Annotated in this window: 49 protein-coding genes (1 of these 49 only partly in view); 20 read left to right on the plus strand and 29 right to left on the minus strand. The window is 63.7% G+C overall.

Going from position 1 to position 56,434, the window contains the following annotated elements; genetic code table 11:
• Together GHT07_RS19155 and GHT07_RS19160 are read right to left on the minus strand one after the other, a co-directional pair.
• Positions 1-158: the 5' end (the start) of a xanthine dehydrogenase family protein molybdopterin-binding subunit gene (locus GHT07_RS19155; RefSeq protein WP_153586712.1), read on the minus strand. The gene continues 2,107 nt to the left of window position 1, outside the view; 158 of the gene's 2,265 nt are visible here — the first part of the coding sequence; the start codon lies at positions 156-158; its stop codon lies off the left edge, out of view.
• Positions 155-607, minus strand: a complete 453-nt coding sequence (locus GHT07_RS19160) for a (2Fe-2S)-binding protein (RefSeq protein WP_153586713.1) — start codon at positions 605-607, stop codon at positions 155-157. The genes GHT07_RS19155 and GHT07_RS19160 overlap by 4 nt, the downstream gene beginning before the upstream one ends.
• Before the next feature lie 104 nt (positions 608-711).
• Here GHT07_RS19160 and GHT07_RS19165 point away from each other — a divergent pair, with 104 nt between their 5' ends.
• Together GHT07_RS19165 and GHT07_RS19170 are read left to right on the plus strand one after the other, a co-directional pair.
• Positions 712-2,598: an ATP-binding cassette domain-containing protein gene (locus GHT07_RS19165; protein ID WP_153586714.1), complete on the plus strand. Its 1,887-nt coding sequence runs from the start codon at positions 712-714 to the stop codon at positions 2,596-2,598.
• Between the two features lie 79 nt (positions 2,599-2,677).
• Positions 2,678-4,366, plus strand: coding sequence for a phospholipase D-like domain-containing protein (locus GHT07_RS19170; RefSeq protein WP_323741020.1), 1,689 nt, complete (start codon positions 2,678-2,680; stop codon positions 4,364-4,366).
• Positions 4,367-4,373: 7 nt separating this feature from the next.
• On the opposite strand, the gene GHT07_RS19175 is transcribed toward GHT07_RS19170, so the two are convergent.
• Positions 4,374-5,822: an aminotransferase-like domain-containing protein gene (locus GHT07_RS19175; protein ID WP_153586715.1), complete on the minus strand. Its 1,449-nt coding sequence runs from the start codon at positions 5,820-5,822 to the stop codon at positions 4,374-4,376.
• A 130-nt stretch (positions 5,823-5,952) separates the two neighbouring features.
• Between GHT07_RS19175 and GHT07_RS19180 the strand changes: the two genes are divergently transcribed.
• The 7 genes from GHT07_RS19180 to GHT07_RS19210 all read left to right on the plus strand — a co-directional run bounded on the left by GHT07_RS19180 (position 5,953) and on the right by GHT07_RS19210 (position 10,931).
• A complete protein-coding gene (locus GHT07_RS19180; protein WP_153586716.1) occupies positions 5,953-7,167 on the plus strand; it encodes an aminotransferase-like domain-containing protein in 1,215 nt (404 codons plus the stop codon).
• Between the two features lie 4 nt (positions 7,168-7,171).
• Positions 7,172-7,792, plus strand: a complete 621-nt coding sequence (locus GHT07_RS19185; RefSeq protein WP_153586717.1) for a glutathione S-transferase family protein — start codon at positions 7,172-7,174, stop codon at positions 7,790-7,792.
• A 19-nt stretch (positions 7,793-7,811) separates the two neighbouring features.
• On the plus strand, positions 7,812-8,654 hold the full coding sequence (locus tag GHT07_RS19190) for a PhzF family phenazine biosynthesis protein (RefSeq protein ID WP_153586718.1): 843 nt from the start codon (positions 7,812-7,814) through the stop codon (positions 8,652-8,654).
• A 2-nt stretch (positions 8,655-8,656) separates the two neighbouring features.
• Positions 8,657-9,331 carry a VOC family protein gene (locus tag GHT07_RS19195; protein ID WP_323741022.1) on the plus strand — a complete coding sequence of 225 codons (675 nt, stop codon included), beginning with the start codon at positions 8,657-8,659 and terminating at the stop codon, positions 9,329-9,331.
• A gap of 97 nt (positions 9,332-9,428) precedes the next feature.
• A complete protein-coding gene (locus GHT07_RS19200) occupies positions 9,429-10,100 on the plus strand; it encodes a histidine phosphatase family protein (protein ID WP_153586719.1) in 672 nt (223 codons plus the stop codon).
• A 10-nt stretch (positions 10,101-10,110) separates the two neighbouring features.
• Positions 10,111-10,479 carry a thioredoxin family protein gene (locus GHT07_RS19205; RefSeq protein ID WP_153586720.1) on the plus strand — a complete coding sequence of 123 codons (369 nt, stop codon included), beginning with the start codon at positions 10,111-10,113 and terminating at the stop codon, positions 10,477-10,479.
• Between the two features lie 152 nt (positions 10,480-10,631).
• Complete coding sequence (locus GHT07_RS19210) at positions 10,632-10,931, plus strand: KGG domain-containing protein (protein ID WP_153586721.1); 300 nt, start codon at positions 10,632-10,634, stop codon at positions 10,929-10,931.
• Between the two features lie 84 nt (positions 10,932-11,015).
• Here GHT07_RS19210 and GHT07_RS19215 read toward each other — a convergent pair whose 3' ends face one another.
• The 4 genes from GHT07_RS19215 to GHT07_RS19230 all read right to left on the minus strand — a co-directional run bounded on the left by GHT07_RS19215 (position 11,016) and on the right by GHT07_RS19230 (position 16,168).
• Positions 11,016-11,195, minus strand: coding sequence for a hypothetical protein (locus GHT07_RS19215; protein ID WP_153586722.1), 180 nt, complete (start codon positions 11,193-11,195; stop codon positions 11,016-11,018).
• Between the two features lie 131 nt (positions 11,196-11,326).
• Positions 11,327-12,142, minus strand: coding sequence for a creatininase family protein (locus GHT07_RS19220; RefSeq protein ID WP_153586723.1), 816 nt, complete (start codon positions 12,140-12,142; stop codon positions 11,327-11,329).
• Positions 12,143-12,151: 9 nt separating this feature from the next.
• Positions 12,152-14,779: an alpha-ketoglutarate dehydrogenase gene (gene mdeB, locus GHT07_RS19225; RefSeq protein WP_153586724.1), complete on the minus strand. Its 2,628-nt coding sequence runs from the start codon at positions 14,777-14,779 to the stop codon at positions 12,152-12,154.
• Positions 14,780-14,851: 72 nt separating this feature from the next.
• Entirely contained in the window at positions 14,852-16,168 is a 1,317-nt protein-coding gene (locus GHT07_RS19230) for a PQQ-dependent sugar dehydrogenase (RefSeq protein WP_395689210.1), read from the minus strand.
• 61 nt (positions 16,169-16,229) lie between these two features.
• Between GHT07_RS19230 and GHT07_RS19235 the strand changes: the two genes are divergently transcribed.
• From GHT07_RS19235 to GHT07_RS19250, 4 genes are read left to right on the plus strand one after another with little or no spacing between them, the layout of a single operon-like run.
• A complete protein-coding gene (locus GHT07_RS19235; RefSeq protein WP_153586725.1) occupies positions 16,230-16,988 on the plus strand; it encodes an alanyl-tRNA editing protein in 759 nt (252 codons plus the stop codon).
• 37 nt (positions 16,989-17,025) lie between these two features.
• Entirely contained in the window at positions 17,026-19,179 is a 2,154-nt protein-coding gene (locus tag GHT07_RS19240; protein ID WP_153586726.1) for a protein-disulfide reductase DsbD family protein, read from the plus strand.
• Between the two features lie 19 nt (positions 19,180-19,198).
• Entirely contained in the window at positions 19,199-19,690 is a 492-nt protein-coding gene (locus GHT07_RS19245; RefSeq protein ID WP_153586727.1) for a CoA-binding protein, read from the plus strand.
• A 21-nt stretch (positions 19,691-19,711) separates the two neighbouring features.
• The gene (locus GHT07_RS19250; RefSeq protein WP_153586728.1) at positions 19,712-21,043 is read left to right on the plus strand and encodes an O-acetylhomoserine aminocarboxypropyltransferase/cysteine synthase family protein; all 1,332 of its coding nucleotides are present in this window, start codon (positions 19,712-19,714) and stop codon (positions 21,041-21,043) included.
• Between the two features lie 271 nt (positions 21,044-21,314).
• Here the strand turns inward: GHT07_RS19250 and GHT07_RS19255 are convergent, their stop codons facing one another.
• On the minus strand, positions 21,315-22,406 hold the full coding sequence (locus tag GHT07_RS19255) for a tetratricopeptide repeat protein (protein ID WP_153586729.1): 1,092 nt from the start codon (positions 22,404-22,406) through the stop codon (positions 21,315-21,317).
• 73 nt (positions 22,407-22,479) lie between these two features.
• On the opposite strand from GHT07_RS19255, the gene hemE reads away from it, so the two are divergent.
• Together hemE and GHT07_RS19265 are read left to right on the plus strand one after the other, a co-directional pair.
• Positions 22,480-23,586: a uroporphyrinogen decarboxylase gene (hemE, locus tag GHT07_RS19260; protein ID WP_153586730.1), complete on the plus strand. Its 1,107-nt coding sequence runs from the start codon at positions 22,480-22,482 to the stop codon at positions 23,584-23,586.
• A 344-nt stretch (positions 23,587-23,930) separates the two neighbouring features.
• Positions 23,931-25,976 carry a primosomal protein N' gene (locus tag GHT07_RS19265; RefSeq protein ID WP_153586731.1) on the plus strand — a complete coding sequence of 682 codons (2,046 nt, stop codon included), beginning with the start codon at positions 23,931-23,933 and terminating at the stop codon, positions 25,974-25,976.
• On the opposite strand, the gene rsmI is transcribed toward GHT07_RS19265, so the two are convergent.
• A complete protein-coding gene (gene rsmI / locus GHT07_RS19270; RefSeq protein ID WP_153586732.1) occupies positions 25,973-26,896 on the minus strand; it encodes a 16S rRNA (cytidine(1402)-2'-O)-methyltransferase in 924 nt (307 codons plus the stop codon). The genes GHT07_RS19265 and rsmI overlap by 4 nt on opposite strands.
• Between rsmI and GHT07_RS19275 the strand changes: the two genes are divergently transcribed.
• Positions 26,896-27,303 carry a YraN family protein gene (locus GHT07_RS19275; RefSeq protein WP_153586733.1) on the plus strand — a complete coding sequence of 136 codons (408 nt, stop codon included), beginning with the start codon at positions 26,896-26,898 and terminating at the stop codon, positions 27,301-27,303. The two genes, rsmI and GHT07_RS19275, sit on opposite strands and share 1 nt — an antisense overlap.
• Before the next feature lie 4 nt (positions 27,304-27,307).
• On the opposite strand, the gene GHT07_RS19280 is transcribed toward GHT07_RS19275, so the two are convergent.
• The 4 genes from GHT07_RS19280 to GHT07_RS19295 all read right to left on the minus strand — a co-directional run bounded on the left by GHT07_RS19280 (position 27,308) and on the right by GHT07_RS19295 (position 30,819).
• On the minus strand, positions 27,308-28,117 hold the full coding sequence (locus GHT07_RS19280; protein ID WP_153586734.1) for an anti-sigma factor: 810 nt from the start codon (positions 28,115-28,117) through the stop codon (positions 27,308-27,310).
• 10 nt (positions 28,118-28,127) lie between these two features.
• A complete protein-coding gene (locus GHT07_RS19285; protein ID WP_153586735.1) occupies positions 28,128-28,730 on the minus strand; it encodes an RNA polymerase sigma factor in 603 nt (200 codons plus the stop codon).
• 156 nt (positions 28,731-28,886) lie between these two features.
• Positions 28,887-29,171, minus strand: a complete 285-nt coding sequence (locus tag GHT07_RS19290) for a hypothetical protein (RefSeq protein ID WP_153586736.1) — start codon at positions 29,169-29,171, stop codon at positions 28,887-28,889.
• Between the two features lie 25 nt (positions 29,172-29,196).
• The gene (locus tag GHT07_RS19295; RefSeq protein WP_153586737.1) at positions 29,197-30,819 is read right to left on the minus strand and encodes a DUF4331 domain-containing protein; all 1,623 of its coding nucleotides are present in this window, start codon (positions 30,817-30,819) and stop codon (positions 29,197-29,199) included.
• A gap of 205 nt (positions 30,820-31,024) precedes the next feature.
• Between GHT07_RS19295 and GHT07_RS19300 the strand changes: the two genes are divergently transcribed.
• Both GHT07_RS19300 and GHT07_RS19305 read left to right on the plus strand, forming a co-directional pair.
• On the plus strand, positions 31,025-31,624 hold the full coding sequence (locus GHT07_RS19300; protein WP_153586738.1) for a phosphoheptose isomerase: 600 nt from the start codon (positions 31,025-31,027) through the stop codon (positions 31,622-31,624).
• Entirely contained in the window at positions 31,621-32,250 is a 630-nt protein-coding gene (locus tag GHT07_RS19305) for a BON domain-containing protein (RefSeq protein ID WP_153586739.1), read from the plus strand. Before GHT07_RS19300 ends, GHT07_RS19305 begins: the two co-directional genes overlap by 4 nt.
• Positions 32,251-32,260: 10 nt before the next feature.
• On the opposite strand, the gene GHT07_RS19310 is transcribed toward GHT07_RS19305, so the two are convergent.
• The 4 genes from GHT07_RS19310 to GHT07_RS19330 all read right to left on the minus strand — a co-directional run bounded on the left by GHT07_RS19310 (position 32,261) and on the right by GHT07_RS19330 (position 37,103).
• Positions 32,261-33,772, minus strand: coding sequence for a hypothetical protein (locus tag GHT07_RS19310; RefSeq protein WP_153586740.1), 1,512 nt, complete (start codon positions 33,770-33,772; stop codon positions 32,261-32,263).
• Between the two features lie 187 nt (positions 33,773-33,959).
• Complete coding sequence (locus GHT07_RS19320; protein WP_153586742.1) at positions 33,960-35,585, minus strand: hypothetical protein; 1,626 nt, start codon at positions 35,583-35,585, stop codon at positions 33,960-33,962.
• A gap of 164 nt (positions 35,586-35,749) precedes the next feature.
• Complete coding sequence (locus tag GHT07_RS19325; protein ID WP_153586743.1) at positions 35,750-36,652, minus strand: NAD(P)-dependent oxidoreductase; 903 nt, start codon at positions 36,650-36,652, stop codon at positions 35,750-35,752.
• Positions 36,653-36,722: 70 nt separating this feature from the next.
• Positions 36,723-37,103 carry a tautomerase family protein gene (locus GHT07_RS19330; protein ID WP_153586744.1) on the minus strand — a complete coding sequence of 127 codons (381 nt, stop codon included), beginning with the start codon at positions 37,101-37,103 and terminating at the stop codon, positions 36,723-36,725.
• A gap of 215 nt (positions 37,104-37,318) precedes the next feature.
• Here GHT07_RS19330 and GHT07_RS19335 point away from each other — a divergent pair, with 215 nt between their 5' ends.
• Entirely contained in the window at positions 37,319-38,434 is a 1,116-nt protein-coding gene (locus GHT07_RS19335; protein ID WP_153586745.1) for an ABC transporter substrate-binding protein, read from the plus strand.
• A 166-nt stretch (positions 38,435-38,600) separates the two neighbouring features.
• On the opposite strand, the gene GHT07_RS19340 is transcribed toward GHT07_RS19335, so the two are convergent.
• Positions 38,601-39,737: a PilT/PilU family type 4a pilus ATPase gene (locus GHT07_RS19340; RefSeq protein ID WP_153586746.1), complete on the minus strand. Its 1,137-nt coding sequence runs from the start codon at positions 39,735-39,737 to the stop codon at positions 38,601-38,603.
• A gap of 36 nt (positions 39,738-39,773) precedes the next feature.
• Positions 39,774-40,817, minus strand: coding sequence for a type IV pilus twitching motility protein PilT (locus GHT07_RS19345; protein WP_323741021.1), 1,044 nt, complete (start codon positions 40,815-40,817; stop codon positions 39,774-39,776).
• A 177-nt stretch (positions 40,818-40,994) separates the two neighbouring features.
• On the opposite strand from GHT07_RS19345, the gene GHT07_RS19350 reads away from it, so the two are divergent.
• A complete protein-coding gene (locus GHT07_RS19350) occupies positions 40,995-41,675 on the plus strand; it encodes a YggS family pyridoxal phosphate-dependent enzyme (protein ID WP_153586747.1) in 681 nt (226 codons plus the stop codon).
• 20 nt (positions 41,676-41,695) lie between these two features.
• Here the strand turns inward: GHT07_RS19350 and GHT07_RS19355 are convergent, their stop codons facing one another.
• The 10 genes from GHT07_RS19355 to GHT07_RS19400 form a co-directional block, all read right to left on the minus strand.
• Positions 41,696-42,253, minus strand: a complete 558-nt coding sequence (locus tag GHT07_RS19355; RefSeq protein WP_153586748.1) for a DUF3617 domain-containing protein — start codon at positions 42,251-42,253, stop codon at positions 41,696-41,698.
• An 88-nt stretch (positions 42,254-42,341) separates the two neighbouring features.
• A complete protein-coding gene (gene glpK, locus GHT07_RS19360; RefSeq protein ID WP_153586749.1) occupies positions 42,342-43,835 on the minus strand; it encodes a glycerol kinase GlpK in 1,494 nt (497 codons plus the stop codon).
• A 94-nt stretch (positions 43,836-43,929) separates the two neighbouring features.
• Entirely contained in the window at positions 43,930-46,311 is a 2,382-nt protein-coding gene (locus GHT07_RS19365; protein ID WP_153586750.1) for a DUF6600 domain-containing protein, read from the minus strand.
• 189 nt (positions 46,312-46,500) lie between these two features.
• Positions 46,501-47,862 (minus strand): glutathione-disulfide reductase, encoded by a 1,362-nt coding sequence (gene gorA / locus GHT07_RS19370; RefSeq protein ID WP_153586751.1) that lies wholly within the window; start codon positions 47,860-47,862, stop codon positions 46,501-46,503.
• A gap of 57 nt (positions 47,863-47,919) precedes the next feature.
• Positions 47,920-49,824, minus strand: a complete 1,905-nt coding sequence (locus GHT07_RS19375; RefSeq protein WP_153586752.1) for a PAS domain-containing hybrid sensor histidine kinase/response regulator — start codon at positions 49,822-49,824, stop codon at positions 47,920-47,922.
• A gap of 81 nt (positions 49,825-49,905) precedes the next feature.
• A complete protein-coding gene (locus GHT07_RS19380) occupies positions 49,906-50,394 on the minus strand; it encodes an alpha/beta hydrolase (RefSeq protein WP_323741023.1) in 489 nt (162 codons plus the stop codon).
• Positions 50,372-51,241, minus strand: a complete 870-nt coding sequence (locus tag GHT07_RS19385) for an EamA family transporter (RefSeq protein ID WP_153586754.1) — start codon at positions 51,239-51,241, stop codon at positions 50,372-50,374. The genes GHT07_RS19380 and GHT07_RS19385 overlap by 23 nt, the downstream gene beginning before the upstream one ends.
• An 810-nt stretch (positions 51,242-52,051) precedes the next feature.
• Positions 52,052-53,362: an RHS repeat domain-containing protein gene (locus GHT07_RS19390; RefSeq protein ID WP_153586755.1), complete on the minus strand. Its 1,311-nt coding sequence runs from the start codon at positions 53,360-53,362 to the stop codon at positions 52,052-52,054.
• Positions 53,363-53,704: 342 nt separating this feature from the next.
• Entirely contained in the window at positions 53,705-54,013 is a 309-nt protein-coding gene (locus tag GHT07_RS19395; protein ID WP_153586756.1) for a hypothetical protein, read from the minus strand.
• Between the two features lie 3 nt (positions 54,014-54,016).
• The gene (locus GHT07_RS19400; RefSeq protein WP_456151241.1) at positions 54,017-56,323 is read right to left on the minus strand and encodes an RHS repeat-associated core domain-containing protein; all 2,307 of its coding nucleotides are present in this window, start codon (positions 56,321-56,323) and stop codon (positions 54,017-54,019) included.
• Between the last annotated feature and the right edge of the window lie 111 nt (positions 56,324-56,434).

Here is a 56,434-nt window from a genome sequence, read left to right on the forward strand (position 1 = left end):
GCGGCAATCTTGATCCAGCCGTTGAGGGGCACTTCGCCTTCACTTCGCAACATCAGCGCACCCGACCCCAAACGCGACCGCTGGGGCAAAACGCCCCAGCCGACCACCAGTGCGCCGGCGGCACCAGCCGCACTCAAAAGCCAAGTCCGCCGCCTCATACCTTGATCCCTGCTGCGCGCTTGATCGCTGCCCGAACACGCTGATACGTTCCGCAGCGGCAAATATTGGTCATCGCTGCATCGATGTCCGCATCGGTAGGCTTGGGGTTCTTCTCGAGTAGGGCTGCTGCCGCCATCAACATGCCGCTCTGGCAGTAGCCGCACTGCGGGACTTGCTCAGCGATCCATGCAGCTTGTAACGGATGGATCTTTTCGGGCGTTCCCAGCGCCTCAATCGTGCGGATCTTCTTGCCCACGACGCTGGATGCCGGCACAACGCACGACCGCACGGCCAGCCCGTCGACCGTGACCGTGCACGCCCCACATGCCGCAATTCCACAGCCGAACTTCGTGCCCGTCATGTTCAGCACGTCACGCAAGACCCAGAGCAGGGGCATCTCGGACTCCACGTCCGCGCTCACGGTTTTCCCGTTGATCAGCAATTCCAACTGTGTCTCCTGGGGCCGGCAGACCCTCTCGGTGGACTATATCGACGTCAGACATGGCAAGAAAGTGAGGGGGTTTACCGCGACCCGGATAATCTGCCGCTCCTATGGCAGTTCTCACCCTCCTCGACGCCCAGCTCGCTTTTGGCCATGTGCCACTGCTGGACCATGCCACTTTCTCGCTGGAATCCGGCGAGCGGGTGGGTCTTATCGGTCGCAATGGCGCCGGCAAGTCCTCGCTGCTCAAGATTCTCGCCGGACTGGAGCGCCCCGACGATGGCACGCTGCAGATCCAGCAAGGCCTTCTGGTCGCGTACGTCCCGCAAGAACCCGTACTCGACGCGGCCGCGACAGTGTTCGATGCAACCGTCGCGGGTCTGGCAGACATCATCGCGCTGATCGACCGTTACTCGAGCGGCGATGGCGACTTGCACGACCTGCAAGGCAAGATCGAAGCGCATGACGGCTGGAACTGGTCGCAACGCGTGGAGGAGACGTTGCAGCGCCTGCATCTGGACAAAGACGCCATCGTCGGAACTCTTTCGGGCGGCACCCGTAAACGTGTCGCACTCGCCCAGGCGCTGGTACGTCGGCCCGACGTCCTGCTGCTTGACGAGCCAACCAACCACCTCGACCTGGATTCGATCGAGTGGCTGGAAAACTTGTTGATCGACTTCAGCGGTGCCGCCGTCATCATCACGCACGACCGCACCTTTCTTGATCGCGTTGCAAACCGCATCGTCGAACTCGACCGCGGCCTCTTGCGCTCTTACCCGGGCAATTTCACGCGCTATCAGGTTCAGAAGGAAGAACAGCTTGCCCAGGAAGCCGTGATCTCTGCCAAGGCCGACAAGCTGCTCGCACAGGAAGAAGTCTGGATCCGAAAAGGCGTGGAGGCGCGGCGCACGCGCGCGCAGGGCCGTATCGTTCGGCTGGACCGCCTGCGCGCCAATCGCGCGGCCCGCCGCGATGCGCTCGGCAGCGTCAAGCTTGACGTGGCATCCGGCCTGCCGAGCGGCAAGATCGTGGCCGAACTCACCGAGGTCACCAAATCCTTTGGCGACAATACGATCGTTCGTGACTTCACGGCCACTATCCTGCGCGGCGACAAAGTCGGCCTCATGGGTCCGAACGGCGCTGGCAAGACAACGCTGCTCAAGCTCATCCTTGGCGAGCTCGCATCTGATTCGGGCAAGGTCCGACAGGGCGCGAATCTGCAAGTTGCGTACTTCGACCAGATGCGCGAAGCGCTCGACCTCGACGCCACGCTCGAAGACTTCATCAGCCCCGGCAGCGAATGGATCGAAATCGGCAAGCAGCGCAAGCACGTCAAAAGCTATCTTGGCGACTTCCTGTTCTCGCCGGCACGAGCACTGTCCCCCGTGCGCTCGCTATCGGGCGGCGAGCGCAACCGGCTGTTGCTGGCGCGCCTGTTTGCACGGCCTGCCAACGTGCTTGTGCTCGACGAACCCACGAACGACCTGGACATCGACACGCTCGAGCTGCTCGAAGACCTGCTGCAGAACTACGACGGCACCGTGTTCCTCGTGAGCCACGATCGCACGTTCCTGGACAACGTCGTGACAAGCACGATCGTCTTCGAAGGCGACGGCCGCTGGCGTGAATATGAAGGCGGTGTTGACGACTGGCTCGCCCAGTCCCGCCGCTCGCAGGCAATTGCGCTGGCCGCCGCCGCAGCCGCCTCACGCGGGTTATCGGCCACACCTGCAGTCAAGCCCGAAACACCGGCGGCGACAACAGCACCGGCCAAACGAAAGCTGAGCTACAAGGAGCAGCGCGAACTCGAAGCCCTGCCGGCCATGATTGACGCGCTCGAGCAGGAACAAAAGGCAATTCAGGAGGCGCTCGCCGACTCCAGCCTTTACACACAAGACGCCGCCCGCGCGATGCAATTGACCGAGCGCAACGCCCGCATCGACGACGAGTTGCTGGCCGCACTGGACCGCTGGGAGACGCTGGGCGCCGCGGTGTAGACGTTGTCTGTCATGGATTGAGCGCCACGGCTTACTTGGTGCGCCCCCTGCTCAGCAGGTCAGCCGATAAAGTCCTCAGGTGACCTTTCCCCCAGACCTGCAGTACCCCTGCCCCACGCTGCCACGACGCTTCTCGACCGCGTGGAGCGCGCTCGCCGCCCTGATCGTGGCCGCTGTCATCGTCGGCTGCGCCAGCTTGCCCGCCAATACGGGCAGGGTCGCATCGCAGTCATTTCAGTCCCCGGGCCAGACGGCGCTGGGGCAACTGACTGCCCAGCGGCGCGTCCAAGCTGGCGCGCGCAGCGACTCAGCTTTCAGCCTCCTGGAAAACGTCGACAACGCGCTGGCTGCACGGCTCGCTCTGGTCGATGCCGCGCAAAAGACGCTCGACCTGCAGTACTACGCGATTCATGCCGACGCCAGTACCGAGCTGATCCTGCAACACCTGCGCGACGCGGCCCGTCGAGGCGTTCGCGTTCGCTTGCTGCTCGACGACTTCAACGCCGTCGGCAAAGACGCGCAAGTGCTGCGTCTGGCGTTCGAGCCCAACGTGCAGATTCGCCTGTTCAACCCGCTGCCCGGCTCGCGTTCGTCGCTTGTGGTCCGCATCTTCACGTCGCTCAAGGATGTGGACCGCATCCAGAAGCGCATGCACAACAAGCTGTTCATTGCCGACAACGCGATGGCCATCAGTGGCGGTCGCAACCTGGGCGACGCCTATTTCGGCGGCCCCGGCGGCAGCAACTTCGTCGACCTGGACACACTCTCGGCGGGCCGGATCGTGCGCGACATGTCGGCCAGCTTCGACCGGTACTGGAACGATGAGTTGTCATTCCCCATGGAAAAGCTCGTCACGCAGCAAGAGCTTGACCAGATGCGATCTGCGCCGGTTGCATCGGCACCAGATGCATCACAGCAAGGCAAAGGCACGGCCCCTGCAGTGCCCGTTGTCGCCACCAACACATCAGCGGTCATGCCGGACGTCACACGAGCGGCCGTCGCAGACGCCAAACCTGCTGGGTATGACTTGCGCAGCGTACCGTTGGTTTGGGCGCCTTCCATCCTGCTGGTCGACAAGCCCGGCAAGATTGGCCCCGACGACGACGAGGCAGATGCCGGCGACACGGTGGTGGACGGCCTGCTTGCACTCATGAATCAGGCCCGCCAGGACGTCCTCATCGTCTCACCCTATTTCGTGCCTGGTGCGGAAATGATGAAAGTGTTCGCCCAGATTCGAGCGAAAGGCGTGCGCATCCGGGTGCTCACCAATTCACTCGCCTCCAACGACGCACCCGCCGCACACGCGGGCTATGCGCGGTACCGTGAGGCACTCATCGCACTGGGCGTCGAGCTCTACGAAATGCGCGCCGACCAGGAAGGCACGGCTGCCGGCATCGGTTCCGGCATCGGCTCGGCCGGCGGCTCCAAGAGCGGGGTATCCCACGCAAGCCTTCACTCGAAAGCGGCAATCATCGACAGTCGCCTGGCAGTGATCGGATCGATGAACCTGGACTTGCGCTCCCAGCGGCAGAACAGCGAGGTCGCGTTACTCATCCGCAGTGCGGCAGTGTCAAGACTTGCGGCCCGGCAGATCGAGACAACCCTGGCGCAAGGCGCCTACCGGGTCGCCGTTGAAAACGGATCTCTCGTCTGGCGCGCCCCGCCGGGCGCCGCATTCAAGGACACAACCTCCGAGCCGCAAGCGACTGCCAGGCAACGCCTGCTGATGCGCCTGATAGCGCCCTTCGCGCCGGACGAAATGCTTTGAGACGCTGCTAGCGCATCGTCTTGACCATCTCTGAGTATTTCTTCCAGAACACGGCGTCTTGCGTCGTGGCGAAGTTGATGCGCATCAACGTCGATGGCTTTCGCTCTGCATGGAACAGCGCGCCCGGCGCCAGCAAATAGCCCTCGTCGAGCATTCGCTGCGCAAGTGCATCGGTATCGACACCCGTGTCGACCCATCCGAACAGCCCTGCCGGCTCAGCCGCGAACGACACGCCCGCGTTCAACGCCAGCTTGACGGCGCGGCTGCGCGCAGCGTCAAGGCGCGACTTGATGCGCTCGGCGTGCCGTCGCAACTGCCCCTGCGCCATGCACAGCGCCAGCGCGCGCTCCATCAGGGCGGGTGTGGTCAATGTGGCGAGCAACTTCGTGTCCAGCAAGCGCTCGATCAGCGACGGATGCGCTGCCAGGAAGCCCACACGCCAATTCGGCGCCAGGATCTTCGCAAAGCCACTCACGTAGATCGTTCGCTGCAAACCGTCCAGAGCGCACAGCCGCGTCGCATGCTCCGGCGCGATGTGGCTGTACGTATCGTCCTCGACGATGTGAAAGCCATGCGTGGTCGACAGCTGCAGCAGCCGGTGTGCATTGCCCGGCGCGAGGCAGTAGCCCGTCGGGTTGTGAAACACGCTGACGCTCACATAAAGCTTGGGCTGGTGCACTTCGCAATAGCGCGCCATCACATCCAGGTCCGGTCCGTAGGGCTTACGCGGCACAGGCAGCAGGCGCATGCCCATGGCGTTCAATCGCGCGAATTCCACGGCCCAGCCGGGGTCTTCAACCATCACGTGGTCACCGGCGCGCAGCAAGGTGCGGCTGACGATGTCGAGCGCGTGCGTCGCACCCACCGTCGTGATGATGTTCTCCGGTGTTGCCGGAACACTCAACGTGGCGAGTTTGGTGGCCAGCATCCGCCGCAGGCCGGAGTCGCCCATCGGCTCACCGTACTGAAGCGAAAAGTCGTGCAGCGCCCGCGTGCCGGTCACCTTGCGCACGGCTGCCGGCATGAAAGTCGACTCCAACCACTCCGGCGGAAACACGCCCATTCCCGGCTGGGGTTTGTTGCTCACCTTGTGGAACATCCCTCGAATCAATGCAGTGGCATCGATGGGCGCCGAATTGCCGCGCGGCGCCTGGACGGTGTCCGGCTCCCATGCCCGGACCGTCCGCTGTTTCGACATGGAACCGGGCGCGCTCGGTGGCTCCGCGCGCGTCTCGCGCACGAAAAAACCACTGTTCTTGCGCGCCTCCACCAGGCCGAGCGCCAGAAGTTTGTCGTATGCCGACACCACCGTGGACGGGCTCACGCCTGTTTGCAAGGCGCACTGGCGCACTGACGGCAGGCGGGCACCGGGCGCCAGCAATCGATCGCGAATGCGCTGTGCAAAACGGTCCGACAACTGCTCGGTGAGCGAGTGCGTCGCAGACTTCATCAACATGCGGGGGTCCTCTCGTGTATTGCCGCCCGAAGCAATACAGATGTCCAACTGCGCTGGCCAACTGTACTGGTCGTGTACTGACATCGAAGATTACATTGAACCGTCACCACCAGCAACCCGAGATGCGCCGATGAAACTCAACGACCTGCAGCCCACGCAATGGACCCTGGCACGCCGCGCCGAGCGGATGAACCCCTCTGTCATCCGCGAGATCCTCAAGGTCACGGAACGCCCGGGCATCATCAGCTTTGCGGGTGGCCTGCCTTCGCCCAAGACGTTTCCGGTCAGCGAATTTCGCGCCGCCTGCGAGAAGGTCTTGCGCGACGACGGCCCTGCAGCACTCCAGTACGCCGCCAGCGAAGGCTATGCACCCCTGCGCGAGATGGTCGCGGCGATGCTGCCGTGGAAAGTCGATGCGTCACAGGTGCTCATCACCACGGGTTCGCAGCAAGGGCTCGACCTCGTCGCCAAAGTGCTGATCGATGCCGACTCGCGCATCCTCGTTGAAACACCGACTTACCTCGGCGCGCTGCAGGCCTTCACGCCCATGGAGCCGCAAGTCGTGAGTGTGGCGAGCGATGCAGAAGGCGTGGACGTTGAGGACCTTGCTGCCAAGGCAGTTGGCGCCAGCCCTGCACGATTCCTGTACGTGCTGCCCAACTTCCAGAACCCCACCGGCCGCACGATGAGCGAAGCGCGCCGCGCCTCGCTGTCGGCTCGCTCGATGGAAATCGGCCTGCCGCTGATCGAAGACAACCCCTATGGCGACTTGTGGTTCGACGCGCCGCCGCCCCTGCCGCTCACCGCACGCAACCCGGAAGGCTGCGTGTACCTGGGCTCCTTTTCCAAAGTGCTGGCGCCCGGATTGCGCCTGGGCTTCATCGTCGCACCCAAGGCGCTGTACCCCAAGCTGCTGCAAGCCAAGCAAGCCGCCGATCTGCACAGCCCCGGCTTCAACCAGCGCATGGTCGCCGAGGTGATGAAAGACGGTTTCCTCGACCGGCACGTGCCCACCATCCGCGCGCTCTACAAGTCGCAGCGCGACGCCATGCTCGCAGCGCTGCAACGCGAGATGCAAGGCTTGGACGTGCAATGGAACACACCCGATGGCGGTATGTTCCTCTGGGCGAAGCTGCCGCAGGGCATGGACGCCGTCGCGCTGCTGCCCAAGGCGGTCGATCGCGGTGTGGCGTTCGTGCCAGGCGCTGCGTTCTATGCGGGCGAAGGCGATCCACGCACGGTGCGCCTGTCGTTCGTCACTGCCACGTGCGAGCAGATTGACCAGGGCATCGCTGCACTGGCCGCAGCGATTCGCGAGGCATCAACGGTTCAGCCCGCAAGGTGACGTGATGCTCAAGATCTGGGGCCGCCTGTCGTCGATCAATGTGCGCAAAGTCGTGCTGGCCGCGCAGTGGCTGGGCATTCCATTCGAGCGCGTTGATGCCGGCGGCCAATACGGCATCGTGACCACCGACGCGTACCGCGCCATCAACCCCAACTCGCTGGTGCCGCTCATCGATGACGATGGCTTCACTCTGTATGAGTCGAACGTCATCGTGCGCTACCTCTGCGCGAAACACTCTGCAGGCGGCCTTTACCCGGCGACGTTGCAGGCGCGGTTCGACGCCGAACGCTGGATGGACTGGCAGCAGACCACGCTCAACCCTGCCGGCCGTACCGCGTTCGTGCAACTCATCCGCGTGGCGCCAGACAAGCGCGATGCAACTGCCATCGCCCAGTCAGTCGCCGCAACCGAGCCGCTGCTCGACATGCTTGAAGCCACGCTGTCGAAGCAGCCGCACATCAGCGGCGAACAGTTCACCATGGCGGACATTCCAATTGCTTGCGAGATTCACCGCTGGCAGGGCTTGCCGCTGGAACACAAGACGCGCCCCGCGCTCGCGCAGTGGTACCACCAAATCCTTGATCGTCATGCCGCACGCGGTGTGCTCGACCTTCCACTCTCCTGAAAGCATCCGAAAGACAGGCATGCAGCAACGTGATTTCAAGCAAGTCGATGTGTTCACCGGCCAGCCCTACCTGGGCAACCCACTGGCCGTCGTCCTCGACGCGGCGGGCCTGACCGATGAGCAGATGCAGCACTTCGCGCGCTGGACCAACCTGTCGGAGACCACTTTCCTGCTGCCGCCGACGACAAGCGAAGCCGACTACCGCGTGCGCATCATGACGCCCGGCGGCGAACTGCCGTTTGCAGGGCACCCCACACTGGGAAGCTGCCATGCCTGGCTGGAGGCGGGCGGCAAACCGCGCGCGCGCAACTTCATCGTGCAGGAATGCAAGAAGGGCCTCGTCACCATCCGCCGCGAGCCGGATGGCCTCGCGTTTGCAGCGCCCGAGTTGAAGCGCACTTCACCCAGCCCCGCCGTCCTCGCCCAAGTGGCGTCCGCACTCGGCCTCAAAGCCAGCCAGATCGTCGCCGCGCAGATCCTCGACAACGGGCCGGCCTGGTTCAGCCTGCTGCTCGACAGCCCGCAAACGGTGCTCGGCCTCACGCCCAATCACCTGGAGCTGAAGAACCTCGGCTGCAAAGTTGGCGTCGCTGCGCGCCATGAAGCCGGCAGCGCGGCCGACCTTGAAGTGCGCGCGTTCGCAGCAGCCATCGGCATTCCTGAAGACCCCGTGACCGGCAGCCTGAACGCGGGCCTGGCCCAGTGGTTGATCGCAGAGGGCCATATGTCCGCACGGTACATCGCATCACAAGGCGTCTGCCTCCAGCGCGCGGGCCGCGTCGCCATCGAGCGCGGCGATGACGGCCAGGTGTGGGTGGGCGGCCAGTCCGTCACCTGCGTGACGGGAAGCGTCCTGTTGTGAGCATCGAGTCGCGCATCGATCATCTTGTTGTTGTCGCGCACTCGCTCGAACAGGGCGTTGCCTGGTGCGAGGCAACGCTGAGCGTCACGCCCGGCCCCGGCGGCAAACATCCGCTGATGGGCACGCACAACCGGCTGCTGCGTATCGACTCGCCGGCGTACCCGAGCGCCTATTTCGAAATCATCGCCATCGACAGCGACACCATCGCACCCGCGCACAAGCGCTGGTTCGACATGGACGACGCAGCGCTGCGCGACGCCGTGCGCCAGCAGCCGCGGCTGGTGCATTTCGTCGCCTCGACGCCTGATGCTGCCGCCGCGATAGACGCCCTTGCCCAACACGGCATCGATCGCGGGCCGCTACTCAAAGCCGAACGCCCCGTCGCCAGCGGCATGCTGCGCTGGCAAATCTCGGTACGGGCTGACGGCCAACGGCTCTTCCAGGGCGGCCTGCCTGCGATCATCGAGTGGAGCGGCGCGCATCCCACCGACGCCATGCCCGTCAGCGCACTCACGTTGCAGTCGCTCACCGTGACCCACCCGCGGGGCGACGCACTGCGTGCGGCACATCGCGCCATCGGGCTGCAGGGCGTTGCGGTTGAAACCGGCGCAGCCAACCTGTCGGCCACGTTGCTCACACCCAGGGGTCCGATCACAATCGAGTCCGCCGGCGTCTAAGCGCGGGCGCGTTGAAGACCAGGCCCTGTCGCGCACGCAGCAAGGGGTCGCGGCTGCGACTTCACCGCCGGGTCGCGCAACGCAAAATCCCCGTCCTATGGGCACTCTCTACCTCGTGCGGCACGGGCAAGCTTCCTTCGGCGCCGAAGACTACGACAACCTCAGCGAACTCGGCCACAAGCAGAGCGTTCGGCTGGGCGAATATTTCGCGCACAAGGGCATCCACTTCGATGGCCTGATTGCCGGTACGCTGCGCCGCCACAAGCAGACACTGGCGGGCATTCTTGAAGGCATGAATCACGAAGGCGAACACCTTTCGTGGGACGGCCTCAATGAATACGACAGCGAAGCCGTGATCGCCACCGTGCATCCACACAAGCTCGAAAAGCCGACTTCACCCGAGATGTACCGCGCCCATTTCCGCCTGCTGCGCGACGGCCTGGCGCAATGGATGGCCGGGGTCGTCACACCTCACGGCATGCCCAGCTACGCGGACTTCGTGTCTGGTGTCTCGAGCGCGCTCGACCACGTGCGCGCCAATCACTTCGGCAAGAACGTGTTGATGGTCACCAGTGGCGGGCCGATTTCCACGGCTGTCGGCTACATCCTGGGCACGAGCCCCGAAACCACCATCGAGCTGAACCTGCGCATCCGCAACACCTCCATCACCGAGTTCGCCTTCACCCCCAAGCGGCATATGCTGGTCGGCTACAACGCGATCCCGCATCTTGAAGACCCCCAATACGCGAGCTGGGTCACCTACTCTTAAACTGGCGGCCATGAACGCCGCTGCCGATGCCACGCCCACATGGTGGGTGATCTGCCTGTGCGCCGACTGGTGCGGCGTCTGCCGCGAATGGCGCGCCGCCTTCGACGAAGCGGCGGCTGCACACCCCACGATGCGCTTCGCCTGGGTGGATGTCGAAGACGAAGACGACGCCATGGGCGACGTCGATATTGAAACCTTCCCCACCTTGCTGATTGCGCGCGATACAACGCCCCTGTTCTTTGGGCCGCTTCAGCCGTCGGGCGCGCAGTTCGCCAGATTGCTGTCCAGCCTGACGCAACCTGCAAGCGCTCCCGGTGCCGTCTCGGCGTCAGCTGCACCCCTGCTCAAACGCCTGGCTGAAGGGGTGCTTCCCCGATAAGGTCAAACCTCATCGGGAAGGAGAGGTCCTACAGCCGGGCGGTTTCCACGCTGACGAGACGCGCATCGCATTCCAAGCCCAATAGATGTCATGGGTGGCGCTCCAACGCCGCTCATTCCCTATCCTTCCAGCAGTACTCAGGAGTAACCGACATGACATCCATTGATCAGGACACCAGCAAGAGCAACAGCAGCAACGCTTCTTCAAAGCCAGGCGAGCAATCCGGCTTGAGCGGCGCTACCGCTCGCCGCTCGAATCGAGGCTTTGCTTCGATGGACCCGCAACGCCAGCGCGAGATCGCCAGCGAGGGTGGTCGCGCCGCCCACGAAAAAGGCACCGCGCACGAATTCACGTCCGAAGAAGCACGCGCTGCCGGCCGCAAGGGCGGCCAGGCCCGCAGCCGCAGCAATCGCGAGCGCCTGGAAGCCGGCAACGGCAACAGCTCCAACTAGCAGCACCAGCGCAAGGCAAGACCTTGAAATGAAAAACGCGGCCTGCTGGCCGCGTTTTTCATTGTGCGAATCGCGTTTTTGCGCCTACCACTCGCCGACCAGGCGCACACGCTGGTCAAGTTCCATGGGGAGATCCTGGATGCGGACTTCGGCACCCGGTGTTTGCGCTGCAGGCTCGCCCACAACGATGCGGCGGAGTATTTCGGCAGCCGACACGCGCTCGGGCACAGTCTCTTTGGGTACGTTGATTGATGCAAATCGCATGGCGGCTCCTTTCTTGACTCAAGTGTAGGAACCCGTGTGTTTCGCCTCTGTGACCAAGCGCACAAAGGTTGGCAAACGTGCGGAAATTTTTGAGGCGAGTGGGTCTTGCGCAACACCCGTGCGCCAAGGCGCTAGCTGCCTGGCCGGTCGACCAGCGTCGACAGAGGCAGCGCGGAGATTTCTGCGAGCAAAATTGCCAACTCGCGGCCCGCCGCATCCAGCAATGCGCGCCCCTTGAGTGCCGTCGCGGCAGCGGCATTGCCTGCTGCGCCTTGCGCGTTGTAGTCCTGCATGTGCCAGCCGAGTTTTGCACTCGATCCATTGCCCAGCACAGGAAACAGTGCAGCGCGTTGCTGCGAGGTCGAGGCGAAGTCCCTTGCTTGCGACATGTCCACCAGGTCCGGGCGCAGGGCCAGCATCATCGAGGTTTCGATCTCGCCCGCATGAACGCCAAAGCGATGCTCCTGCGCGCTGAAAAGCCCCATCACCTCATCGCCCAGCGGCAGGTTCCACCAGCTGCAGCTGTACACGATCAGGTTGGCGCGCGTGCGCAACTCGCGCGCAGCGATGTCCATCAGACTGACCTGGCCGCCGTGGGAATTGAAAAGCAGCAGCTTCTTCACGCCTGCCCGCGCCACGCACTCGCCAAGTTCCACCCAGGTGTCGATCACGCTCTGGTAGGGCAGCGTCAGCGTGCCCGCAAACCGCGAGTGCTCGGGGCTGTAGCCTACTTGCTGCGTCGGCATGAACAACGCAGGCAGCGCCTGGGGCAGAAGGGGCAGCGCCGCGGCGACCACGCCATCCACGATCATCTGGTCCACCGCCAGCGGCAAGTGCGGCCCATGCTGCTCCGTCGCGCCGACAGGCAACACCGCCACCGTTGTCGCGGGATCGAGCGCAGCGAAGTCGCGCGTTCCCAGTTCGGCCCAAAAACGTGATGTGGTCATGTGCGAATGTTAAGCGCGGCCCAGCGCGTGCCGTGCGGCGTTGGCGACATGCGCAGCATCGACCCGGAAGAACTCGCGCAGCGCGGCGCGCGTGTCGCTGCGGCCAAAGCCATCGGTGCCAAGGGTGATGTAGCGCCTGCCCGCCGGCACAAAGGCGCGAATGCTGTCAGGCACCGCGCGCACATAGTCAGTGGCAGCGATGATCGGCCCCACGCTGGTGGCCAGCTGCTTTGCGATGAACGGCTCGGCCGGCTTCGCACCCGCGAGCGCATCCCGCTCACTAGCCATGCCATCGCGGGCCAGCTCGCTCCAGCTCGTCACGCTGAACACATCGCAGCCAATTCCCTCGTGCGCCAGCACATCAGCCGCCTTGAGCACTTCCGTGAGGATCGCGCCTGAGCCCAGCAAAGTGACGCGGCCCGCCTTCTTGTTTGTTCGCGGCTCGATCGTCGCAAACCGGTAACAGCCGCGCACGAGGTCATCCTCGGTGCCCGGCGGCACATCGGGCTGCGCGTAGTTCTCGTTCATGAGCGTGACGTAATAGAAGACGTCGCGCTGCTCCACCAGCATTTCCTTCATGCCGTGGTGAATGATCACGGCCATCTCGCCCGCAAACGCCGGGTCGAAGGCCCTGCAATTCGGGATCGTCGCGGCGACCAGGTGGCTCGAACCATCCTGATGCTGCAGCCCCTCGCCGCCGAGCGTGGTGCGTCCCGATGTGGCGCCAAGCAGGAAGCCGCGCGAGCGCTGGTCAGCCGCCGCCCAGATCGCATCGCCCACCCGCTGGAAGCCGAACATCGAGTAGTAGATGTAAAACGGCAGCATCGGAAAGCCATGCACCGAATAACTCGTTGCCGCGGCCGTCCAGCTCGCGATGGCGCCTGCTTCGCTGATGCCCTCTTCCAGGATCTGGCCGTTGAGCGCCTCGCGGTACGACAGCACCGAGCCGATGTCTTCCGGCTCATAGCGCTGCCCCACGCTCGAATAGATGCCAACCTGCTTGAACAGGTTCGCCATGCCAAACGTGCGAGCTTCATCCGCCACGATCGGTACGATGCGCGGACCCAGCTCGCTGTCTTTGAGCAGGTTGCCCAGCAGCCGCACGAATGCCATCGTCGTGGACATCTCCTTGCCGCCGGCCTGGGTTGTAAACGCAGCGAAAGAATCAAGTGCTGGCACCGCCAATGCCTGCGATGTCGCCAGGCGCTGCGGCATCACGCCACCCAGCTCGGCGCGCCGCGCTCGCAGGTACTTCATCTCGGCGCTGTCTTCGGCGGGGCGGAAAAATTCAAGGTTGCGCGCCTGCTCATCCGACAGCGGCAGGTTGAAGCGGTTGCGAAATTCAATGAGCGCCGTGTCGTCGAGCTTCTTCTGGCTGTGCGTGGTCATCTTGCCCTGCCCCGCCGTCCCCATGCCGTAGCCCTTTTTGGTGTGCGCAAGGATCACGGTCGGCTCGCCCGTGTGCGCAGCTGCGGCGGCGTAGGCTGCGTGAATCTTCACCAGGTCGTGGCCGCCGCGCTTGAGGCGGTCGATCTGCTCATCCGTCATGCCTTGCGCAAGGCGCTTGAGCTCGTCGTTCTGGCCAAAGAAGTTGTCGCGGTTGAAACGGCCGTCTTTCGCGGCGAAAGTCTGCATCTGTCCGTCAACGGTGTTGGCAAACGCGCGCATCAACGCGCCTGTCGTGTCGCGGGCAAACAGGCCGTCCCAGTCGCTGCCCCACACGAGCTTGATCACGTTCCAGCCCGCGCCGCGGAACAGCTTCTCCAGCTCGTCGATGATGCGGCCATTGCCGCGCACCGGGCCGTCCAAACGCTGCAGGTTGCAGTTCACGACCCACACCAGGTTGTCGAGCTTCTCGCGCGAGGCGAGCGTGAGTGCGCTCATGCTTTCGGGCTCGTCCATCTCGCCGTCGCCGAACACGCCCCACACTTTGCGCGTCGCGCAGTCCAGCAATTGCCGGTGCGTGAGATAGCGCATGAAGCGAGCGTGATAAATCGAGCTGATCGGCCCGATGCCCATCGAGCCCGTCGGAAACTGCCAGAAGTCAGGCATCAGGTACGGGTGCGGATAGCTCGACAGGCCCCGCGCCCCGGCCGCTGGCGCGGTGATCTCCTGACGATAGTGAGCCAGGTCCGCTTCGCTCAAGCGCCCTTCCAGGTACGCACGTGCATACACACCTGGCGCACTGTGCGGCTGGAAGAACACCAGGTCGCCGCCTTGCGACTCATTGCGGGCGCGGAAGAAGTGGTTAAAGCCTGCCTCGAACAAATCGGCAGCGCTCGCATAGCTGGCGATGTGTCCGCCCAGCTCGCCGTAAGCCGCATTCGCACGCGCCACCATGGCGAGCGCGTTCCAGCGCATGAGCGAAGCGAGCTTTTCTTCGATGGCGAGGTCACCCGGGAAGGGCGGCTGCTTGTCAACGGCGATGGTGTTGACGTAGGGCGTGACCAGCTCCGGCGACCACTCCACGAGCGGCCCTCGCGCCATCACGGCCAGCTGGTCGAGAATGAAACGCGCCCGCGCCGGGCCATGCGCTTGAACAAGCGCCATGAACGCCTCGCGCCATTCGGCAGTCTCTGCAGGGTCGATGTCGCCGGTGTCGGCTTGGAGGTATCGGGTCAGGCTCTGGTCGCTCATGGCAAAACTGTACGCGCTTTGGCGCTGCATTTGCCGGCATGCCCCCGCGGACGCCTGGCCCGCATGCGCAGCTTACTTCGCGATCCCCACCCGCCAGATGACGTTTCCGACGTCATCGGCCACCAGCACACCACCCTTGCCATCCATCGCCACGCCCACGGGCCGGCCATAGGCCTTGCCTTGCGCACTCACGAAGCCGGTCAGAAAGTCGATCGGCTCGCTCGATGGCCTGCCACCCGCAAACGGGACGAACACCACCTTGTAGCCGTTGAACGGTTTGCGGTTCCACGAGCCGTGTTCGCCGATGAACGCGCCGCTCGCATAGTTTTGCGGCATGGTGCGCTCGTCTGAAAACGCGAGCCCGAGCGGCGCCACGTGCGAACCCAGGCCGTAATCCGGCTTGATGGCGCGGGCGACCAGGTCTGGCTGTTGCTGCACCACACGCGTGTCCACGTTCTGGCCCCAATAGCTGAACGGCCAGCCGTAGAAAGCACCTTCTTTCACCGACGTCAGGTAATCAGGAACCAGGTCGTTGCCCAGTTCGTCCCGCTCGTTCACCACCGTCCAAAGGGCTTTCGATTGCGGCTCCCACGCCATGCCGTTCGGGTTGCGCAGGCCAGTCGCAAAGATGCGCTTGGCGCCCGTGGCGCGATCGACCTCCCAGATCGCCGCCCGGCCTTCTTCGGCTGCCAGGCCGTTTTCACCCACATTGCTGTTGGAGCCCACGGTTGCATACAGCTTGCTGCCATCGGCACTGGCAATGATGTTCTTGGTCCAGTGGTGATTGATGGAGCCTGCAGGCAGATCGGTCAACTTCACGGGAGCAACGCTGATGCTCGTCTGGCCCGCCTGGTACGGCACCTTGACGATCGCGTCCGAGTTGGCGATGAAGAGCTCATTTCCAACCAGCGCCATGCCGAACGGCGAGTTCAGCCCCTGCATGAAGGTGGTTCGCGTCTCGGCCACGCCGTCGCCGTCTACGTCCCGAAGCAGCGTGATCCGGTTGGCGCTGGGCACGCCAGCGCCAGCTTTCTTCATCACCTGCTTCATCACCACGCCCTTGATGCCCTTGGCATCGTCCGGCTTGGGAGGCGCGTTGCTCTCGGCCACCAGCACATCACCATTGGGCAACACGTACAGCCAGCGCGGATGGTCCAGCCCCGACGCCAGCGCAGTCACCCTGAAGCCCACAGGCGCCTTCGGCTGCGTGCCCTTGGGCCAACCGATTGCCGGCGCGATATGGACAGTGGGGATGAGCGACTTCGTGGGAGCGGGCAGGTCGGGGTCAGGCCCGATCCCTGCGACGGGCGACGGCTGCGCGATGGCGGCACATCCCACGAGGCAGGTCATCGAGAGAACCGAGGGCAGGCGAGGCGGTATGAATTTCATCGCCTGAGTCTGAATCGCCCTCATTTGGGCGCACGTAGGCCGAAACCGCGAAAATAGCGCCATGACCGATGAGCTATTTCGCGCCGACTCCTATCTCCAGCAATGCAACGGCACGGTGACGCGTGTGGATGAGCAGGGGGTTGTGCTCGACCGCACGGTGTTTTATCCCTTGGGCGGCGGCCAGGCCGGTGACGCAGGCACCCTCGAACTGCCAGATGGCCGCCTGCTGCACATTGCCGACACGCGCAAGTGCAAGGATTCCGAGGGCAAACCGACCAAGGACATTGCGCATGTGCCAGCGCCGGGCCAGCAAGACCTGCTGGCCACGCTGGCGCCCGGTGACAGCGTGACCGCACGCGTTGACTGGGAGCGCCGCCATCGACTCATGCGCTTTCACACCGCCACCCACCTGCTTTGCAACCTCGTGCCCCAACTGGTCAATGGCTGTTCCATCACGGCTGACTCAGCGCGGCTGGACTTCAACATGACGGATCCACTCGACAAGGAGGCGCTGACGCAAGGCATCGCGCGGCTGGTCGCGGCGGCATATCCCGTGACGGTGAGCTCGATCACCGACGAAGAGCTCGACGCCAACCCCGCACTGGTCAAAAGCATGTCGGTGCAGCCGCCGCGCGGCACGGGCCGCATCCGCACAATCCGAATCGGCAACGACGACGGCGGCGGCGCCGGCGAACAAATCGACTTCCAGCCGTGTGGTGGCACGCACGTGGCGAACACGTCGGAGATCGGCGCCGTGGTCGTCACGAAGATTGAAAAGAAGAGCGCAACCACCCGTCGCGTCGTTTTAGGTTTTGCATGAAGGAACCAGGCGCACCCTTGCCTGCTCTGACTACCTGATGATCATCTCTCGCCTCCTGTCGCACGGCTTGTCCCGCGCCCTTGCCGGGCTCGCCCTGGCTGCACTCATACCCGTTGCGGCGCACGCCCAATCTGGCGACAAGGCCATTGTGCAGAGCGAGCGTGTACGCGCCGAGCTGATGGCCCACGCGCCTGACGGTGTCGAGCCCGGCAAGCAAGTCTGGGTGGGCCTGCAGCTCAAGCACGCCCCCGAGTGGCACACCTACTGGAAGAACTCCGGCGATTCGGGCCTGCCCACGCAAGTGCAGTGGACGCTGCCTGCCGGGGTGACAGCCGGCGAAATCGCATGGCCCCTGCCCAAGAAGATCCCGATCGGCCCACTCGCCAACTACGGCTATGAAAACGTGGTGCTGCTGCCCGTGCCGCTCACCATCGGCAAGGACTTCAAGCCGTCACTGCTCTCGCGCGACCTTGAAGTAAAGCTGAAGGCGCAATGGCTCGTCTGCCGCAAGGAATGCATTCCCGAAGAAGGCGACTTCACGCTCAAGATTCCCGCCAGCAGCACCACGGCCGGCAACGCGGCTGCATTCCAGGCGAGCTTCGACGCGCAGCCGAAGGCACTTGCCGGCGAGAGCACTGTCGCCGTCGAACCCACCGCAATCAAGGTGTCGGTCTCTGGTTTGCCGGCTTCCGTTCGGGGCAAGCAACTCGAGTTCTTCCCCGAAACCAGCGAAGTGATCGAGACCGCAGGCGCCTGGACGCAAGCGTGGCAAGGCGACCGCTGGACTGCGCAGATTCCGTTGTCGCTCCAGCGCAGCCAGGCTCCGATGGTCATGCCGATCGTGCTGTCGTCAGGCGCCCAGGGCTGGCGTGTCGAAGCGGCAGTGCAAGGCACATGGCCGGCGACGGCGAGCGCATCCGGCTTGACGCCTGCCATGGAAGCAGCGCTGAAGAGCAGCGCGGCCACGCCTGCTGCAGCGTCGTCAGCGCCGTCCTTGACGTTCGCTGCCGCGTTGCTCGGCGCACTGCTCGGCGGGCTGATCCTCAACCTCATGCCCTGCGTGTTCCCGATCCTCGCGATCAAGGTTGTGGCGTTCACCAAGCACGCGGACGACCGGCGGGGCCACCGCATCGCCGGGCTGGCTTACACCGCAGGCGTCATCGCTTCGTTCGTCGCGCTCGGTGCGGTGATGCTGGCTTTGCGTGCGGCGGGCGAGCAGCTTGGCTGGGGCTTCCAGCTGCAGTCGCCGGCTGTCGTCGCCGTGCTCGCGGCGCTCTTCACCGTGATCGGCCTGAACCTCGCAGGCGTGTTCGAGTTCGGCGCATTCCTGCCATCGGGCGTGGCTTCTCTGGAAGCAAAACATCCGGTCGTCAATTCATTCCTGTCGGGCGTGCTGGCTGTGGCAATTGCGTCGCCATGCACGGCGCCGTTCATGGGCGCGTCGCTCGGCCTGGCCATTGGCCTGCCTGCTGTCCAGGCGTTGTTGATCTTCGCTGCCATCGGCATCGGCATGGCGCTGCCCTATCTGGCGGCGAGCTGGGTACCCGCTATTGCGCGGCTGCTCCCCCGCCCCGGCGCGTGGATGGACACGTTCCGCAAGTTCATGGCGTTCCCGATGTTCGCCACCGTCGCGTGGCTGGTGTGGGTGCTCGGCCAGCAAAGCGGCATCGACGGCGCGGGTGCATTGCTCGCGCTGCTCGTTGGCATGAGCATGGTCATCTGGGCACTGACGCTGCAAGGTCGTGCACGAACCATCGTCACCGCCATCTCGCTCGTGCTGGTCGCCATGCTGGGCTGGGCCACAGGCGGCAGCGTGACGCGCATGCAAACCCAGCAGTTGGCCGCAACCGAAAGCGGCTGGCAGGCTTGGGAGCCGGGCCGTGTTGACCAGATCGTCGCGACGGGCCAGCCCGTCTTTGTCGACTTCACGGCCGCATGGTGCGTCACGTGCCAGTACAACAAGAAGACCACGCTCTCGAACAAGGACGTGCTGGCTGACCTGGCGGGCAAGAACGTCGCCCTGCTGCGCGCCGACTGGACGCGCCGCGATCCAGCCATCACCGCCGCGCTCGGCCAGCTCGGCCGCAATGGCGTGCCGGTCTATGTGTTCTACAAGCAGGGCCAGCCGCCGGTCGTGTTGTCGGAAGTCATCGGCGTCGATGAAGTGCGCGCGGTGATCGCGAAGCTTTAGGACTCGTACACTGGGGCGCATGAATTCCATCAGCGAATTGCGCCGCATTCTGGGCACCTGCAAGACGATCGCGATCGTCGGCCTGTCGCCGCAGTGGCACCGCCCCAGCTTCTTCGTGGCCAAGTACGCGCAGGCGCACGGCTACCGCGTGGTGCCCGTCAATCCGTCAGCGACGCAAATCCTCGGCGAGCCTTGCTACCCGAGCGTGACGGCTGCCGCACAAGCACTCGCTGCGCAGGGGCAAAAGATCGACATGGTCGACTGCTTTCGCCGCACCGAAGACATCGGCCCCATCGCCGACGAAGCCATCGCCATCGGCGCGAAGTGCCTGTGGCAACAGATTGGTGTCGTCAATGAAGAAGCAGCCGCCAAGGCCCGCGCTGCCGGGCTCGACACCGTGATGGACCGCTGCGTGAAGATCGAACATGCGCGCCTGTTCGGCGGGCTCAACTGGGCCGGCGTGAACACGAAAGTCATTTCGTCGCGCCGCCCGCAACAACTGCCTTATTGAGCCGGCCGCGACACAGTAACCATGAGCCCAGACCACAAAGATCACGAATACGGTTTCGGCACGCGTGCCATTCATGCGGGCGCCATTCCCGACCCCGTCACCGGTGCGCGCGCCACGCCGATTCACCAGACCACGAGCTTCGTGTTCGACTCCGCCGACCACGCGGCCAGCCTGTTCAACCTGCAGACGTTCGGCAACGTGTACAGCCGCATCAGCAACCCCACCGTGGCGGTGCTGGAAGAGCGCGTGGCATCGCTCGAAGGCGGGCGCGCAGCACTCGCGTGCGCCACTGGCATGGCAGCGCAGATGACAGCGCTGCTGGCCATCTTGAAGAACGGCGACCACATCGTTGCTGCTTCCACGCTGTACGGCGGCAGCATCGGCCAGCTGGGCATCGGCTTCTCGCGCCTGGGCATCGAAACGACGTTTGTCGACCCGCAAGACACGGAGAATTTCCGTCGCGCGATCCGGCCCAACACGCGCGCCGTTTACGGCGAAACGATCGGCAATCCGCTGGTCAACGTGCTCGACATCGAGGCCGTCGCCACCGTCGCACATGACCACGGCATCCCGCTCGTGATCGACAACACTGTGGCCAGCCCGTACCTGTGCAACCCGTTTGCTTTCGGCGCCGACATCGTCGTGCACAGCGCAACGAAGTACCTCGGCGGGCACGGCACGACGATGGCGGGCGTGGTCGTCGAATCCGGCAAGTTCGACTGGGGCTCGCCCCAGTCGCGCGACAAGTTCCCGGAGATGCTGGAGCCCAGCCGCGCGTATCACGGTGTGAAGTTCTACGAAACGTTCGGCGACTTCGGCTACACGATGAAGGCGCGCATGGAGGTCAACCGCACCTTCGGCGCGACGCTGTCGCCGCTCAACGCGTGGCTGATCCTGCAAGGCATCGAGACGCTGCACTTGCGCATGCAGGCGCACTGCCGCAATGCAATGCAAGTGGCGCAATTTCTCGAACAGCATCCGCTGGTGAGCTGGGTCAATTACCCCGGCCTGGCAACATCACCACATCACGCACTCGCGAAAAAGCAGTTCCGCACGATCGACGGCGCACCGGGCTGCTCAGGCATCCTCACCTTCGGCATCAAGGCAGCGGATGCAGCACGCGCAGGCGAGCGCTTCATCGACGCGTGCGAATTCATGAGCCACCTGGCCAACATCGGCGACGCGAAAACGCTGGTGATTCACCCCGCATCAACCACGCATCGGCAGTTGAGCGAAGACGAGTTGCAGCGCGCGGGCGTACGGCCAGACATGATCCGCCTGTCCGTCGGCATCGAAGACGCGCAGGACATCCTGTGGGATATCGACCAGGCGCTGAAGCAGGCCGTTGCGTGAGGCGCCAGGGCCTGTTAACACTAGTTATGGCTGCGCGTTGCCACCAAAAGGGTTCAGGCGCTAGGCGCGAAACACGGACAGGGGCAATCCCCGTTCGTGTTTCGCAACAACGCGGATGGGCCCTTTTGGTGGCAACCCGGAGGGAACGTGGCCAGAACCGCGCCACTCCACGTTGCGCTCCTAGGCAAGGCACAAGCCTTGCCGTCGTCCCGCGCCTTGATTGGCGCGGTTCTGGCCGCGTTCGCGCAGCCATAACTAGTGTTAACAGGCCCTAGCGCTTGACCAGCCAGTAGAACAAGCCTGCGATAGGAACGCGCTGGTCCTCGCGCACGGCGTGCTGTTCAACCGACTGGATATCGAAACCGTTGGCTGCCGCCAGCCTCTCGATATAGGCCGCCGAATGCGCGTACCGGAAGCTGCGGCGCAGCACCAGATCCCTGGCGGCTTGCGCCTCCACTGAGAAGCAGAACACGCCGCCCGGCTTCATCGCCGCCGCAACACGCGCAAACGCTGATTCAAGCGCGCCGACGTAAATGAACACATCGGCGGCGATCACCAGGTCGTAATGCGCAGCCACATCGCGAAGGAACACGACGATGTCTGCCTCGGTCACCTCGTCGTAAACGCCGCGCGCCTGCGCTTGCCGCACCATGTTCGGCGACAAGTCCACGCCGTCAAGATGTCGAACGCTCTCGCGCAGCAACACGCCGCACAGGCCCGTGCCGCAACCCAGGTCCAGCGCGCATTCGAACCTGCGCCCTGCCCTGGCAAGCCCTGCTGCCAACACCTGCGGCGCCTGGTACTTCAGCACTTCAACGAGATGCTTCTCAAAGCCATCGGCGTAGTGGTCAAAGAGCGACTGCACATACTGCGGCGGCGGCGCGTCAGGCGTAGCACTGCCCTCTATGCCCGCGATATAGAAGCCCAGCAATTCGCTGTCGGCCCCGTGGGCGATCGCGGTCCGGTACGACTGCACAGCCCCGGCCGCATCGCCCAGGTCGCGCAGCACAGTGCCGCGCAGCGTCCATGCGGCGCCCAGCTTCGGGTTGATGGCAAGCGCGCGCTCAATGGCGGCTAGCGCGTCGCGCGGCTTGCCCAGTTCAGCCAGCGCCATCGCCCGGTGGCCCAGCGCGTCGGTGTTGTCGGGGTCAGCCACCAGCGCCTCGTCCAGAAGCGCCAGCGCTTCATCGCCACGACCCAGCTTCAGGCGGGTGGCACCCAGGTTGGTCAGCGTTGAAGGCCGGCCCGGCGCCAACGCAAGCGATGCCGTGAAGTTGCGCTCGGCGCTCTCGAAGCGCCGGCCCTGATAGTCACTGACGCCTGCAAGAAAGAAGTCGCGCGCCTGTTCGAGTTGAGGGTCCATGGCTGGCGATCATAGGCAAGCGGGCGGCAGGCAGGTGGCAAAACGGCGCGCCCAACTGCGCGACAATGGCCTCATGACTTTCGCCCCTTTGCGCAACGACACATTCCTGCGCGCCTGCATGCGCCAGGCCACCGCCCACACCCCCGTCTGGCTGATGCGCCAGGCAGGCCGCTATCTTCCGGAATACCGCGAAACACGCGCGCGTGCCGGCAGCTTCATGGGCCTGGCCACCAATGTGGACTACGCAACTGAAGTCACGCTGCAGCCACTGGAGCGCTACAACCTTGACGCCGCGATTCTTTTCTCGGACATCCTCACCGTTCCTGACGCCATGGGCCTGGGCCTGAGCTTCGCGCTCGGCGAGGGCCCGAAGTTCGCGTCACCCGTGCGCGACGAAGCGGCCGTGCACGCGCTGCGCACACCCGACCTCGACAAGCTGCGCTACGTGTTCGACGCCGTGACCTCCATCCGCAAGGCGCTCGACGGCCGCGTGCCCCTCATCGGCTTTTCGGGCAGCCCGTGGACGCTGGCCTGCTACATGGTCGAAGGCTCCGGCTCGGACGACTATCGCCTCGTCAAGACGATGCTCTACAGCCGCCCTGACCTGATGCACCACATGCTGCAGATCAACGCGGATGCAGTGGCCGCGTACCTCAACGCGCAAATCGACGCCGGCGCGCAGGCCGTGATGATCTTCGACAGCTGGGGCGGCGTGCTGGCCGACGGCGCCTTCCAGGAATTCAGCCTGGCCTACACGGCCCGGGTGCTCAAGCAGCTCAAGCGCTCGTTTGATGGCGTGGTCGTTCCACGCATCGTCTTCACCAAGGGCGGCGGCCTGTGGCTCGACGAGATGAAGTCACTCGACTGCGATGCGCTGGGCGTCGACTGGACAGTGAACCTGCAGCGCGCGCGTGCGCAGGTCGGCTCAGCCAAGGCACTTCAAGGCAACCTCGACCCCAACAGCCTGTTCGCGCCACCGGCCCAAGTGCGGGCAGAAGCGATCAAGGTGCTCGACAGTTTCGGCGCGCCGCACGTCGGTGAAGGAGCCGGCCCGAGCCTGGTCTTCAACCTCGGCCACGGCATCAGCCAGCACACGCCGCCAGACAACGTGAAGGTGCTCGTTGACGCCGTCCACGAGCACTCCATCGCCCAACGGGCGGCTGCCAAGCGCACGCGCTGAACGTTCGTCATCAGGGAGTTCCCTAGCACATCCGGTTTGCAAAAAGTTTGCCAGCCACTTGACTTATGCACAAAACGCGTGCGGCAGGTAGCGCCGGACGCAGCGGATTGCTACAAAACCCATAGCGATGCTAAGTTGTTGATTTGTAAGGAGTTCTGTTCTTGTGCATATTTTGCATGGATGCGCCAACTGCTTGATTTTTCAGGCTCCGCGGGCTTGCGGCGACGATCTATCAACAAAGTTATCCACAAAAATCGGCGTTTGAGCCAAAGCTGATTGGATTCAAGCACTTACAGCTGATTTCGCAATTTTTTCTGAAGAACATCGGCCAACTACGGCACACCATGACCCATCGGCTCGCCGTTGTCGTCCCGACCCCCGCGCACAGCACGATTGCCGGGCCACTCAGCTACCTAAGTGAGCTTCCACTGTCGCCGGGCAGCCTCGTGCGAGTGCCTTTGGGCAAGCGCGAGGTGCTCGGTGTGGTGTGGGATCTCCCGTCGGATCAGGCTCAGGCCGCGCAAGATATCGAGCTCAAGCCGGTCGCGGGCAGCCTGCAGGGCATTGCGCCGCTCGGCGCGGCCTGGCGACAGCTCGTTACCTTTTCGTCTGCCTACTACCAGCGCGGGCTGGGCGAAGTGGCGCTCGCCGGCCTGCCGCCGCAGCTGCGCGACCTCAACACCGTGCAGCTCGCGCGCCGGCTCAAGCGCACTGCAGCCGCGCACGATCACGTCACGGCAGCAGCACCCGAATTGACTGCGCAGCAAAAGCAGGCACTGGCTGACATCGAGGCCGCAAGCGGCCCGTTCCTGCTGTTCGGCGCCACGGGCAGCGGCAAGACCGAGGTGTACCTGCACGCCGTGGCCGACGCACTTGCGCGCGATGCCAATGCACAGGCGCTGGTCATGGTTCCGGAAATCAACCTCACGCCGCAATTGCAGGCGCGCTTTGTCGAACGCTTTGGCGAGGCGAATGTCGTCGCCATGAACAGCGGCATGACAAATCCGCAGCGCCTGAAGAGCTGGCTTGCAGCGCACACCGGCACTGCACGCATCGTGCTCGGCACACGCATGGCCGTGTTTGCATCGATGCCGCACCTGAGGCTGATCGTTGTCGATGAGGAGCATGACCCGAGCTACAAGCAGCAGGAAGGCGCACGCTATTCCGCACGTGACCTGGCGGTGATGCGCGGCAAGATCGAAGGCGCCAAGGTCATCCTCGGCTCCGCAACGCCATCGCTCGAGAGCTGGCACGCCAGCGAAACGGGGCGCTACCAGCGCATCGAGATGCCTGCACGTGTTGGCCAGCACGCGGTGTTTCCGGCGGTGCGGCTGGTGGACATGAACCTGCAGCCCAAAAAGGCCGTGTTCTCGCCGCAGTTGCTGGGCGCCATTCAGGAGCGCATCGCGCGCGGCGAGCAGTCGCTCGTGTTCCTCAACCGCCGCGGCTATGCGCCGGTGCTCGCCTGCACTTCTTGCGACTGGAAGAGCGAGTGCCCCAACTGCAGTGCATACCGCGTGTTCCACAAGATCGACCGCTCGCTGCGCTGCCACCACTGCGGCTTTGCCGAACGCGTGCCGCGGTCATGCCCGGTATGTGGCAACGTCGATATCGCGCCCGTGGGTCGCGGCACGGAGCGGCTCGAAGAACACCTGGGCGAGTTACTGGCAGACATCCGCCATGCTGACGGGCAGCCTGTGCGCATCGCGCGCATGGACGCCGACAGCACGCGACTGAAAGGCTCGCTCGAAGAGCAACTGGCGCGCGTGCATGCCGGCGATGTGGATGTGCTGGTCGGCACACAGATGGTGACCAAGGGCCATGACTTCCGCCGCATCACGCTGGTGGCGGCGCTCAACGCCGATTCGGCGCTGTTCTCCAGCGACTTTCGTGCGCCTGAGCGATTGTTCTCGTTACTGCTGCAAGCCGCAGGCCGCGCGGGCCGCGATGCAACGCAGGCAGCCGCCAGCGAAATGTGGGTGCAGACGTTTCATCCCACGCACCCGCTGTTCGGCGCCTTGCGCAAACATGACTACCCCACGTTTGCCGCGCAGCAGTTGAAGGAGCGCCAGCAAGCCGGAATGCCGCCTTTCGGCTTCCAGGCGCTGCTGCGCGCCGATGCACGCACACAAGAGGCGGCGCAGTCCTTCCTGAATGCAGCCAGCGAGCAGGCCGCGGGCCTCGCCGACTTCGACCGTGTGACGATCTACTCGGCCGTGCCGATGACGGTGCAGCGCGTGGCGAATGTCGAGCGCGCGCAAATGCTCATTGAAAGCCAGCACCGGATCGCACTACAGCGCTTCCTTGCTGCATGGCAACCGGTGCTGCACGCCACGCGTGAAAAAGGCCTGATCCGCTGGGCGGTTGATGTGGACCCGCTGACGATCTAATTTGACCCGCCCTCGCCCATCGCCTTTTTCATCCGCAATGCCGCGTCGTACAGCTCGTTGCGAGATTCACCGCTGATCTGCGAAGCCAGCTTCACCGCGCTTTTCACGGGCAGCTCCTTCATCAGCACGGCCAGCACCCGCTCGCCCTCGCCCACCACTTGGGCGACCGGGCTGGCATGCACGACAAGCGCGAACTCACCGCGCGAGCGTTGCGGGTCCGCGGCCAGCCATTGCGCAAACCCGGCGCACGGCAGCGTGGCGACTTGCTCGAACTGCTTGGTCAACTCGCGGCCAATGGTCACGAGCCGCTCGCCCAGCGCGGCGAGCGATTGCGCCAGCGCCTCGATGCGATGCGGCGCTTCAAGCAGCACCGTCGCGCGCGATTCCTGCGCGAGCAACGCCACAGCCGCATCACGCTCGCCCGACTTGGCGGGCAAAAAGCCCGCGAACACAAAGCCACTTCCTTCGCCCAGCGCGCCCGCCACACTCAGGATCGCCGTCACGCTGCTTGCCCCCGGCAAGGGCACGACACGAAGCCCCGCGCCATGCGCCGCAGCAACGAGGCGCGAACCGGGGTCGCTCACCGCAGGCGTTCCTGCGTCGCTCGCATAGGCCACGCGTTCGCCGCGCTGCAGCCGCTCGACGACCTGCTGCGCCGCCTCGGCTTCGTTGTGCTGATGCACGGCCAGCAACTGCGCTGTCGACTTGTCGATGCCGTAAGCGCGCAGCAGCGCCTGTGTGTGGCGAGTGTCTTCACACGCAACAACATCAGCGATGTGCAGCACATGCAAAGCACGCAGGCTGATGTCAGCGAGATTGCCGATGGGCGTCGCCACGACATACAAAGCGCCTTGCGGATAATGCTGCGACGCCGCCGACTCGCGCGCGGCAATCAGGGCAGAAGCAAAAGAAGCGCTCAATGGAATTTCCCCGGGAAAAAGAAGTCGCCGTCCCCATCACCCAACGGGCCGCCACCACCAAACAGACAGGCGACGCCGCCGAAGACCTGGCGCTTGCGCACTTGCAGCGCAAAGGTTTGAAGCTCGTTGCGCGCAATTATCGGACGCCCGGTCGCGGCGGCGGGGAAATCGACCTGGTGATGCGCGAGCCCGACGGCACCGTTGTGTTCGTCGAAGTGCGCAAGCGCGCAAGCCGCTCACATGGCGGCGCGGCGGCCAGCGTCAGCTTCTTCAAGCAGCGGCGCATCGTTTTCGCGGCACGCCACTTCATCATGCGCCTGGCGAAGGAGCCCGCCTGCAGGTTCGATGTGATCAGCGTCGAAGGCGATCACATCGAGTGGCTGCGCGCGGCGTTCGACGCGGCCTGACCTATCAAGGCGTCTGCAGCAACGCGCCCTTGAACACCACCGGCCCTGCGGGGCCACTGCCTTCAGGCACGCCACCGCGAGCTTCCAGCGTGATGGCCAGCGCCGGCGCTTCCTTCAGCTGCGTCTGGAACGCAGCCAGCTTGATCACCGGGTTGGCGCTGAGCACACCCAGCGAGCGCGGCGCGCCCGTGGGCGAAGACGGCAACGCCCACAGCTGCAGCGACTTCTCCGGCCCCTCGTCAAAGGCGCCCACGCGCTTGAGCGTCAGCGTGTTGTGCTTGGGGTCGAACGTGACGAGCATGGTCGCGGACGACTTGTCATCCGACAGCACCGCCACGTACTGAATCTCGGGCTTGCCTTGCAGCTCGGATGCGAGGCGGATGTTCTGCTGCGCGAGCGTGGTGCGCGTGTTGTCGAGCTGTGCAATCTGCGACTCGCGCTCCTTGACTTCACCGCCCAGATACACGGCCACACCCATCATGGCCGCGGCAACCATGCCGCCCGCCATGGCGGCGCCGCGCCACCAGTTCAGCACACGCCCGGCAACGCCCTGCTGCACTGGCATGGCTGCAAGTGGCCGCTGCAAGTCGAGCTGGTTGCTGATGCGCTTCCAGACGTTCTCGCCCGGGACTTCGATGCGTTGCAGTTCAGTCATGGCCGCAAATCTTTCCTGCCAGACAAGTGCGTTGGCGCGCAGCGCGGAGCTTTGGCGCGCCATGGTTTCGAAGCGGCGGCGCGCGCCGCCGCGCAGTGTGCCCAGGGCATATGCGGCAGCGATACGGTCGGCGAGTTCGGGATGCTGGTTGAGGTTCATGGCGCGGCCCTCATGCAAACCGGGCCATGCAGCCGCGCAGTTGCTCGATGCCACGTCGTATCCACGTCTTGACGGTGCCCAGGGGCAGCTTCAGCTGGTCGGCGAGTTCGTTGTGGCTCAGGTCGCGCAGGTAAGCCAGGCTCACCACTTCGCGCTGCTTCGCCTCCAGCTTGCGCAGGCACTCATGCAGGGCCCACGCCTGCTCGCTCGCCTGGCTCGTATCCATCGGGTCCGACGAATCGCCGGCAATGGTGTCGCTCATGTGTTCGTCCAGCTCCAGCGCCGCATCGGCGCGTTCGCTGTTGCGCCTTCGCAGGAAGTCGAGCGCACGGCTGCGCACGATCACGCCCATCCATGCCAGCGGCGGGCTCAGCGCAGAGCGATAGTCGCCCGCAATCCGCCAGATGTTCAGGTAAGCCTCCTGCAGCACGTCTTCGGCCCATTCGCGATTGGTAACGACGCGCACAGCCAGGCCGAAAAGGCGCGACGACGTGAGGTCGTACAGCTCACGCAACGCCGCCTCGCTCTCCGCCTGCCGGGCGGGTGACACAGACCGCGCGGCGATGCGGTCGAGCAGGTCGATGAGTAAGTGGTCTTGGGTGCTGAGGTCCATGGGAATGAGGGTATTGGTCCTGTCATAACTACGCACGGGAAGCGCGCGCGGATTCAGGCATGCCTCAGCATAACGCCACCGGGTGCTTGCAAGCAGCCGGTGGCGCGTCGGGAAATGCGCCGTCCTGGGTCGGCGCGCGGGGACGTCCCGAGTGACTCAGACGCCCGGATCGGGCTCTTCGGTCTCGCTGGTCGCCAGCGTCGCATCACCCACGCGAATGGGCTCGGCCGTGTTGTTGGGCGACGCCGCCACGATCTTGACAAAGGCAAGCGCCCCGGCCGAACTGGCAGTGGCCGACGTGGGCACGTCGGTGCCGGAGACATTCGGGTCAGTCACCGGTGTCACCCCGCTGCCACCGCCTCCCCCGCCGCCGCAAGCAGCGACGAGCAAGGCAGCGACGGCTGCGGGCACCAGGGCGCGACGAAATGGAAGTTGGCTCATCGTTGGCTCCTTGGTGGGTGTGAAATCACTGCGAACCCGGCAGCGGCGTGTTCAGGTACGGAAAGCCCGGCAGGAACGGCACCACGGCCTGGTCAACGGCGTCATGCACGTCGAGCGACGCCGCACCGGCCGGCACGCTCGAAGGCTTGCAGGCGGATGTCACGCCGGCCACGCCGGGAATGCTGTTGAGCTTGAGCGAGTCGCCGTCGCCGTTGGCCATGCACAAGCCACCGAGCATGGCGACGAGCGCGATATCGACCACGTCATCCTTCGGGCGGCGGCCGTTCGGGAAGCCGGCAAAGTCAGTGCCCGCGGGTGAAGCCTTCAGGCTGCCGACGATGGCCAGGCGGTTCTGGCTCGCGAATGGCACCGGCGCAATCGCCGTGTTCAGGCGCAGCATTTCAGACGGCGTCACGGTCGCAGGCTTGTTCACGCCGGTGATGCCGGTGAGGAACACGGTGGCCAGGTCTGTGCGCGGAATGTTCGTCGGCGCAAGTCCGGCGGCATTGCCCGTGAGCACGAGGCCGAGCAACGCGGGCAGCGTCGGGTTCGTCACGTAGTCGAGGAACTGGCCGTCACCCGACGGGCGCGACGCATTGAACTTGTCCTTGTCCTTCAGGCCGATCACGACTTCATTGACCAGGGGCTGGCCCAGGCGCGAGACCTGCGTCCATGCGCCGCCGGGCTTCTCGCTCGTCTGGTGGCCCGAGGCCGGTGCACCCGACAGCAGACGCGCCTGGCGAAGGCTGGCGGTGGTCCAGCCACCGATCACGGTTTCGGAGCCGGCCGTCAGGCAGTCCTTGTGCACTTCCAGCGCGATCGAGGTCACGTTGGAATCCTGGATCGAATTCGCGGCGGCGGCGTTGATGTTCGCCGGGTTCGTGATCACGCCCAGCGGCGCATTCACCAGGTCGAAGATCGGGCCGAGATTCACGGCGAAGCCTTCCTGGCGCTGGCCCACGAACACGCGGCCCGTGTCCTTGCCTGCGGGGCAGCCGGGGATCTTCACTTCGTGGATGTGCTTGCCAGCGTACGTCGCGTAAGCCGCCGAGTTGCCGAGCGTCTTCACGCCGATGTAGTCGACAGGTTTTTCGAACGTGGCCGCGCCGGTGGCTTTGGTCACGGCCGCCACGGAGCCGCTGCGGCGATTGCCGCGCACGACGTTCACGCTGTACGTTTCGTTGAGGTTCAGGTTCGCGTCATTGACGTTCGCGACGGGGCCCGCCTGGATCAGCGGAATCGCGACTGACTTTTGCGCTGCGCCCGTGCCGATGGGCAGCGACACATTGTTGAGCTTGTTGTTGAAGCGGAACTGGAAGGTGATGTCTTCTGCCGCGTCGCCGTTGTTGTCGATATGGATTTCGTACAGCGCGTTCGGGTCGAGCGAGAAGTAGTTCGGGCCGCCATAGGGGCCTTGCAGCGGCTGGTAGTTGGCGATCATCGTCACGTAGTCGCTGCGGCCGCCGCTGCCATTTGCGGCGACGCCTTCGTAACTGCGAAACATGTAAAAGTCCGTTGCATCGACCTTGGGGCTGGTCGTGATGAACGGCGCCTCGCGGTGGCTCGACGCGAACGCCGTGCTGGCCGCGCACGCGGCGCTCACGGCGAGCAGGCCGAGCTGCAGGGCTTTCAGTTTCTTGATACGCATGGGAGATCTCCTTGATGTGTTGGAGGTGACGGAGGTGATGAAATGCCCTTGCCATACGCGGCGCTGTGGCGCGATGGATGTGGGATTCGCGATTAGCCGAGCGGCTCACACGGATACAGGCTCGTTTTGCATCCATTCGCGGCAAAGGTGCGTACGCGCGCGCCGCGAGCGGGCCCGCAACACCGGGCGGTTATCATCTTTCACCATGCTTGAACAACGGATCCAGCAGCACTTCATTGACAGCGCAGACCTGAAATACCAGTCTGCCGAAGTGCTCAGCAAACCCATCGCAGCAGCTGTGCAAGCGATCCTCGCCTGCGTGACCAGCGGCGGCAAAGTCCTCGCGTGCGGCAACGGCGGCTCAGCCGCTGACGCACAGCATTTCTCGGCCGAATTCGTCGGGCGCTTCGAGCGCGAACGCCCCGAGCTCGGCGCGATTGCACTCACCACCGACAGCTCCATCCTCACTGCCATTGGCAATGACTACGACTTCGAGCGCATCTTCTCCAAGCAGGTGCGCGCACTCGGCCAGGCAGGTGATGTGCTGCTCGCGATCACCACCAGCGGCAACTCCGCGAATGTGCTGGCCGCAATTGCTGCTGCGCATGAGCGCGAGATGACCGTCGTCGCGCTCACGGGCCGCGGCGGCGGAAAAATGACACACGCGCTGCGCGACACCGACGTGCACATCTGCGTGCCGCACGAGCGCACCGCACGCATCCAGGAAGTCCACATCCTCGCGCTGCACTGCATCTGCGACGGTGTCGATGCTCAATTGCTCGGAGAACAGGAAACCCCCACATGAAGCGATTCGTACTTTCCGCGCTTTCGGCCGTTGTTGCGGCCAGTGCACTGACGGCCTGCGCGCCGCTCGTGATTGGTGGCGCTGCCGTTGGCGTGATGGTGTCGATCGACCGCCGCACGCCGGGCACGCAAGTGGACGACGAAACCATCGAGCTCAAAGCCGGTGCGCGCATGCGCGAGCTGTTCGGTGAACGCGCCCACGTCAACATCACCAGCTTCAACCGCCAGGTGCTGCTCACCGGCGAAGTGCCGACGGAGCAGGCCAAGCAGCAAGCTGAGCAGGCGCTCGGCCGCATCGAAAACGTCAAGGGCGTGGTCAACGAGCTTGGTGTGATGGGCGTGTCCACAATCGGCCAACGCTCGTCCGACACACTCGTCACCGGCAAGGTCAAGGCGTCGCTCGTCGATGCGCAAGACCTGTATGTCGGCGCGTTCAAGGTCGTCACTGAGCGCGGCACGGTCTACCTGATGGGCCGCGTGACGCAGCGTGAATCAGACCGCGCAACGCAGATCACGCGCACCATCAGCGGCGTGCAGCGCGTGGTGCGGATTTTTGAATTGATTTCCGAAGACGAGCTGCGCCAGCTCGTGCCTTCGCAGGCGCGCCCAGCGGCTGCGAAGCAATGACGAACCGGCGTTACTGCATCGCGATTTGATCGCGAGCCGCGAGTAGCGCCTGCTTCATCGCAGGCCAGTCACCAGGAACCACCGTGGGTCCCACGTAGGCTTGCGTCAATTGCGCCAGCACGGTCGGAATGCTGGCCTCTTTGACAATCGACGTCACCCTTCCTGCTGCAATCGCCTGTTGCAGGATTTGTCTGCGCGTCACCAGCCACTGCGGATAAATGAAGTGCTCACCCGTCACGAGCAACTCGGGCTTTGACTTGTTGACGCCTTCGCACAAGCGCGAGTCTGGAACGCACAGGTCACCAGCGGGGTCGAGGTGGAAGCTCAGGATCGCATAGTCATCCATGCGTTCAAGCTTTTCGGCACTGTTTTGACTACCCGCATCACTTACATTGTTGGCCGCCCGCAAGAGCGCGCCAGCCAGGATATCTTCGCTGCCGTCGCCGAGCAACAGCGCCAGGCGCACCGACGATGACCGATCAGCCAAGTCCTGCGTGAATGAGCATTGCTGAACCAACTTTTGTCGCAGCATCGCCCTGAGCCGATCGCGCACCGATCCTTCTGGCAAGGAATCTATGGCGGGTGCCAAGTCGTCTAACAGCTGCGAATCGTTGCAGCAGCTCGAAAGCAGTTTCTCAATCAACACCGGTTTCAAATCGTCGGGCAGGTACCTGCAGCTCGTGCTGCACAACATATGTTCGGCCTGCAACCTGGCTGGCGTCATGTTGACCATCAGTCGACCGAGTCGCTCAGCTATGCCGGCGCCTGGTTGAAGACGATTGCCCCGCAGCCAACTGAGGACTGCCCCGATGCAGAGCCCATCGGCGAAGCCTGGTTTGCCAGGTTTGGCCTGACCGGCTTCGATACTGTCCAGGCAAATATGCGCAATTCGGGTTGTTGCGTGGGCCAAGTTATTCATGCCTTCCAGCACTCTGCCAAGCTGCACGCAATCCCGAACCAAAGCGTCGTCACTCACGTGAAGTCGTGCAGCCGCCAGTACTTTGTCGAGCAGAAGGGGCAGGTCGCCAGCTTCACGGTTGTTCCGGGCAAGTCTTCCAACCAACTTGATTGCCAGATCAACAGATATCTCGCTGCCCCGCAGCAAAGAGTCGATCAACTTGTTCAAGAGCTTCGGCTGCAACATGAACGCATGCTCACCCACCCTGCTGTGCACATCGAAGTACGACAGATCCTGTATGAGACGACCAAGAGCATCACTGCGCTTGTTCATCGGCTGACGCTCAATGAGGCGCACGGCTTCAGAGGTCAAGGCGACCACCGTGTCGTGAAAGTCCGGATTGTTTACGTCGTCAAATTTGGACGCTTTACTAAATCCTCTAAACAACTCGCGAATTGCCGAGCCATGATCTCGGTGAGGGTCCCTCACTGCGAGGATGTTTAACTCGATCTCCGCAAGAAGAGGATTCTTGCTGTGCATCCGTGCCTGCTGCACTGGCTGCAGCGACGCTAGATCGCTGCGAGCTGCCAGACAAGCTGTCGAAGAAGTGGTACCTGCGTTCATGGATATCCTCAGATGAAACGTCCGTGGCTATGCCCGAACGGGTCATCCCTGTGACGCGCGGACTGAATCCGTTCAACCGCTCGCTTTCGCACTGGCTACTTCAGCCGCTTGATCAGGCTGGAGGTGTCCCAGCGCTTGCCGCCCATCTGCTGCACGTCGGCGTAAAACTGATGGTGACGAATAGGCGTTACCGCTGCGGGTCGTAAATGCGAGCCGCGGTCAGCACCTGCTTCATCGCGGGCCAATCGTCAGGGGTAACCAAGCGCCCAGTGTAGGCTGCCGTCAGTTGCGCTAGCTCCTTCGGAATGTCGGCCACTTCGACCATCGACGCCACCCTTCCTGCTGCAATCGCCGGTTGCGCCTGTTGCAGGATTTGTCTGCGATCCGCGAGCCACTTCGGATAAGTGAAGTGCTCGCCATTGATCAGGAAATCAGGATTCGTCTTGTTGCCGACATCGCGCTCCTGAGAGTCTGGAACGAACAGGCTGCCATCGGGGTCGAAGGTGAAAGTCAGGATCGCATAGTCGTCCATGCGGTCAAGATTTTTGGCGCTATTTTGACGGCTCGCATCGTATATATAAGAATTGGCCGACCGCAAGAGCGCACTAGCCATAAGACCTTCGGACACGTGGTCGACCGACAGCGCCACGCGCACCAGCGATAGGAGATCCTGGTCCGTTTTTGAGCATTCCTTCACCAACTTTTGTCGCAGCATATCCCTGAGCCGATCGCGCTCCGATCCTTCTGGCAAGGCGTCTATGGTGCGTGCCAAGTCATTTGCCACCTCCGAATAGATGACATCTTTCGAAAGCAATTTCTCTATCAACACCGGTTTCAATTCATCGGGCAGGTACCTGGAGCTAGCGCTGCACAGCATATGTACGGACACTGAGAGCCGAAACCCGGACTGTTGTGCTCCGGCTAGCGCTGCAAGCGCCACCTCTTGCTTGTCCATCTGCGAAATCGCGGCAGCTCCAAGTCCGGCGCGGATGACATCGCACCAAAAGTCGACTGGCCAATTATGGCGGCCCATGCGGCGCGAAAAGTCGTAATTCAAGCTTGCTGGCGTCATATCGACCAGCAGTCGGCCGAGTCGCTCAGCTATGCCGACGTTGGGTTGAAGATGGTTGTCCTCGAGCCTTTCAAGGACCCACTTGCCGTGGCTAGAAAATCTGAAATTGTCTTGCTGAATACTGGCCAGATGGTATTCGAGGTGGTCCAGACAAATATGCGCAATTGCGGTTGCTGCGGGGGCAAAGTCATTCATGCCTTGCAGCACTCTGCCAAGCTGCACGCAATCCTGAACCAAATCGTCGTCAATCACGTGAAGTCGTGCTGCCGTCAGTACGCTGTCGAGCAGAAGGGGCAGTTCGCCAGCTTCCCGGTTGTTCCGGGCAAGTTTTCCAACCAAATTGATTGCCAAATCAACAGAGACCTCACTGCCCCGTAGCAAAGAGTCAATCAACTTTTTCAAGAGCTGTGGCTCCAACATGGACATGGAAATGGGCGTGGGCAAGGGCCTAGGCCTATCGTTGTCGAAGTACGGCAGATACTCTTTTAAAGATTGAAGAGCATCACTACGCTCTTGCATCGGCTGACGCTCAATGAGACGCACGGCTTCAGAGGTGAAGGCGACCACCATGTCGTGAAAGTCTGGATTGCCTACGTCGGTAAAGTCGGACGCTTTATGAAAGCCCTCCAACAACTCACGCATCGCCGAGTCAAGATCTCGGTGAGGGTCGCTCGCTGCGAGGATGTTTGACTCAATGCCCGCAAGACGCGGATCCTGGCCGCGCGTCTGTTCTTGCTGCACGGGATGCGATGACCCTAGATCGCTGCGAGCTGCCGGAGAAATTGTCGAAGAAGTGCTAGCTACATTCATGGAAATCCTCAGATGAAACCTCCATGGCAGCGCCCGGATGGTTCATCTGAGTGACACGCGGAGCGAATCCGTTCCACGGCTGCGTTTCACACTGACTACTTCAGCCGCTTGATCAGGCTGGAGGTATCCCAGCGCTTGCCGCCCATCTGCTGCACGTCGGCGTAGAACTGATCGACCAGCGCTGTCACTGGCAGGCGTGCACCGTTGCGCTTGGCTTCATCGAGCACCAGCCCCAGGTCTTTGCGCATCCAGTCCACCGCAAAGCCGAAGTCGAACTTGTCTTCGATCATCGTCTTGCCGCGGTTGTCCATCTGCCAGCTTTGCGCGGCGCCCTTGCCGATCACGTCGAGCACTTGCGCCATGTCGAGCCCCGCCTTCTGGCCGAACGCCACGGCTTCCGACAGGCCCTGAACAAGACCCGCAATCGCGATCTGGTTGACCATCTTCGCGAGCTGGCCGGCACCGCTTGCGCCCAGCAACGTGAAGGCTCGCGCAAACGCCATCGCAACAGGCTTGGCAGCATCGAATGCCGCCGCATCGCCGCCGCACATCACAGTAAGCATCCCGTTCTGCGCGCCCGCCTGGCCACCGGACACCGGCGCATCGACAAATTGCAGATTCATCTCGCGTGCCTTGGCCGACAACTCGCGCGCCACGTTCGCCGAGGCCGTTGTGTGATCGACGCAGACGGCGCCTGCCTTCATTCCCGCGAACGCGCCGTCAGCGCCCAGCACCACGGAGCGCAAGTCGTCGTCATTGCCGACGCAGCAGAACACCAGATCGCAACCGGCAACGGCTTCACGCGGTGTCGCCGCTGACTTGCCCTTGAACTGCGCCACCCACGCCTGGGCCTTGGCAGCGCTGCGGTTATAGACCGTCACGTGGTGCCCCGCCAGCGCAAGGTGACCCGCCATCGGATAGCCCATGACGCCCAGGCCAAGGAATGCGACGCTGCGCGCCGGGGTTGCTTCGTAGGTCTTGGGGTTGGTCGATGGCATGCTTACTTCTCCTGTAGATGTCGCGGAATTCTAGGCGCGTCTTTTTTTAGCCGCCCGCCTCCTGCGCGCATCACAGCGTGTATTGCGCGATGCCGTCGCCGAACGACCAGTTCTCGCGCAGCGTTTCGACGAGGTTGATGATCACGTCGGCCGGGCTGACCTGCGCTGCGGCAGCCACGTCCTGCGCAATCCGTGCGTAGAGCGCCCGCTTTTGCTGCAGCGTGCGGCCCGGCGCCAGGAAGATCTGGATCATGAGCGCCTGCTGCGAATGCCGCACCCCGAGGTATTCGGGTGTGATGACCAGCGCACCCTCGGCATGGCGGCTTACCACCTGGAAGATGTCGTCGGCTGGCACGCTGATGGTGTCCACCATGGCCTGGTGGACGGCGCGGGACACCGCGGCGGCGGCCGGAGCCACAGCGGGCGGCAGCTCGATACGTACGAGGGGCATGACAGTCTCCTTGGCAAAACTCGGACTTTGCCCGCCGTGCTCACAGCCGGAAACATTCCCTGCCGCAAATGGGCTTTGCGCCACCTGCAAACCCGGCAACCGCCAGACAGACGGGCGCCGGCGCGCTCATGCAATGGGTGATTTCCATGGCTGGCGTCTTTGTTGCTTCTTGTATCGTCGGGGGCCGATGGGGGCTCTCACGAGGAGAAACGTCAATGGGATTCAAAACTGCCGGCTTTGCACTGGCCATGCTGGTCTGCACCGCGTCACATGCGGGGCAGATCGTGGTGGGGCAAGTCGCACCTTTGTCGGGCCTGGACGGCAACCAGGGCCGCGCCTATGCCGCGGGCATACAACTCGCGCTCAATAACGCCAACAAGGGGGCCGGCATCAACGGCAATACCCTGGTGCTCGTGCGCAAGGACGACGCCGGCAACCCCGAGTCGACGCTCAAGCTCACGAAGGAGCTGATCGAGCAGGACAAGGCCATCGTGCTGGCGGGGTATTTCGGTATCTCCAGCATCGAGACGATCGCCCGGTCGAACATTCTCGACAAGGAGCAGATCGCGCTCGTGGGCTGGCGTGCCTCGCAGATCCGGCCCGAAACGACGAACCTGTTCAATGTGCGGGCGAGCTTGCGCGACGAACTGTTCAAGGTGGCCGAGCACCTGTCCACGGTTGGCATCACGCGGCTGGGCATCGTGTATGAGCAAGGCCCGGGTTCGCTGCAGCTGATGAATTCAGCAGGCGAAGCCGCGCAAAAGGCCAAGGGATCGGTCGTTGCCATGGCGGGCTTTCCGGCTGGCACCACCAACGTCCAGCAAGCCGTGCAGGGCATGATCAAGACGCAGCCACAGGCGATCATGTTCGTGGGCTCGGGCGCTTCTGCGGCAGCCTTCATCGAGCAATACCGCAAGGCCGGCGGCACGGCCAGCCTCTTCGCCAACGACGGCGTCGACATGGAGCAGCTGGGCACCAAACTGGACGACGCGATGATGAGCGGCGTGTCTATCGCACAGGCCGTTCCCAGCCCCTACAAGATCTCCAGCAAGATCGCCAAGGAATTCATCGACACCGTCACGCGCTCCGAAAAGCTGGAGGTGCCGGTGAGCTACGCGATGATGGAAGGCTACATCGCAGGCAAGGTCGTCGTCGAGGCGATCCGCAGGCAGGGCAAGACGCCTACACGCGCCGGCACGATCGAAGCTCTGGGCCGCATGGACTACTACGACATGGGCGGGTATTCGGTGAGCTACCGGCCCGACATCCGCGCGGGATCGAAGTTCGTCGAACTCACGATCCTGGGCGGCAAGGGCAAGATCCGGCAATAGACCATTCACTCAAAAAACGCTGCGCGTTTTTTGAGTGCTCTAAAGTGTTGGTCGGGACCGGCGAAGCCGGCTCCCTCGCAAGTTGCACGCGTCCTGCGCGTTGCTTCGGTCGCGAAGTGCCCCGGTGGGCAACTTGCAAAACGCGCAGCGTTTTTCCAGTGAATGACTAAACAATCGCGAAGTTTTCGGTTCCGGCCGACAGGTCGGAGCTCTTCGCACGCTGTGAATTCAGCTTGATCTGCAGGCGCAGGTCGTTCATCGAGTCGGCGTTGCGCAGCGCGTCTTCGAAGGTGATCACGTTGGCTTCGAACAGGTCGAACAGCGCCTGGTCGAAGGTCTGCATGCCCAGCTGCCGGCTCTTTTTCATGATCTCCTTGATCTCGGAGACTTCGCCCTTGAAGATCAGGTCGGAGATGAGCGGGGAGTTCAGCATGATCTCCACCGCAGCAGCACGCCCCTTGCCGTCCTGCTTGGGAATCAGCCGCTGCGAGACAAACGCCTTCAAGTTCAGCGACAAGTCCATCAGCAGTTGCGGGCGGCGCTCTTCGGGGAAGAAGTTGATCACGCGGTCCAGCGCCTGGTTTGCGCTGTTGGCGTGCAGCGTGGCCAGGCAAAGGTGACCGGTTTCAGCGAAGGCAATGGCATGTTCCATTGTTTCGCGGTCACGGATTTCGCCCATCAGAATCACATCGGGCGCCTGGCGCAGCGTGTTCTTCAGCGCTGCTTCCCAGCTGTCGGTATCCAGCCCCACTTCGCGCTGCGTCACCACGCAGTTCTTGTGCGGGTGCACGAATTCAACCGGGTCTTCGATCGTGATGATGTGGCCCTGCGACTGCTCATTGCGCCAATCGACCATCGCGGCGAGCGTCGTCGATTTGCCTGAGCCCGTTGCGCCCACCAGGATGGTGAGGCCGCGCTTGGACATCACCACATCCTTGAGCACCTGCGGCACGCCCAGCCCGTCGATGGTCGGCAGTATCTGCGGAATCACCCGCAGCACCATGCCCACTTTGCTTTGCTGCACGAATGCATTCACGCGGAAGCGGCCGATGCCCGGCGGCGAAATCGCGAAGTTGCATTCCTTCGTGCGCTCGAACTCCGCTGCCTGCTTGTCGTTCATGATCGAGCGCGCCAGCGCCAGCGTGTGGCCCGCGTTCAGCGGCTGCGGCGACACCTTGGTGACCTTGCCATCGACCTTGATCGCCGGAGGAAAGTCGCCCGTGATGAACAAGTCGCTGCCATTGCGGCTGACCATCAGCTTGAGCAGGTCGTTGATGAATTTCGATGCCTGATCGCGTTCCATGAAGGTCCTTTAGATCATTGCCCGTGAGGTCACGTTCTAGCCTGGGAAGTTTTCCGGAATCTTCGCTTTGCCGCGCGCTTCACCGGGGCTGATGATGTTGCGCTTGACGAGGTCAGCCAGGTTCTGGTCCAGCGTCTGCATGCCGAAGCTGTTGCCGGTCTGGATGGCCGAATACATCTGCGCCACCTTCGCCTCGCGAATCAGGTTGCGGATGGCTGACGTGCCGACCATGATCTCGTGCGCAGCCACGCGGCCCGCGCCGTCCTTGGTCTTGCACAGCGTCTGCGAGATCACCGCCTGCAGCGACTCGGACAGCATCGCGCGGATCATTTCCTTTTCTTCCGCGGGGAACACGTCGATGATCCGGTCGATCGTCTTGGCGGCGCTCGACGTGTGCAGCGTGCCGAACACCAGGTGCCCCGTTTCAGCAGCCGTCATCGCCAGCCGGATCGTTTCCAGGTCGCGCATTTCGCCCACCAGAATCGCGTCCGGGTCTTCGCGCAGTGCCGACTTCAGCGCGGCGGCGAACGACAGCGTCATCGGCCCGACTTCGCGCTGGTTGATCAGGCACTTCTTGGATTCGTGCACGAACTCGATCGGGTCTTCCACCGTGAGGATGTGACCGTATTCGGTTTCGTTCAGGTAGTTGACCATGGCGGCCAGCGTTGTCGATTTGCCCGAACCCGTTGGCCCCGTCACGAGCACCATGCCGCGCGGCTTGAGCGCGAGCTCTGAAAAAATCTTCGGGCAGTTCAGCTGCTCGAGCGAAAGAATCTTGGAAGGAATCGTGCGGAACACTGCGCCGGAGCCGCGGTTCTGGTTGAACGCATTCACGCGGAAACGTGCAAGCCCTTCGATTTCGAACGAGAAGTCCACTTCAAGAAATTCTTCGTACACCTTGCGCTGGGTGTCGTTCATGATGTCGTACACCATGGCGTGAACCTGCTTGTGGTCGAGCGCATCAACGTTGATGCGCCGCACATCGCCGTGCACCCGGATCATTGGCGGCAGGCCTGCCGACAAGTGCAGATCCGATGCCTTGTTCTTGACGCTAAACGCCAGCAACTGAGTAATGTCCACGTTTATTCCTCTTCCCGTAAGCAGCCAGTATCGAGCCCCGTGCGCCCCCGATCGCGCCCCCAATCGCCAGCGCCATCCCCACCCCTGTCGCAGCCGAGCCGCACCCACCGGGTGTCGGCCTCGGGCAGCGACAATAGGTGAGCTGCGCGCGAAGCGTGTCAGCTCGACCGAATGATTATGACCACGATTGAAGGCAATCTCCAGCGGGTTCGCGAGCGCATCGCCGCAGCCTGCCTTGCTGCCGGGCGCCCCGTGACGCACGTCACGCTGCTCGCTGTTTCAAAAACTTTCGGCCCCGAGGCCGTGCGTGAAGCCTTCGCGGGTGGCCAGCGCGCCTTTGGCGAGAACTACATCCAGGAAGCTGTCGAGAAGATGGCCCTGCTGCGCGACCTGCCGGTCGAATGGCATTGCATTGGCCCGATCCAGAGCAACAAGACCCGCCTCGTCGCTGAAAACTTCAGCTGGGCCCACACGGTGGACCGGCTGAAGATTGCCGAACGCCTGTCGCAACAACGCCCCGAGAGCCTGCCTGAACTTCAGGTCTGCATCCAGGTGAATGTTGATGCGGGCGCGACGAAGTCCGGTGTTGCGCCCGGCGAAGTGCTGGCGCTTGCAAGGCAAATCGCGCAGCTGCCGCGCCTGCATTTGCGCGGCCTCATGACCATTCCCGACCCCGCGCCCGACTTCGAAGCGCAAAAGGCCGTGCACCTGAAAGCACGAGCGTTGTTCGACGAGCTGCGGCAGATGGGCTTGGACATCGACACGCTGTCGATGGGCATGACGGGCGACCTGGAGGCCGCGATTGCCGCGGGCAGCACGATGGTACGCGTCGGCACCGCGATTTTTGGCAAGCGGTAAAGAGCGCTCGCCAGTCCGCCCTACTTCTTCGGCATCACCATGGGCTTGACGCTGCCGCAGTCAGCGCCCAGCCACTTGCCCGTGCCTTCCATGGTCATCTTCGTGGGCTTGCCTTCAACAGCCGTGTTCATCAGCATCTTCATGCTGTAGGCCTCGGAGCTGTTGAAGGTGAAGGTGCCTTCGCCACTGGAAGGCGGGTTGGTACACGTGAAAGCCATGTTCATGGTGTTGCCGCTGCGCGATTGCCTGGTGGTGGTGCAGTCGCCGCTGCGCTGCGTCGGCATCTGGTCGCGCTCGACCATCTCCTTGGTCATGCAGACCTTCACGCTGATATTGCCGGGGCCGCCCTCGCCCATCTTGACGCCGCGCTGCGCCATGGCGTCTTCCATCATCTTGCGCTGCTCGGGTGGCATGCTCTTCATTGCTTCGCGCGCCTGCGCCATCTTCTGGTCCATCTCGCTGCCGGCGCCGGCACTCATCTTGTTATTGACCTCCCACAGGCCCGGCTTCATGGTTTGCGCAAAGGCAGTGGTGGTGAATGCCGTGATGGCAGCTGCGATGAAGAAAGCACGTTTCATGGCCGGGTCTTCCTGGATGAGTAAAGCTTTATTTTGCGACAGCTGGCGCAGCGTGCAAAGCTGGCCCAAGCGCACTTGCGAGAGTCGCTCAAGCAGCCGTCGTCTGCCGCACTGCATGCTCCCAGCGATCCATCAAGCCGGCAGCGTCGCCACGCGACAGCGCGGGCATGAAGCGCCGCTGTGCCTGCCAGAGCGCAGCGAGCTCTTGCGTGTTGCGAAACACGCCTGCAGCAAGCCCCGCGAGGTACGCCGCGCCCAGCGCTGTAGTCTCCGTGACGGCGGGCCGCACGACGGGGATGCCGAGCAAGTCGGCCTGGAACTGCATGAGCAAGTCGTTGACGCAGGCGCCACCGTCGACTCGCAACTCGCTCACCGGCGCGGCGCCTGCCGCCACTGCATCGCGGCTCATCGCCTGCAGCAACGCGCAGCTCTGGTACGCGATGCTCTCGAGCGCGGCGCGCGCGATGTGTGCGACAGTCGTGCCACGCGTCAGGCCCGTGATCGTGCCGCGTGCGTCGGGCCGCCAGTAAGGCGCGCCGAGCCCGGTGAACGCGGGCACGAGCATCACACCGCCAGAGTCGGGGACAGATTCAGCCAGCGACTGCACTTGCCCGCTGCCCTCGATGGCGCGCAGGCCGTCGCGCAGCCACTGCACCACAGCGCCACCGACAAACACGCTTCCCTCCGTTGCGAATTCAGTGCGCGGCGTGACCTGCGCGGCGCTCGTGGTCAGCAGGCCGTTGGTCGAGAGCTGGAATTTCGAGCCGGTATGCATCAGCATGAAGCAGCCCGTGCCATACGTGTTCTTGGCCATGCCTTCGGTGAAGCAGGCCTGGCCGAACAGGGCTGCCTGCTGGTCGCCCGCCACGCCACCGATCATCACCGGCGCGCCGAGCAGCGACGCCGTTGTCTCGCCATAGTGCGCACTCGACGCCATCACCTTGGGCATCATCGACGCGGGCACACCCATCACGTCGAGCAGCTGCGCGCTCCATTCGTTGGTGTGCACGTCAAAGAGCATGGTGCGTGACGCGTTGGACACATCAGTTGCATGCACGGCACCTTGCGTCAGCTGCCACATGAGCCAGCTGTCGATGGTGCCGAAAGCGAGTTCACCGCGCTGCGCCTGCTCGCGCGCACCAGCCACGTTGTCGAGCAGCCAGCGGATCTTGGTGCCCGAGAAATAAGAGTCGACGATCAGCCCCGTGCGCGATCGGATCAGGTCTGCATGGCCTTGCGCGCGCAACTGCGCGCACATGGGCTCGCCACGCCTGTCCTGCCAGACGATCGCGTTGTGAATGGGCAAGCCGGTCTTGCGGTTCCACACCACCGTGGTCTCGCGCTGGTTGGTGATGCCGATGGCACGCACGTCAGACGCCTTGAGCTTCGCGTTGGCCAGCGCCTGCTGCGCCGTGGCGAGCTGGCCGCGCCAGATCTCCATCGGGTCATGCTCGACCCAGCCGGGTTGCGGGTAGATCTGCGGCAGCTCCTGCTGCGCCTGCGAGACAACGCGGCCCTGCGCATCGAAGACGATGCTGCGCGATGAGGAAGTGCCCTGGTCGAGTGCGAGGAGATACGTCATGGGCGCCGAGCATATCGGCTTGGCGCCCATGAGCGCTAGCTGGAGAACGCTGAGCTGCCAGCGCAATCGCGGACAGCTCTACCAGCGCATCCGGTCAAGGCTTGCGGTTCTGCTCTTCTTCACCACGACGACCACGGCGACCGCTCGCCGGCTCGCTGGCGTCCTGCGCTCGCGGCCGCGCACCGCCCGGCTGCGCGCGATCGCCACGCGCATCCGCAGCGGGCGCGGCAGGTGCTGAAGGCGCTGCGGGCGGCGTGACTTGCGGACGCGGGCCTGGCGCCGGCGCGGTGGCTGCAGCCGGGGCCGCTGGCGCAGGGCGCACAACGGGTGGCGGGGCGGGCTGCACCGGTGCGGGCGCGGCCGGCACAGGACGGGCCGCCGGTGCTGGCGCAGCAACCGGTGCAGGCGGTGCCGGTGTTGCGGCCGGCGCTGGCGGGGTAGCAGCTGGTGCTGTGGCACCAGGCGCGGCAGGCCGGCGGCCATCACGTGCCCGCTGCTCATCCACTGCATCGCGCAGGTCGTTGCCACGCTGTCCGCGCTCACTGCCGGGCCGCGCGGAAGCTCCGCGGGCAGGCGCCGGTGCAACGGGCGCTGCAACGGGCGGGGACACTGCGGGGGGTGTGGCTGCGGGCGGTGTCGCCGCAGGAGGTGCGGGCACAGGCCGTGGCGCGAGGACGGGCGCTGGCGGCGCCACCGGCGCAGGAGCGACGCGAGCCGATGCGGTGGGCGCAGGTGCTGCCGGCGCAGGTGCAGGACGCGGCACCAGTGCAGATGCAGCAGGCGGTGTGAGAGCAGCAGGCGGCGTCGGCGTGGCTGCTGGTGCTGGCGCAGCAGGCGGTGCTGGTGCCACGGGCGGCGGCAAGCCGGGGCCGCCGGGGCGCCCCATGCCTGAAGCAGCACTGCGCGGACCGCCACCTGGCGGGCGGGCGGCAGACGACGCCGGCGCAGTCACCGGCTCTGCCGCCTTCACGACTGTGACTTGCGGCGCGCTCGCGGGCGCCGCCGGCCTGATGGCAGCCACAGCCGCTGCGTCGAGCGGCCTGCCCGCATTGCGAGTCAGCGCATTGAGCTTTGCTTCGAACGACACGGGCGGTGGCGGCGGTGCCGTCTGCGCGACCACCGGGCGCTCGATGCGACGCGGCGGCGGGCGGGTGTCGCTCGGCGCCGCGCCCACGACGCTCGCGCGCTGCGGAGCCACGGGAGCCACATTCAACGCTTGCGCACGCTGCGCGATATCCGGCGCGATCCGAACGGTCTCGCGCTGCACGGGTTTCGATTGCGCAAAGGCGGAGGCGAGCATGCCGATCACGGCGCCAGCGATCTGCTGGTTGGCGTAGCGCGGCGGCGGTTCTGCGCGCTGCACATAGGAGCGCTCGACAAAATTGCGGTCGGCGCCGTTGTTGATGCGGTAGAAGTACTCGCGGCTTGACGTGTACGCCGGGCGGTAGACCTCGCGCGGCCCCAGGGGAACCCAGGCCACTGTGCCGCCACCGCCTTGCGGCGAGCCAGTGCCGATGAATGCAACCAGCGCGGGCGCGTAAACCGGGCGCTGCGCGACGGGGCCGGGCACCCAGGCCCACGTGTTGCTCACACGGGCCCAGCGTCCGTAGTGCGAAGGCGCGAAGCCCCACGGTGCATCGTCGATCCACGTCCAGCCCCACGGCTCGACCCACGACCAATGGCCGTCGCGATAGGGTGCCCAGTCAGCTGCAACACGAGTGGGAATCCACACGTTGCCGTACTCGGGCACTTTGCGCCATGTGCCGTTCGCGTCAAGGTCGGCGTAGCCGATCATGTCGGCCGGGACGAACTTGCGTGAGGGCGATGCGTCCCAACGGCGGTCGCGGTCGGTGCTCCAGCGGTCAAACTCATCCGGTGCACGCACCGCGAAGGTTTCAAAGTCCTGCAGGTTGGTGTCGTAGAAGCGGTAGGCGCGGTTGGCGCCGATCATGAAGGCGCGGCCTTCGCCGTACACCTGCGCCGAGCCTTGCCGCACCAGCACCATGGTCGAGTCGCCTTGGGGATCGACTTCGATGCGATAGATGCCCGGCTTGCGGATCGAATAGGCCAGGTTGGGCGTGGCGATCTCGAACACTTCGCCGCGGTCCAGTCGCCGCACGCGGGCATTGAGCACGCCTTGCGTCAGCTGGATTTGCGTGGTGCGGTCGTCCAGGTTGAGCAGCGCGATGCTGGTGTTGCTGCCCAGGCGAATGGCGGAGGAGCCCAGCTGCAGTTCAGCACGAGCGCCACGGTCCACCCAGAGCTTGTCGCCGGTGATCAGCGGGCGGTTGACCACCGCGCGACCCCAGTCACGTTCGCCGCCCACCGAAAAGCTCGCGTCACCCGTGACGTAAGAGATGCGCGCCACGCGCATCGGCGGATCGGCCCATGCGCCTAGCGACACCAGCGCGAGCAGGAAGGGGAGCAGATAGCGCAGCAGGCCGCTTCCAAACTGTCGGGTCATCATTCGAGTCATTCATTTCTCCTTGCGGGACGGCACGTGCCGACGTTAGCCCAACTGTCGAGCCACCGTTGTCAGATCAGACGCCGAGGCCGTGTCGTCCCAATCACTCCAACGCGCGGGGTGCGTCGTTTGAGGTTCTCGTAAACCCTTGCGGTTTACCGGACAGACAAGAACAGACACGAACAAAGAGCAACACCAGACTCAATACACAACCGCCGTACGCATGGTCACAAACTCCTCCGCCATCGTCGGATGAATGCCAATCGTCGAGTCGAACACCGCCTTCGTCGCACCAGCCTTCATTGCCACGGCAAACCCCTGCACCACCTCACCGGCATCGGCGCCCACCATGTGAAGGCCGACAACACGATCCGTTGCGTCTTCCACAATCAGTTTCATGAGCGTGCGTTCGCTGCTGCCACTCAACGTGTGCTTGAGCGACTTGAACTCGCTGCGGTACACCGTGATGCGGCCGAACGTCTCGCGCGCCTGGGCCTCGCCATAGCCCACAGTGCCGATCGACGGATGCGTGAACACGGCCGTCGAGATGAATTCGTAACTCATGTCGCGCTTGCCTGCGCCGAAGAGCCGGTCGACCACCACCATGGCCTCGGCCAGTGCAACGGGCGTGAGCTGCATGCGCGCCGTCACATCGCCAATCGCAAGAATCGACTTCACGGAAGTGACGTAGTGCTCATCGACAACGATGGCGCCACTGGCACCGCGCTCCACCCCCACGCTGTCCAGGCCAAGCGCAGCGACATTGGGCACGCGCCCCGTGGCATAAAGCACGGTGTCTGCCTCGATCGTGCTGCCGTCGACCAGCGTGGCCACCAGGCCGCTGGAAGTCTTCTCGACGGACTGCACATCGCTGCCAACACGCAGGTCCACGCCATGCTTGCGCACCTCCTGCGCGATGAAAGCGCGCACCTCGTCGTCAAAACCGCGCAGGATCTGCTCGCCGCGATACAACTGTGTGACCTGCGAGCCCAGGCCATTGAAGATTGAGGCGAACTCGCACGCGATGTAGCCACCGCCCACCACCAGCAACCTGCGTGGAAAGGTCTCCAGGTCGAACATGCTGTCAGAGCTCACCACGAACTCACGGCCAGGAAACTGCGGCACGCTCGGCTGGCCGCCTGTGGCAATCAGGATGTGCTTCGCGCTGAACGACTCGACGCCCGCAGCCGTCTGCACGCGCACCGTGTTCGCATCCACAACGCTGGCCCACCCCGTCACGATCTGCGCGCCAGCGCCCGTCAACAGGTTTTCGTAGATGCCGTTCAGCCGCGTGATCTCGGCGGCGCGGTTTTTCTTGAGCACTGCCCAGTCGAACGTCGCTGGTGGCAGGTGCCAGCCGAAGCCGGCTGCATCGCGAAAGTCATCGGCGAAGTGCGCGGCATAGCTATAGAGCTTTTTCGGCACGCAGCCGACATTCACACAGGTACCCCCCAACGCCGCGGCCTCGGCCACGGCCACCCGCGCGCCGCGCTGTGCGGCCATGCGCGCAGCACGCACGCCTGCACTGCCCGCACCAATGACAAACAGATCGAATTGCGCCATGGCTTTTTCTCCTGGGCGCAGTATGCGCGAGGCCGGATCTACCTGGCTGCGACCCGGTCAAACGCGCACGCGGTCCAGCAGTGCGATCAACGCCTCCAGTGGCGCAGGCTTGGTCAGGTGCGCATCGAATCCGGCTTCGCTGGTGCGCCGGGTGTCCTGCTGCGCACCGTAACCCGTCATGGCGACGATGAAGGCACCCTGCGCGCCCGGCAATTCGCGCAACTGGCGCAGCGTTTCGAAGCCGTCGATACCGGGCATCGACAGGTCGAGCAGCACCACGTCCGGTGCGAAATGCGCTGCCATCCCGATGGCGTGCGCGCCGCCATAGGCGCACTGCGCCTCATGGCCCAGCAGGCGGAGCATGTCGGTGGTGCTGTCTGCGCCGTCGCGGTTGTCGTCCACCACCAGTACACGCAGCGGCGCCGCAGCTTCCTCCTCTGGCGGCGCAGGCGCCGCGCCCAGGTCAGCCACCACCAGCGGCAGGCGGAACCGGAATGAAGAACCCTGGCCCCGCCCGGCACTGCTCGCCTCCAGCGTGCCGCCGTGCAGTTCCACCAGCGAGCGGGCAAGCGTGAGGCCGATCCCCAGGCCACTGTCGGTGGGCGACTTGCCGTTGTCACCCTGGTGGAACAGCTCGAAGATGGCTTCGAGTTCGCCGGCGTCAATGCCCCTGCCGTTGTCGATGACGGATGTCGCCACGAACTGGTCCATCAGCTCGACCCTGATTTCGATGATGCCGCCGTCCGGCGTGTAGCGCGCGGCATTCGCCAGCAGGTTCTGCATCACCTGCGCGAGCCGCGTGAGGTCGCCACTCACGAAGACCGGCTCGGCTGGCATGGAAATCTTCAGCGAGTGATGGTGCGCGTCGATGACGGGGCGCATCGTCTCGACACTGCGCGCCACCACATCTGCCATCGCCGTGGGTGCCTGCCGCAGCTTGATCTTGCCGGTGGTCAGCCGGCCGACATCGAGCAGGTCATCCACCAGCCGCGTGATGTGGGTCAACTGCCGGTCGATGATGTCACGCGACTTCGCAACAACCGGATTCACATTGCTTTCCAGCCGCATGATCGATACCGCGTTGCGGATAGGCGCGAGCGGGTTGCGCAGTTCATGGGCCAGCATCGCCAGGAATTCATTCATGCGCCGGCTCGACGCCTCGAGGTCGCTCAGCTTGCGCCGCTCTGTCATGTCGCGCGTGACTTTGCCAAACCCGAGCAACTCGCCGCGCTCGTTGCGAATCGCGGTGATCACCACATTCGCCCAGAAGGCAGTGCCATCCTTGCGCACGCGCCAGCCTTCGTCTTCCACGCGGCCCTGTTCCCGGGCAATGGCCAGCCCCCGCTCGGGCCTGCGCGCCAGCCTGTCTTCAGGTGTGTAGAAATTGCTGAAGTGCCGCCCGACAATCTCCTCGGCCGTATAGCCCTTGATGGCCTGCGCGCCCGCGTTCCAGCCCTGCACGAAGCCTTCGGTGTCCAGCATGAAGATGCCGTAGTCGCGCACGCTCTCGACCAGCAGGCGGAAGCGTTCTTCGCTGGTACGCAGGGCCTCTTCGTGGCGGCGGCGCTCCGTCAGGTCGCGGGTGATCTTGATGAAGCCGGTGAGCGCACCTGTGTCGTCCTTGACCGCAGTGATGACGACGTTGGCCCAGAAGCGCGAGCCATCCTTGCGCACGCGCCAGCCTTCGTCTTCGAATCGTCCGGCCAGCACGGCTTGCTGAAGCTCGAACTCGGGCCAGGCCCGGGCAACAGCGTCGGGTTCGTAGAACATCGAGATGTGCCGGCCCAGGACGTCCTTGCGCGTGTACCCCTTGAGTTTTTCAGCGCCGCTGTTCCACGAGCTGATCAGGCCCTCGGGGGTGAGGATCAGGATGGCGTAGTCCACGACTGCCTCGATCAGCAGCTGGAGGCGCTGCTCGAGCGGTGCGTCGAGCGCGGCGGCGGGAGTCAGTGGCAGGGGCATCCGTGAACGGGCAATGAGCCATCCACGATAACCGCCGCCCCCAGGCGCGCGGGCGTGCAGTGATCCGAAAGCGGTGTTGTCCTACAGGGCGGCCAGCCGATCGACAACAATGCGCAACACCTGCGGATGCACGCCCATGCCGCAGTGGCTCGCGCCGCTCACCTCGAAATTGCGGGCGGTCGCGGACTCCTGCAACATGCACGAGCGCCACGCCACGACGCCGTCGGTACGGCTGTAGATCGCCGTCGCCGGCACGGGTGGATCGAGCCGCAAACGTGCGCGCATCGCAGGCGTCATCGACGCACCGCCACGATTGAGAAGCCTGAACGCCGTTTGTGCATTGCTCGCCTCGACACCGCCAAAGGGCGATCCGAGCGTGACCACGTGGCGCACCAGCTGTGGCGCGCGCTTGGCGATTTCCCGGGCGTAGATGCCGCCCAGGCTCCAGCCAATGATGCTCACCGTGCGGCCCTGCCTGTCATGCAGTTCGCGCACCTTGTTGTCGAGCCGCGCGAGCCATTCGTCGAAGTCGCCTTGCGGGCCGCGGTTAAGGCCTGCTTGCCAGCAGATTGAGCACGAGCCCGCCCATCACCAGCGCAGCAGCGCCGACTTTCCAGGCGTCGAGCGACTCACCCAGCACCCACGCCGAAGCAGTCATGCCGAACACGGGAACGAGCAGCGCCGTCGGCGTGATCGTCGATGCGGGGTGGCGCGCGAGCAGCCAGTTCCACACGCCGTAGCCAAAGAGCGTGTTGCCAATTGCCTGCCAAAGCACGGTGGACCAGCCTGCGAGCGACGCCTGTGGGATCGACTGCGCGATCGCCGGCCAGCCATCGAATGCCAGCGCGAGCAATGCAAGCGGCGGTACGGCGAACGGGCTGCTCCACACCATGAACGACAGGGCGTTGATACGCCCGGCACTGCGCGCAACGATATTCGCCCCGGCCCACGACGCCGATGCGCACAGCACAAGCACAAGGCCCAGCGCCGTGATCGAGCCGCCGCCTCCTGCGATGCCGTGCCAGCCGATCAGCGCAACGCCGGCCACTGCCATCAGCGTGGCGGGAACCTGCAGCGCCTTCATGCGCTCGCCCTGGAACACGACCGCCGCGCCAATGGTGAAGAACACCTGGCTTTGCATCAGCAGCGATGCAAGGCCCGGCGAGATTTCCGAGCGCATGGCGAGATAGAGCAAGCCGAACTGCCCTGCCCCGAGCAACACGCCGAACTGCGCGAGCGTGCGCCAGCCCACCGCCGGGCGGGGGATGAAGAAGACCCACGGCAGCGTCGAGAGCGTGAAGCGAAGCGTCGCGAACACGAACGGCGGAAACTCAGCAAGCCCCCAGTGAATGACGACGAAATTCGTGCCCCAGACAAAGACGACAGCGAGCGCGAGAAATAGATGAGTGATGGGCATGCGTTGATCGTTTCACGCGCGCAGCGGCCGCGCCAATGAAAGTTCGCGCGGGCTTTGATGCGTGGGCCGCAACAATGGCGGCGCAGCGGACCCGGCAGCCTGTCTGAACATCAGATGACCAGACCCGCCAGCAGTTTCTGCGTCGTGCGCGGGGCTGCTGAAGAAGGGGAGCGAGGGCTTGGGCCTGCGCGCAGTGCCTGGCTCGCGCACGGTCAGGCCAGTGATACAGCCCGCCGTGCGCTGGTAGCTCACTGCGAACACAATCGGACTCTGACCCCGACTCCACTCCCATAGGCAAGACGCCAACCTTGAAGCCGCGGCGGCGTTAGGGGCTACTCAAGCGGGGAGGTGGCAAACGACCAGCGATGGTGTCAACCACTACAAAGCCAAAGTACAGATAGGGCCGTATTGCGGATGACTCTTCTGTTCACGGAAGAAAGACAGCGTCCGTGTATTCGCCCTTTGATGCAACCACCTCTACGCCCGCTCCATTTGTGATTGAATCCAAGTATGCATGCGCCGGTGCTTCACTAGCTGCAAGTGCACGCAATTGCGCAGCAAATTTCCGCGACTCCAACGACGAAAGTTTCCAAAGGAATTTCGCACCCTGCCGACTGAAGCTGCCATCCCCCTCAGTCGATTCAAGTTTCAAACCCACGTTCAGGAGCTTTGCAGAAGGAGCGTCCGCTAGATCGAGTGACTGCCGAGATTCAATGCGATCAGCAAGCCAATTCAGCGATGCCACATTTCCAAGAATCAGCAGTGTCGGCTCAGCGAAATCCGCAAGCCCAATGTGTATGTTGCAGTTAGTCATTTCTTAACGGGCGGCAGGTCGCCATGTGGAACATTTGACCAAGGAGAATTCTTGCCCTCATGGGGGTTGTAGTCCCAATGAGGGTTATGCCACTTATCGCCGGGAAACCAACGCCATTCACCGCCATTTGGATCCCAAAGGCTTTGTCCGCCCTTGTCACGCTCCGAAGGCCGGCTGGCTGGCCCTGGCTTGCATTGATCTGCCTCAGGAATTGGCGGCTTGACGCCGTCAGGCGGCAAGCCACGAGGCTGCTCTGGACTATTGAAAATCCGGTCAAGACCGTATCCGAGCAAAAGGCCGCCACCGAAGCCCAGCAAACTGCCGGCCACAGCGCCAGGCGGGCCACCTAGCGCGAATCCACCCATAGCTCCGAGTCTCGCTCCTAAAGTCGCCTGCCGTCCATCCGGATCTATATACGTCAGCGGCCTGCTGCCGACATAGGCGAACCGGCTCATCCCCCCGACCAGCCCGATCAGGTCGCTCTGAATGTACCGCCCACCCTTGTCGTTGTAATAACGATTCCAGTTGTAGAACAGCCCCGTCTCCGCGTCGTAGTACTGCCCCGGGAAGCGCAGGTTCATTTCAATCGGCTTGCTCGCCTTGAGCAGCACCGGCTGATTCGTCAGCGCTTGCTTGGGGTTGGGTGTGGCCTGCAGCACGCCCGTTGGCGTGTTGTTGCCGAACGCTGAATAGGGCCATTGCCACACCGGTTTGTTCGCTTCGTCCGTGATCAGTCTCGGAGTGCCGAGGTGATCTGCATGCACGGCGTAGAACTTGCCGTTACGGTACATGCCCATTGGCATGGCCTGGCCGTCTTGGGTGGGCAGCCAGATGTACTCCGTTCTACCTTTGCCCACTGCGCTTCCGTTGTCGTACTCGCCCAGCATCGCCCAGGCGGGGATGGGGCCATCGCCGTAAACGTATGCCGTGCCTAAGCCTGCACCTGTTGTTGTCGGTGTCGTGAACAGCCAGCCGAACGACTTCTTGAGCCAGGCGATGAAGCCCGCGTCGAGCGTCGTTTCATCGGGAAGGGTTTGCTCTGCCTGCGTGACGCTCTTGAACACGCGCTGGCCCATGGCGTTGGTCAGATAGACCACTCGCGCGGCTTCTCCGTCTTTGCTGACCGTCACTTTGGAGAGGCGATTAGCGGCGTCGTAGTCGAACTCGCGCAGGCCATCGCTGGTCATCGAGCCGTTCGCGTTGACGATGTAGTTCACCGGCGCTGTCACCACGCTCTTGACCTTGCCATTGCTCATGGTGGTGAGCGTCTGCGTGAAGCCCAGCAACCGGTTGCTGTCGCTGTCCATCAAAGACACCTGGCTTGTGGTGCTGGCAGCGTCCTGCTCGGTGAACTGGCCGTCTATGTCCGTGTCGCTGGTGGTCTTGTCGATGGACGTGAGGCGGTTGGAGTTCGCGTCGTAGGTGTAGTGGCTGCTGGCGCCTGCTCGGGTGAATGAAGTGAGGCGGTCACGGTTGTCGTAGCCGGCAGTCCAGGTCAGGGGCGTGCGGTACAGCTCCAGCGTCGTGGTGCGTTGCGCCCACAGCTCTTGCGTGATGCTGGTGATGCGGCCTGCCGCGTCGTAGCCGTAGCTTGAGAACTCGGTATGCGCCTTGTCAAAGACTGTTTCGAATCAGTCCCGAAGCCATTCCTAGATTTCCCCTGATCTCGGCGAAGATCGGTTGCCGCCAAAGACGCTGTCAACGACTGCACCGTCCTGCAATACGTTCACCATCCACGAATACTCTTTATCCCTGAACGGCAGTAAGTCTTGTGCAATTTGTTGGGCGCTTTCAAGTATTCGTCTAAGCGTAAGCGTGTCTGTCGCTGACGAAACATGCACCAACACCAATAGAAAACGCCATTCCTCTTGAATTTCATACTGAATTGACTGTCGGTCCAATGCCGCCGCTTTGGACAACTTGTCAATAAATCTGATCGCCAGTTCATTACTGATCATTTCTTACCTTTGAGGTGAAGAAGGGTTGGGTGTCGTCGCCAGAACCAAGAGATCAGGCGGCACTGGGCAGTTGAGGGCTCGCGCTTCCCCGATCTTTCTCATAAGGCCGGTCTTCAGCCCAGTTATCTGTGCATCGTGTCCCATCCAGGTTCCCTTACCGGCAAGATCTCCACCAGGATTGGATCCCAGCTCAAACGCGCGCTCAAAAAGATGGTTGGTGTCGCGCAATTGTTGCGAAATCTTGGTCTTAAGTTTCTCAGCAATATCGCGCATCTGACGGCTAATTTCGGAACATGGATCTGTTGGCTCGCACATGTCCCCAAACGCTTTCACTGCATCAGAAACGGCCCTTTTCCCCGAATCCGTGCTCATCCAAACCGCCCAGCCGGCGGCACCTGCTGCGGTTGCGCCCCACCACACAAGAGCAGGTACGAAAATGACCGTTCCGTCAGTGTCGATGCGGCTTAGAGGATTGCCACCGACATAGCCGAATCGGTTCATTCCGCCTCCCAGCCCGATCAGGTCGCTCTGAATGTACCGCCCACCCTTGTCGTTGTAATAACGATTCCAGTTGTAGAACAGCCCCGTCTCCGCGTCGTAGTACTGCCCCGGGAAGCGCAGGTTCATTTCAATCGGCTTGCTCGCCTTGAGCAGCACCGGCTGATTCGTCAGCGCTTGCTTGGGGTTGGGTGTGGCCTGCAGCACGCCCGTTGGCGTGTTGTTGCCGAACGCTGAATAGGGCCATTGCCACACCGGTTTGTTCGCTTCGTCCGTGATCAGTCTCGGAGTGCCGAGGTGATCTGCATGCACGGCGTAGAACTTGCCGTTACGGTACATGCCCATTGGCATGGCCTGGCCGTCTTGGGTGGGCAGCCAGATGTACTCCGTTCTACCTTTGCCCACTGCGCTTCCGTTGTCGTACTCGCCCAGCATCGCCCAGGCGGGGATGGGGCCATCGCCGTAAACGTATGCCGTGCCTAAGCCTGCACCTGTTGTTGTCGGTGTCGTGAACAGCCAGCCGAACGATTTCTTGAGCCAGGCGATGAAGCCCGCGTCCAGCGTCGTTTCATCGGGCAGCGTTTGTTCGGCTTGCGTGACGCTCTTGAACACCCGTTGGCCCATCGCGTTGGTGAGATAGACCACTCTTGCGGCTTCGCCGTCTTTGCTGACGGTCACTTTGGCGAGTCGGTTGGCCGCGTCGTAGTCGAACTCTCGCAGGCCATCGCTGGTCATTGATCCGTTCGCGTTGACGATGTAGTTCACCGGCGCCGTCACCACGCTCTTGACCTTGCCATTGCTCATGGTGGTGAGCGTCTGCGTGAAGCCCAGCAGGCGGTTGCTGTCGCCGTCCATCAAAGACACGTGGCTTGTGGTGCTGGCGGCGTCTTGCTCGGTGAACTGGCCGTCTATGTCCGTGTCGCTGGTGGTCTTGTCGATGGACGTAAGGCGGTTGGAGTTGGCGTCGTAGGTGTAGTGGGTGCTGGCGCCTGCCCGGGTGAATGAAGTGAGGCGGTCACGGTTGTCGTAGCCAGCGGTCCAGGTCAAAGGCGTGCGGTACAGCTCCAGCGTCGTGGTGCGTTGTGCCCACAACTCTTGCGTGATGCTGGTGATGCGGCCTGCCGCGTCGTAGCCGTAGCTTGAGAACTCGGTGGCCGTCATGCGGCCATCGGTGTCGAATGTGCGCGCTGCGGTGTCGCCCGTGCCCCACGTCCATGATTGCGGCTGGCCGAGCGCGTTGTGCGTGAGGCTGCTGATGAACGGGATCGTGGGCTTGGGTTTGCGGGCGGTGCCGGGCTCGCGCACGGTGACTCCCGTAATGCGGCCTGCCATGCGTTGGTAGCTCACTGCAAGGCCGCTGGGGTAGGTCATGCCTGCGAGCTCTCCGGCTGCGTAGCTGTAGGTCACTGTGTAGCGGCTCGGCGTGGCTGGGTTGTCCAGCACGGTGGAGGTCTTGCTGGTGATGCGGCCCTGCGCATCGCGCACGAAGACGAGTGAACCCGTCTTGTCGCTGATGCTGGCCAGATACCCCGTCTTGTTGCTGTCCCACTCGAACTGTTGGGCGGGTTCGTTGCCGTGGCGAATTTCTGTGGGGCGGCCCAGGGCGTCGCGGGTGATTGCCGTCTTGATGCCTTTGGCATCGGTGCTTGCGATCACGTTGCCTGCGGCGTCGTGCTCGTAGGTGACGTTGCCGCCATCGGCGCTGGTCTGGCGCTTCACATCGCCCAAGGCGTTCTGCTCGTAGCCGGTCTGCACGCCCTTGGGGTCGGTGACTCGCGTGAGCTGGTCCAACGCGTTCCAGTCGGTGGTCACGCTCGCGCTGTCGGGCAGGGTCGTGCGAACTGGGCGGCTCAGGCCGTCGAGCGTTTGGGCTGTTGTTTGCTGCAAGGGGTCGGTTACCGATACCGGCTCGCCGTTGGCGTT

This window comes from Caenimonas koreensis DSM 17982, assembly GCF_009646335.1.
Classification (GTDB): domain Bacteria; phylum Pseudomonadota; class Gammaproteobacteria; order Burkholderiales; family Burkholderiaceae_C; genus Ramlibacter; species Ramlibacter koreensis.

Bases quoted from the DNA above. Each gene is read 5' to 3' on its own strand.
- GHT07_RS19165 (WP_153586714.1), top strand. From the start codon at position 712: ATGGCAGTTCTCACCCTCCTCGACGCCCAGCTCGCTTTTGGCCATGTG.
- GHT07_RS19175 (WP_153586715.1), bottom strand. From the start codon at position 5,822: ATGTTGATGAAGTCTGCGACGCACTCGCTCACCGAGCAGTTGTCGGAC.
- GHT07_RS19180 (WP_153586716.1), top strand. From the start codon at position 5,953: ATGAAACTCAACGACCTGCAGCCCACGCAATGGACCCTGGCACGCCGC.
- GHT07_RS19185 (WP_153586717.1), top strand. From the start codon at position 7,172: ATGCTCAAGATCTGGGGCCGCCTGTCGTCGATCAATGTGCGCAAAGTC.
- GHT07_RS19190 (WP_153586718.1), top strand. From the start codon at position 7,812: ATGCAGCAACGTGATTTCAAGCAAGTCGATGTGTTCACCGGCCAGCCC.
- GHT07_RS19200 (WP_153586719.1), top strand. From the start codon at position 9,429: ATGGGCACTCTCTACCTCGTGCGGCACGGGCAAGCTTCCTTCGGCGCC.
- GHT07_RS19205 (WP_153586720.1), top strand. From the start codon at position 10,111: ATGAACGCCGCTGCCGATGCCACGCCCACATGGTGGGTGATCTGCCTG.
- GHT07_RS19210 (WP_153586721.1), top strand. From the start codon at position 10,632: ATGACATCCATTGATCAGGACACCAGCAAGAGCAACAGCAGCAACGCT.
- GHT07_RS19215 (WP_153586722.1), bottom strand. From the start codon at position 11,195: ATGCGATTTGCATCAATCAACGTACCCAAAGAGACTGTGCCCGAGCGC.
- GHT07_RS19220 (WP_153586723.1), bottom strand. From the start codon at position 12,142: ATGACCACATCACGTTTTTGGGCCGAACTGGGAACGCGCGACTTCGCT.
- mdeB (WP_153586724.1), bottom strand. From the start codon at position 14,779: ATGAGCGACCAGAGCCTGACCCGATACCTCCAAGCCGACACCGGCGAC.
- GHT07_RS19230 (WP_395689210.1), bottom strand. From the start codon at position 16,168: ATGAAATTCATACCGCCTCGCCTGCCCTCGGTTCTCTCGATGACCTGC.
- GHT07_RS19235 (WP_153586725.1), top strand. From the start codon at position 16,230: ATGACCGATGAGCTATTTCGCGCCGACTCCTATCTCCAGCAATGCAAC.
- GHT07_RS19240 (WP_153586726.1), top strand. From the start codon at position 17,026: ATGATCATCTCTCGCCTCCTGTCGCACGGCTTGTCCCGCGCCCTTGCC.
- GHT07_RS19245 (WP_153586727.1), top strand. From the start codon at position 19,199: ATGAATTCCATCAGCGAATTGCGCCGCATTCTGGGCACCTGCAAGACG.
- GHT07_RS19250 (WP_153586728.1), top strand. From the start codon at position 19,712: ATGAGCCCAGACCACAAAGATCACGAATACGGTTTCGGCACGCGTGCC.
- GHT07_RS19255 (WP_153586729.1), bottom strand. From the start codon at position 22,406: ATGGACCCTCAACTCGAACAGGCGCGCGACTTCTTTCTTGCAGGCGTC.
- hemE (WP_153586730.1), top strand. From the start codon at position 22,480: ATGACTTTCGCCCCTTTGCGCAACGACACATTCCTGCGCGCCTGCATG.
- GHT07_RS19265 (WP_153586731.1), top strand. From the start codon at position 23,931: ATGACCCATCGGCTCGCCGTTGTCGTCCCGACCCCCGCGCACAGCACG.
- GHT07_RS19275 (WP_153586733.1), top strand. From the start codon at position 26,896: ATGGAATTTCCCCGGGAAAAAGAAGTCGCCGTCCCCATCACCCAACGG.
- GHT07_RS19280 (WP_153586734.1), bottom strand. From the start codon at position 28,117: ATGAACCTCAACCAGCATCCCGAACTCGCCGACCGTATCGCTGCCGCA.
- GHT07_RS19285 (WP_153586735.1), bottom strand. From the start codon at position 28,730: ATGGACCTCAGCACCCAAGACCACTTACTCATCGACCTGCTCGACCGC.
- GHT07_RS19290 (WP_153586736.1), bottom strand. From the start codon at position 29,171: ATGAGCCAACTTCCATTTCGTCGCGCCCTGGTGCCCGCAGCCGTCGCT.
- GHT07_RS19295 (WP_153586737.1), bottom strand. From the start codon at position 30,819: ATGCGTATCAAGAAACTGAAAGCCCTGCAGCTCGGCCTGCTCGCCGTG.
- GHT07_RS19300 (WP_153586738.1), top strand. From the start codon at position 31,025: ATGCTTGAACAACGGATCCAGCAGCACTTCATTGACAGCGCAGACCTG.
- GHT07_RS19305 (WP_153586739.1), top strand. From the start codon at position 31,621: ATGAAGCGATTCGTACTTTCCGCGCTTTCGGCCGTTGTTGCGGCCAGT.
- GHT07_RS19310 (WP_153586740.1), bottom strand. From the start codon at position 33,772: ATGAACGCAGGTACCACTTCTTCGACAGCTTGTCTGGCAGCTCGCAGC.
- GHT07_RS19325 (WP_153586743.1), bottom strand. From the start codon at position 36,652: ATGCCATCGACCAACCCCAAGACCTACGAAGCAACCCCGGCGCGCAGC.
- GHT07_RS19330 (WP_153586744.1), bottom strand. From the start codon at position 37,103: ATGCCCCTCGTACGTATCGAGCTGCCGCCCGCTGTGGCTCCGGCCGCC.
- GHT07_RS19335 (WP_153586745.1), top strand. From the start codon at position 37,319: ATGGGATTCAAAACTGCCGGCTTTGCACTGGCCATGCTGGTCTGCACC.
- GHT07_RS19340 (WP_153586746.1), bottom strand. From the start codon at position 39,737: ATGGAACGCGATCAGGCATCGAAATTCATCAACGACCTGCTCAAGCTG.
- GHT07_RS19350 (WP_153586747.1), top strand. From the start codon at position 40,995: ATGACCACGATTGAAGGCAATCTCCAGCGGGTTCGCGAGCGCATCGCC.
- GHT07_RS19355 (WP_153586748.1), bottom strand. From the start codon at position 42,253: ATGAAACGTGCTTTCTTCATCGCAGCTGCCATCACGGCATTCACCACC.
- glpK (WP_153586749.1), bottom strand. From the start codon at position 43,835: ATGACGTATCTCCTCGCACTCGACCAGGGCACTTCCTCATCGCGCAGC.
- GHT07_RS19365 (WP_153586750.1), bottom strand. From the start codon at position 46,311: ATGACTCGAATGATGACCCGACAGTTTGGAAGCGGCCTGCTGCGCTAT.
- gorA (WP_153586751.1), bottom strand. From the start codon at position 47,862: ATGGCGCAATTCGATCTGTTTGTCATTGGTGCGGGCAGTGCAGGCGTG.
- GHT07_RS19375 (WP_153586752.1), bottom strand. From the start codon at position 49,824: ATGCCCCTGCCACTGACTCCCGCCGCCGCGCTCGACGCACCGCTCGAG.
- GHT07_RS19385 (WP_153586754.1), bottom strand. From the start codon at position 51,241: ATGCCCATCACTCATCTATTTCTCGCGCTCGCTGTCGTCTTTGTCTGG.
- GHT07_RS19390 (WP_153586755.1), bottom strand. From the start codon at position 53,362: ATGGACAGCGACAGCAACCGGTTGCTGGGCTTCACGCAGACGCTCACC.
- GHT07_RS19395 (WP_153586756.1), bottom strand. From the start codon at position 54,013: ATGATCAGTAATGAACTGGCGATCAGATTTATTGACAAGTTGTCCAAA.